At 60.9% G+C, this 56,495-nt stretch carries 50 protein-coding genes; 23 read left to right on the top strand and 27 right to left on the bottom strand.

The window, feature by feature from the left end:
* The first annotated feature begins 966 nt into the window (after positions 1–966).
* A complete protein-coding gene (locus M2401_RS09190; protein ID WP_259101836.1) occupies positions 967–2,691 on the top strand; it encodes an autotransporter outer membrane beta-barrel domain-containing protein in 1,725 nt (574 codons plus the stop codon).
* Between the two features lie 86 nt (positions 2,692–2,777).
* Here the strand turns inward: M2401_RS09190 and M2401_RS09185 are convergent, their stop codons facing one another.
* The 5 genes from M2401_RS09185 to acnA all read right to left on the bottom strand — a co-directional run bounded on the left by M2401_RS09185 (position 2,778) and on the right by acnA (position 9,886).
* On the bottom strand, positions 2,778–3,278 hold the full coding sequence (locus tag M2401_RS09185; RefSeq protein WP_259101833.1) for a hypothetical protein: 501 nt from the start codon (positions 3,276–3,278) through the stop codon (positions 2,778–2,780).
* 32 nt (positions 3,279–3,310) lie between these two features.
* Entirely contained in the window at positions 3,311–3,814 is a 504-nt protein-coding gene (locus tag M2401_RS09180) for a hypothetical protein (RefSeq protein WP_259101831.1), read from the bottom strand.
* 597 nt (positions 3,815–4,411) lie between these two features.
* Positions 4,412–5,977 (bottom strand): PAS domain-containing methyl-accepting chemotaxis protein, encoded by a 1,566-nt coding sequence (locus tag M2401_RS09175; protein ID WP_259101828.1) that lies wholly within the window; start codon positions 5,975–5,977, stop codon positions 4,412–4,414.
* Positions 5,978–6,087: 110 nt separating this feature from the next.
* Positions 6,088–6,876 (bottom strand): CPBP family intramembrane glutamic endopeptidase, encoded by a 789-nt coding sequence (locus tag M2401_RS09170; RefSeq protein WP_259101825.1) that lies wholly within the window; start codon positions 6,874–6,876, stop codon positions 6,088–6,090.
* A 262-nt stretch (positions 6,877–7,138) separates the two neighbouring features.
* Positions 7,139–9,886, bottom strand: coding sequence for an aconitate hydratase AcnA (gene acnA, locus M2401_RS09165; RefSeq protein ID WP_259101822.1), 2,748 nt, complete (start codon positions 9,884–9,886; stop codon positions 7,139–7,141).
* A gap of 182 nt (positions 9,887–10,068) precedes the next feature.
* Here acnA and rlmM point away from each other — a divergent pair, with 182 nt between their 5' ends.
* From rlmM to pdxB, 3 genes are all read left to right on the top strand, one after another.
* Positions 10,069–11,133: a 23S rRNA (cytidine(2498)-2'-O)-methyltransferase RlmM gene (gene rlmM / locus M2401_RS09160; RefSeq protein ID WP_259101820.1), complete on the top strand. Its 1,065-nt coding sequence runs from the start codon at positions 10,069–10,071 to the stop codon at positions 11,131–11,133.
* Between the two features lie 303 nt (positions 11,134–11,436).
* A complete protein-coding gene (tusA, locus tag M2401_RS09155; protein WP_259101816.1) occupies positions 11,437–11,691 on the top strand; it encodes a sulfurtransferase TusA in 255 nt (84 codons plus the stop codon).
* A gap of 50 nt (positions 11,692–11,741) precedes the next feature.
* A complete protein-coding gene (gene pdxB / locus M2401_RS09150; protein ID WP_259101813.1) occupies positions 11,742–12,881 on the top strand; it encodes a 4-phosphoerythronate dehydrogenase PdxB in 1,140 nt (379 codons plus the stop codon).
* A gap of 178 nt (positions 12,882–13,059) precedes the next feature.
* Here pdxB and M2401_RS09145 read toward each other — a convergent pair whose 3' ends face one another.
* Complete coding sequence (locus M2401_RS09145) at positions 13,060–13,236, bottom strand: PA1571 family protein (protein WP_259101811.1); 177 nt, start codon at positions 13,234–13,236, stop codon at positions 13,060–13,062.
* Between the two features lie 274 nt (positions 13,237–13,510).
* On the opposite strand from M2401_RS09145, the gene M2401_RS09140 reads away from it, so the two are divergent.
* Positions 13,511–15,286, top strand: coding sequence for an ABC transporter transmembrane domain-containing protein (locus tag M2401_RS09140; RefSeq protein WP_259101809.1), 1,776 nt, complete (start codon positions 13,511–13,513; stop codon positions 15,284–15,286).
* A 176-nt stretch (positions 15,287–15,462) separates the two neighbouring features.
* Here the strand turns inward: M2401_RS09140 and M2401_RS09135 are convergent, their stop codons facing one another.
* Together M2401_RS09135 and M2401_RS09130 are read right to left on the bottom strand one after the other, a co-directional pair.
* The gene (locus tag M2401_RS09135; RefSeq protein ID WP_259101806.1) at positions 15,463–15,744 is read right to left on the bottom strand and encodes a pyrimidine/purine nucleoside phosphorylase; all 282 of its coding nucleotides are present in this window, start codon (positions 15,742–15,744) and stop codon (positions 15,463–15,465) included.
* Between the two features lie 88 nt (positions 15,745–15,832).
* Entirely contained in the window at positions 15,833–16,375 is a 543-nt protein-coding gene (locus M2401_RS09130) for an exonuclease domain-containing protein (protein WP_259101804.1), read from the bottom strand.
* 379 nt (positions 16,376–16,754) lie between these two features.
* Here M2401_RS09130 and M2401_RS09125 point away from each other — a divergent pair, with 379 nt between their 5' ends.
* Positions 16,755–17,582 (top strand): substrate-binding periplasmic protein, encoded by an 828-nt coding sequence (locus M2401_RS09125; protein WP_409033899.1) that lies wholly within the window; start codon positions 16,755–16,757, stop codon positions 17,580–17,582.
* 111 nt (positions 17,583–17,693) lie between these two features.
* On the opposite strand, the gene M2401_RS09120 is transcribed toward M2401_RS09125, so the two are convergent.
* Positions 17,694–17,861 carry a DUF2897 family protein gene (locus M2401_RS09120; protein ID WP_259101801.1) on the bottom strand — a complete coding sequence of 56 codons (168 nt, stop codon included), beginning with the start codon at positions 17,859–17,861 and terminating at the stop codon, positions 17,694–17,696.
* Between the two features lie 88 nt (positions 17,862–17,949).
* Positions 17,950–19,314: an ethanolamine permease gene (gene eat / locus M2401_RS09115; RefSeq protein WP_259101799.1), complete on the bottom strand. Its 1,365-nt coding sequence runs from the start codon at positions 19,312–19,314 to the stop codon at positions 17,950–17,952.
* 422 nt (positions 19,315–19,736) lie between these two features.
* Between eat and pyrF the strand changes: the two genes are divergently transcribed.
* A complete protein-coding gene (gene pyrF, locus M2401_RS09110; RefSeq protein ID WP_259101797.1) occupies positions 19,737–20,435 on the top strand; it encodes an orotidine-5'-phosphate decarboxylase in 699 nt (232 codons plus the stop codon).
* Between the two features lie 195 nt (positions 20,436–20,630).
* Here the strand turns inward: pyrF and M2401_RS09105 are convergent, their stop codons facing one another.
* From M2401_RS09105 to M2401_RS09075, 7 genes are all read right to left on the bottom strand, one after another.
* The gene (locus M2401_RS09105) at positions 20,631–21,008 is read right to left on the bottom strand and encodes a Na+/H+ antiporter subunit G (protein WP_259101794.1); all 378 of its coding nucleotides are present in this window, start codon (positions 21,006–21,008) and stop codon (positions 20,631–20,633) included.
* Positions 21,005–21,283, bottom strand: a complete 279-nt coding sequence (locus tag M2401_RS09100; protein WP_259101793.1) for a K+/H+ antiporter subunit F — start codon at positions 21,281–21,283, stop codon at positions 21,005–21,007. The genes M2401_RS09105 and M2401_RS09100 overlap by 4 nt, the downstream gene beginning before the upstream one ends.
* Complete coding sequence (locus M2401_RS09095) at positions 21,280–21,768, bottom strand: Na+/H+ antiporter subunit E (protein WP_259101790.1); 489 nt, start codon at positions 21,766–21,768, stop codon at positions 21,280–21,282. Before M2401_RS09095 ends, M2401_RS09100 begins: the two co-directional genes overlap by 4 nt.
* A gap of 2 nt (positions 21,769–21,770) precedes the next feature.
* Entirely contained in the window at positions 21,771–23,441 is a 1,671-nt protein-coding gene (locus tag M2401_RS09090) for a monovalent cation/H+ antiporter subunit D (RefSeq protein ID WP_259101787.1), read from the bottom strand.
* Positions 23,438–23,782, bottom strand: coding sequence for a Na+/H+ antiporter subunit C (locus tag M2401_RS09085; RefSeq protein ID WP_259101785.1), 345 nt, complete (start codon positions 23,780–23,782; stop codon positions 23,438–23,440). The genes M2401_RS09090 and M2401_RS09085 overlap by 4 nt, the downstream gene beginning before the upstream one ends.
* 91 nt (positions 23,783–23,873) lie before the next feature.
* Positions 23,874–26,837 (bottom strand): monovalent cation/H+ antiporter subunit A, encoded by a 2,964-nt coding sequence (locus tag M2401_RS09080; protein ID WP_259101782.1) that lies wholly within the window; start codon positions 26,835–26,837, stop codon positions 23,874–23,876.
* 141 nt (positions 26,838–26,978) lie between these two features.
* Positions 26,979–27,911: a DMT family transporter gene (locus M2401_RS09075; protein ID WP_409033898.1), complete on the bottom strand. Its 933-nt coding sequence runs from the start codon at positions 27,909–27,911 to the stop codon at positions 26,979–26,981.
* A gap of 91 nt (positions 27,912–28,002) precedes the next feature.
* On the opposite strand from M2401_RS09075, the gene M2401_RS09070 reads away from it, so the two are divergent.
* Together M2401_RS09070 and M2401_RS09065 are read left to right on the top strand one after the other, a co-directional pair.
* Positions 28,003–28,566 (top strand): helix-turn-helix domain-containing protein, encoded by a 564-nt coding sequence (locus M2401_RS09070; protein ID WP_259101780.1) that lies wholly within the window; start codon positions 28,003–28,005, stop codon positions 28,564–28,566.
* Between the two features lie 106 nt (positions 28,567–28,672).
* Complete coding sequence (locus M2401_RS09065; protein ID WP_259101778.1) at positions 28,673–30,085, top strand: FAD/NAD(P)-binding protein; 1,413 nt, start codon at positions 28,673–28,675, stop codon at positions 30,083–30,085.
* A 93-nt stretch (positions 30,086–30,178) separates the two neighbouring features.
* On the opposite strand, the gene soxR is transcribed toward M2401_RS09065, so the two are convergent.
* A complete protein-coding gene (gene soxR / locus M2401_RS09060) occupies positions 30,179–30,634 on the bottom strand; it encodes a redox-sensitive transcriptional activator SoxR (protein WP_259101776.1) in 456 nt (151 codons plus the stop codon).
* 123 nt (positions 30,635–30,757) lie between these two features.
* Between soxR and M2401_RS09055 the strand changes: the two genes are divergently transcribed.
* Positions 30,758–31,093: an antibiotic biosynthesis monooxygenase gene (locus M2401_RS09055; RefSeq protein WP_259101773.1), complete on the top strand. Its 336-nt coding sequence runs from the start codon at positions 30,758–30,760 to the stop codon at positions 31,091–31,093.
* 176 nt (positions 31,094–31,269) lie between these two features.
* Here M2401_RS09055 and M2401_RS09050 read toward each other — a convergent pair whose 3' ends face one another.
* Both M2401_RS09050 and ssuD read right to left on the bottom strand, forming a co-directional pair.
* Complete coding sequence (locus M2401_RS09050; protein WP_259101771.1) at positions 31,270–32,370, bottom strand: sigma-54-dependent Fis family transcriptional regulator; 1,101 nt, start codon at positions 32,368–32,370, stop codon at positions 31,270–31,272.
* Positions 32,371–32,391: 21 nt separating this feature from the next.
* Positions 32,392–33,528, bottom strand: a complete 1,137-nt coding sequence (gene ssuD / locus M2401_RS09045; protein ID WP_259101768.1) for an FMNH2-dependent alkanesulfonate monooxygenase — start codon at positions 33,526–33,528, stop codon at positions 32,392–32,394.
* A gap of 205 nt (positions 33,529–33,733) precedes the next feature.
* On the opposite strand from ssuD, the gene M2401_RS09040 reads away from it, so the two are divergent.
* A complete protein-coding gene (locus tag M2401_RS09040) occupies positions 33,734–34,648 on the top strand; it encodes a LysR substrate-binding domain-containing protein (RefSeq protein WP_259101766.1) in 915 nt (304 codons plus the stop codon).
* A gap of 191 nt (positions 34,649–34,839) precedes the next feature.
* Here the strand turns inward: M2401_RS09040 and leuD are convergent, their stop codons facing one another.
* From leuD to M2401_RS09025, 3 genes are all read right to left on the bottom strand, one after another.
* Complete coding sequence (gene leuD / locus M2401_RS09035) at positions 34,840–35,454, bottom strand: 3-isopropylmalate dehydratase small subunit (protein ID WP_259101764.1); 615 nt, start codon at positions 35,452–35,454, stop codon at positions 34,840–34,842.
* Positions 35,451–36,878, bottom strand: coding sequence for a 3-isopropylmalate dehydratase large subunit (gene leuC, locus M2401_RS09030; RefSeq protein ID WP_259101761.1), 1,428 nt, complete (start codon positions 36,876–36,878; stop codon positions 35,451–35,453). Before leuC ends, leuD begins: the two co-directional genes overlap by 4 nt.
* Before the next feature lie 146 nt (positions 36,879–37,024).
* On the bottom strand, positions 37,025–37,975 hold the full coding sequence (locus M2401_RS09025) for a DMT family transporter (protein WP_259101759.1): 951 nt from the start codon (positions 37,973–37,975) through the stop codon (positions 37,025–37,027).
* Positions 37,976–38,118: 143 nt separating this feature from the next.
* On the opposite strand from M2401_RS09025, the gene bkdR reads away from it, so the two are divergent.
* Positions 38,119–38,607 (top strand): Bkd operon transcriptional regulator BkdR, encoded by a 489-nt coding sequence (gene bkdR / locus M2401_RS09020; protein ID WP_259101757.1) that lies wholly within the window; start codon positions 38,119–38,121, stop codon positions 38,605–38,607.
* A 3-nt stretch (positions 38,608–38,610) separates the two neighbouring features.
* On the opposite strand, the gene M2401_RS09015 is transcribed toward bkdR, so the two are convergent.
* On the bottom strand, positions 38,611–39,501 hold the full coding sequence (locus M2401_RS09015) for a LysR family transcriptional regulator (RefSeq protein ID WP_259101755.1): 891 nt from the start codon (positions 39,499–39,501) through the stop codon (positions 38,611–38,613).
* Between the two features lie 103 nt (positions 39,502–39,604).
* Between M2401_RS09015 and M2401_RS09010 the strand changes: the two genes are divergently transcribed.
* The 4 genes from M2401_RS09010 (at position 39,605) to M2401_RS08995 (ending at position 44,364) form a co-directional block, all read left to right on the top strand.
* Positions 39,605–39,997: a tautomerase family protein gene (locus tag M2401_RS09010; protein WP_259101753.1), complete on the top strand. Its 393-nt coding sequence runs from the start codon at positions 39,605–39,607 to the stop codon at positions 39,995–39,997.
* Positions 39,998–40,293: 296 nt separating this feature from the next.
* A complete protein-coding gene (locus M2401_RS09005) occupies positions 40,294–40,791 on the top strand; it encodes a sigma-70 family RNA polymerase sigma factor (RefSeq protein WP_259102685.1) in 498 nt (165 codons plus the stop codon).
* A gap of 31 nt (positions 40,792–40,822) precedes the next feature.
* Positions 40,823–41,800 (top strand): FecR family protein, encoded by a 978-nt coding sequence (locus M2401_RS09000; protein ID WP_259101750.1) that lies wholly within the window; start codon positions 40,823–40,825, stop codon positions 41,798–41,800.
* A 107-nt stretch (positions 41,801–41,907) separates the two neighbouring features.
* Positions 41,908–44,364: a TonB-dependent receptor gene (locus M2401_RS08995; RefSeq protein ID WP_259101748.1), complete on the top strand. Its 2,457-nt coding sequence runs from the start codon at positions 41,908–41,910 to the stop codon at positions 44,362–44,364.
* A gap of 73 nt (positions 44,365–44,437) precedes the next feature.
* Here the strand turns inward: M2401_RS08995 and M2401_RS08990 are convergent, their stop codons facing one another.
* Positions 44,438–44,731 (bottom strand): addiction module antidote protein, encoded by a 294-nt coding sequence (locus M2401_RS08990; RefSeq protein ID WP_259101746.1) that lies wholly within the window; start codon positions 44,729–44,731, stop codon positions 44,438–44,440.
* A 2-nt stretch (positions 44,732–44,733) separates the two neighbouring features.
* Positions 44,734–45,027 (bottom strand): type II toxin-antitoxin system RelE/ParE family toxin, encoded by a 294-nt coding sequence (locus M2401_RS08985; protein WP_259101745.1) that lies wholly within the window; start codon positions 45,025–45,027, stop codon positions 44,734–44,736.
* Positions 45,028–45,215: 188 nt separating this feature from the next.
* On the opposite strand from M2401_RS08985, the gene M2401_RS08980 reads away from it, so the two are divergent.
* The 5 genes from M2401_RS08980 to M2401_RS08960 all read left to right on the top strand — a co-directional run bounded on the left by M2401_RS08980 (position 45,216) and on the right by M2401_RS08960 (position 51,573).
* A complete protein-coding gene (locus M2401_RS08980) occupies positions 45,216–46,865 on the top strand; it encodes a diguanylate cyclase (RefSeq protein ID WP_259101742.1) in 1,650 nt (549 codons plus the stop codon).
* A gap of 44 nt (positions 46,866–46,909) precedes the next feature.
* On the top strand, positions 46,910–47,821 hold the full coding sequence (locus tag M2401_RS08975) for a LysR family transcriptional regulator (RefSeq protein ID WP_259101740.1): 912 nt from the start codon (positions 46,910–46,912) through the stop codon (positions 47,819–47,821).
* A 179-nt stretch (positions 47,822–48,000) separates the two neighbouring features.
* The gene (locus tag M2401_RS08970; RefSeq protein WP_259101737.1) at positions 48,001–49,194 is read left to right on the top strand and encodes a CaiB/BaiF CoA-transferase family protein; all 1,194 of its coding nucleotides are present in this window, start codon (positions 48,001–48,003) and stop codon (positions 49,192–49,194) included.
* The gene (locus M2401_RS08965; protein WP_259101734.1) at positions 49,191–50,135 is read left to right on the top strand and encodes a hydroxymethylglutaryl-CoA lyase; all 945 of its coding nucleotides are present in this window, start codon (positions 49,191–49,193) and stop codon (positions 50,133–50,135) included. Before M2401_RS08970 ends, M2401_RS08965 begins: the two co-directional genes overlap by 4 nt.
* A gap of 103 nt (positions 50,136–50,238) precedes the next feature.
* On the top strand, positions 50,239–51,573 hold the full coding sequence (locus M2401_RS08960) for an MFS transporter (RefSeq protein WP_259101731.1): 1,335 nt from the start codon (positions 50,239–50,241) through the stop codon (positions 51,571–51,573).
* A 122-nt stretch (positions 51,574–51,695) separates the two neighbouring features.
* Here the strand turns inward: M2401_RS08960 and M2401_RS08955 are convergent, their stop codons facing one another.
* Positions 51,696–52,661 carry an aliphatic sulfonate ABC transporter substrate-binding protein gene (locus M2401_RS08955; RefSeq protein ID WP_259101729.1) on the bottom strand — a complete coding sequence of 322 codons (966 nt, stop codon included), beginning with the start codon at positions 52,659–52,661 and terminating at the stop codon, positions 51,696–51,698.
* A gap of 167 nt (positions 52,662–52,828) precedes the next feature.
* Between M2401_RS08955 and M2401_RS08950 the strand changes: the two genes are divergently transcribed.
* Together M2401_RS08950 and ligD are read left to right on the top strand one after the other, a co-directional pair.
* A complete protein-coding gene (locus M2401_RS08950; protein WP_259101727.1) occupies positions 52,829–53,716 on the top strand; it encodes a Ku protein in 888 nt (295 codons plus the stop codon).
* 18 nt (positions 53,717–53,734) lie between these two features.
* Positions 53,735–56,293: a DNA ligase D gene (ligD, locus tag M2401_RS08945; protein WP_259101724.1), complete on the top strand. Its 2,559-nt coding sequence runs from the start codon at positions 53,735–53,737 to the stop codon at positions 56,291–56,293.
* Positions 56,294–56,495 lie beyond the last annotated feature (202 nt).

The raw sequence follows: 56,495 nt of genomic DNA, 5'->3' as shown, positions 1-56,495 counted from the left end.
AAGTTTTCTAATTTATCAATTGTATTATGCAAGTCGTGGAATGCATCTATGCCCACTCTGCCTGTAAGACAGGATCCTGCTCATCTGTCTCCATTTTTAACTAATAGGATTTTTTGCAAGCTGTCAACAAGGAGGTGTTGAATATTTATTTTTTATTTTTCGGTAGGGTTTAACTTGGAGTTCCTGGCAAGGCAACGTAATCACAAAAAGTAGGTCGTTGGGTAGTAGTATCATAAAAAATAATTATGTAGTCCCAGTCTCTCTGGATAATCAGAGTAATCCTACATCTGGTTAGGAGTTGCGGATTCAAGTTTGTCTCTTCTTCGATTCACAGTATCCTTTCGAATGTAGCCTGGATACAGATCAATGCGAGTGAATAGAAGATTGCTGCCTCGGAGCGGAATCGGGACCATAGTGGTTATGGCGAGCCTTTCTCCTGGATACGCGACGGCAATGGATGGAAATCGGGCCTTGATTGGGAGTGACGTAGCAGCCCAACAAGCGCTTAACGCGAATATAAGTGAAGGTATGAAACGATCTGCCCATACACTGTCGGATGGATCGGTTATACAAACGATAGAAGTTGATGGGTATGTGCTAAATGTAAATGGGGACACGCCTCCTGACTCCTATAATGTCGAGCGCGGAGGTGTTTTAAACGTATCAGGTGGTGCTACTGTTGATCTGATTATCGTTCAAGGGTCTAATGTTAATATTGATAACAGTATGGTTCGTCTAGGAGTTCACGCTCATAATGATTCAGAAGTTAATATTGGCTTTAGCAATATAAAAGGAGCTGGCGGTGCGGCGGTGGTAGCCCTCGGTGCCGCGGATGGTGCCGGAGGTACTGTTGTAAATATAAACGATAGTACGGTTTCCGGTGTGAATACAGGCGTTACGGCTGGGACGTGGAGTCTGGTGACGCTTAGCAGCACAGATATTTTTTCCTACGTTGACCTAGACGGTATGGCAGATGGTCTCCGTATTAACGGTAGCAAGGTGACGCTGCAGCATGGCAGTTTGGTCGAAAGCGATAAAACAGGCATCAGATTTATCGATGATTTGCAGGGTTTGCCTACGGACGTCGTTATCCATAATGACCTCACTGTCGACAACTCCACCGTCCGCGGCCTCGATGGGGCCGCAATCGTCGTCGATACCATCACTGATCGTGTCGACACCAATATCACCATCCAAAACAACTCAACCCTCCAATCCAGCACCAACACCCTCTTGGATGTCATCGGCACCGCGCCAGTCTCCTTCCGGGTCGATAACAGCACTCTGAACGGCAATCTGCAGGCCAGCGAGGACAGCAATCTCAATATCACCCTGCAAAACCACGCGCAGCTCACCGGCAATATCGTCAATAGCAAATCCCTGGCGATCAATTCGGGGGCGCATTGGCAGATGGTCGGTGATGGCGCGGTGAATGCGTTGGCCATGGACGGCGGGCAGGTGAGTTTTGCCGAGCAGGGGTTTCATCAGTTGTCGCTCAAGGGTTTGTCCGGCAGCGGTGTGTTTGATATGCGGGTCAATCTCGATGAAGGGCAGGGCGACCTGATCAATGTCGAGGGGCGGGCCACGGGGGAGTTTGATCTGCGCGTGCAGAACACCGGGGTCGAGGGCGTATCGCCGGATATGCAGCCGGTGCGGGTGGTGCATACCGAAGGGGGGGATGCCCGCTTCAATCTGTTGGGTGGCCGGGTGGACCTGGGGGCTTACTCCTATCTGCTGCAGCAGCAGGGCCATGACTGGTTCATTGTCGGTGATGGCAAGACGGTCAGCCCGTCGGCGCGCTCGGCTCTGGCGCTGTTCAATGCGGCGCCGACCATCTGGATGAGTGAGCTGTCGACCTTGCGCAGTCGCATGGGCGAGGTGCGCGGTACTGAGCAGGGTGGCGGCTGGATTCGGGCCTATGGCAATCGGTTCAATGCCACCACCAGTGATGGCATCGATTACCGGCAGCAGCAGAGCGGTCTGTCGGTCGGTGCCGATGCGCCGGTGCCTGTTGCCAGCGGTCAATTGCTGTTGGGCCTGATGGGGGGTTACAGCAAGTCGGATCTGGATCTGAGTCGCGGCACTGCCGGCACGGTTAATAGCTACTACGTGGGCGCCTATGGCACCTGGCTGTCGGAGGACGGCTATTACCTGGATGGTGTGCTCAAGCTCAACCGGTTCCGTAATGAATCCGATGTGGCCATGAGCGATGCCAGCAAGAGCAAGGGGGATTACGACAACTCGGCTGTCGGTGGCTCGGTGGAGTTCGGCCGGCATGTCAAGCTGGGCGACGACTATTTCCTCGAACCTTTTGCCCAGTTGGCGACGGTGGTGGTGCAGGGCGACAGCTATCGCATGGATAACGGCCTGCAGGCGAAGAACAACCGTACGCAGTCAACCCTCGGCAAGGTCGGCAGCACCCTCGGCAAGAGCGTGCAGCTCAAGGATGGCGGCCTGTTGCAGCCGTATGTGCGGGTGGCCCTGGCTCAGGAGTTCTCGCGGCGCAACGAGGTCAAAATCAATGGCACAGGCTTCGACAACAACCTGTTCGGCTCCCGTGCCGAAGTGGGGGCGGGTGTGGCGGTGTCGTTGTCCGAGCGCCTGCAGTTGCATGCCGACTTTGACTATATGAAAGGCAAGGATGTCGAGCAGCCATGGGGCGCGAACCTCGGGTTGCGCCTGGCGTTCTGATCTAGGCTGGCTAACCTCGCCCGATCTGCGGATCGGGTGATTTTCAGGGCTCCTGCGTTTTTGCGCAGGGGCCCTTTTTTCGTTGGTCAGGTCGCCATTGAGGAGCACTGGCTGTAGTAACGCATATCTATCAATGCGTCACAGGTCGCGGAGCGGCGCTCGTTTTTTTTACGGATGACCCGATAGTGGGCTTCGGCGCGGCCATAGCCGACGGCGTGCAAGTGCTCCCTGGGAATGAAAAAGTGCAGGCCCAGTTGCATGTGCTGGCGCATGACCAGTTGTGTCTGGGTGAAGTCGGCGCGGCTGATCGGCAGGCCACCGATTGCCCGGTCGAAGAACGTCACGCAGGCCATGACGGTATCGCCGACTTTCATCGCCGGATATGGCCGAACCTTGAGACAGGTGCCCATGGGGCTGAAGATCGGGCAGATCGAGTTGCTGCTGTTGGCTTGGGGAAAGAGCGGCGGGCAAAGCGGCTCTGTCGGCCGTTTGGGTTCGGGTTCAGGCGCCGGTGGTGTAGCGGTCTCAGGTTCTGGCGCCGGCCATTCATCCTGATGGCCGGGGCTCGGGGATTTCAGTGTTTGCATATGCAGGTCCTCCTCTGCAACGAGTGTTGGGTTCAGCTCTCGGTGTCGCGCTGGTGTGCCGGGTCGCGCTGGACGATGACCCGTGTTGCCGGCGATGTGCCGATCTTCTTGCCGCGGCGAAAGACCTCGAAATACACATCGACCAGGCCGTACTGGATATGGCTGACAAAGCTGTAGGCGATGCACAGCACGCGCACGGTGGCGGTCATGCCGACGGCGTGCATGATGCGGGTCGAGGAACGGTTCAGGCCCCAGTGGAAGACGATGGTGTCGCCCTCGGCCATCCGCGGCGAACCGGGGATATGGATGCAGATACCGGCCCAGGCCTGGGCATGGCTGATGTTTTGCGGGTTGAGGTTGGGCAGTCGCGGGGCTTGCAGCGTGTTGGAGATGTCTTGTACCCAGGGTCGATGGGGCTCGGGGACGCCGTGGTCCTTTGCAGGAAGGATGGGCGGGTTTCCTGAGGTGTCGTCGCGGGATATGTCGTGTTGTTCAACTGAGTGGCCTGAGGGGCTGTCTTGGTCGTGTACGTTCATCATCGGCTCCTGTATTAACCATTGGGCAATAAATAGTTAACTACTGATGTTCACCGTTTTATTTGGCGACAAACATTACAGGTGGTAATTGGCAGGTGCGTCAAGTTTGAGGGGTTGTACCGGGATAGTGTTCAAAAAGGCAACAGTGGTTGTTGCAAGTTATTGCCTGGTAGATGCAGGTTTACGTTGTAAATGGTCTGTATCGCCCGTGTGGCGAGGGATGTGTCGATCAGCGGCGTGAGGGATTTTTGCCAGGAGGGGCGGCTTTTCTGTAGGAAGCCTGTAGGAGATTAGTCATAAATAAGTCGTTATTGGCGACAGTAAGGCGTCCTAGGAAATTGCCTACTCAGATATCAGAAAATACACTCAGCATTAATATATAAGTCTGTCATTCAAATGTGTGGGCCTGTTGGGAAGTCTTGACCATATGAATATAAGCAATGGTTTGGACCGCTGTTTTTAGAATGAGCTCTGTCGGAGCTGGCTGGCTGCGAGAGCGGTGGCGCAGCGAGCGCACGCACTCGTTCGCCACCCAGGCGGCTCCCCACGACAAGTGAGATTGAAGCAAGCCCCTGCGCATGGCAGGGGCCCTCCAACCTATCGGTTAAAACGCTCCACCAGCGAGTACTGGGTGTTGGCCGTATCGGTAAGCTCACCGCTGAGTTTGGCCGAGCGTTGTGCTTCGTCTGCGGTCTGGTCGGCCAGTTGCGAGATGGTGGCGATATTGCGGCTGATCTCGTCGGCCACGGCGCTTTGCTCCTCGGTGGCGGCAGCGATCTGGGTGGTCATGTCGGTGATGTTGGCCACCGCCTCGCTGATGCCGATCAGCGCCTGGTCGGCTTCCAGTACCCGGGCAACGCCTTCTTCGGCCTGACGATGGCCGGAGTTCATGGTTTGCACGGCGTTGTTGGCGGTCTGTTGCAGCTTGGCGATCAGGCCATGGATTTGCCCGGTGGATTCGGTGGTGCGCTGCGCCAGTTGGCGGACCTCATCGGCAACCACGGCAAAGCCACGGCCCATTTCCCCGGCCCGTGCCGCTTCGATGGCGGCGTTGAGGGCCAGCAGGTTGGTCTGGTCGGCAATGCCCTTGATCACATCGACCACGCCACCGATTTCGTCACTGTCCTTGGCCAGTTGGGTCACTGTCAGGCCGGTCTCGCCCACGGATGTCGACAGGCGTTGAATGGCTTCGCGGGTCTCGCCGGCAATGTCACGGCCGCGACGGGTCAGCTCATTGGCCTGTTGCGTGGCGTCAGCGGTGCGCTGGACGTGATTGGCGACTTCCTGGGTGGTCGCGGCCATCTGATTGATGGCCGTGGCGACCTGTTCGGTCTCGACGCGCTGACGCTCCAGGCCGCTGGAGCTGGCATTGGCCAGGGAGTTTGAGGTGCGTGCCTGGCCGTTGAGTTGCTCGGCAGTGTCCTGCAAGCGGGTCAGGCAGGTTTTCAGGCGGGCTTGCTGACTGAGGATGGACATTTCCAGGCGCGCCTGAGGGCCACGGCTGTCGGTGTACATCTGTGCAATCAGCGGGTCGGACGTGGTTTGTTCGGCCAGGCGCAGCAGACGCTTGATTCCGCGCTGTTGCCAGCTCAGCCCGAGCAGCCCGAGCGGCACGGAAACCGCTGCAGCCAACACAAAGCCCCAATGCGAGTTGAGCCACACCCCAATCAGGAAGCTGATCTGGCTGACCATGATGAAGGGCAGCCAGTCCTGCAGCACCGGCAGCCACTTGTCCCGGCTCGGGATGGCCGACTTGCCCTTGTTGATGCGTTCATACAACGCTTCGGCACGCTTGATCTGCTCGGCGGTCGGCTTGACCCGCACCGATTCGAAACCGACGACCTGGCTGTTCTCGTACATCGGTGTGACGTAGGCGTTGACCCAGTAATGGTCGCCGTTTTTGCAACGATTCTTGACGATGCCCATCCAGGGTTGCCCCTGTTTGAGGGTGGTCCACATGTGTTCGAACACAGCCGGCGGCACGTCGGGATGGCGCACGATGTTATGGGGCGCGTTGAGCAGCTCTTCACGGGTAAAACCGCTGATTTCGACGAATGCTTCGTTGCAGTAAGTGACCACCCCTTTGGCATTGGTGGTGGAGATCAATCGCTGTTGCGCCGCAAAGGTGCGTTCGCGTTGAGTGACAGGCTGGTTATTGCGCATGAGCTGATTAGATCCGCATAGGCTTTCGAGAGTTATCGGCAGCGATGTCGATAAATTGAGACGAAGGGTGGGTGACGATCACTGCACACTCGTTTGAGTGCAAGGGCCGTTCACTCCAGCATCGGGTAGCTGAACAGGCCGAAATGCGCCAGATTCAGGCCGAAATGAGTGAGGACTGCCGCCGGGAGGCCGCCCCATCGATAAGCCACGCCGTAGCCGACACCGGCCAATGTCGCGAGGAACATCCATTGCCATCCACCTCCAATGTGGGCCAGCCCGAACAGTGCCGCAGCGCACCCCAGGGCCAGGGTGTCGCCCTGTGCGATCCCTTTGAGTAAACGTTGCAAGCCGCCTTGAATATAGCCACGAAACAGCAGCTCTTCCGTCAGGCTTACCAAAAGCAGGTTGTTTGCCAGCCATAGTGCCGCTGTATCCGGCCATTTTGGCGACCAGATAACGACCCCCAAGAACATCGCCAGCGTCATGCAGGCTACGGTGGTCAGTGCGAGCGTGGTTAACGTGATTCGCAGCGTGCGTGCGTCGCAGACGCCCTTCGCCACCCAGGGGCAGGCCAGCAGCAGCCAGAAGCCGATCAGCGGTTTGTCGAGGTTGAGGTTCATTGTGAACGGCGCGGCCTCAGGGCTCAGACGCATCGCCGTTATCACCCGGGCGTTGGCAAAACCGGGCAGCCAGTGGGCCGCCAGGGCGATGGCCAGCACGACAAACAGGCCGTGACCGAGCCAGCGGACATGATTGGGCTGCGTGGGGCGGATGCAGATAACCGCCACGGCGAGCAAGGCAAAAGCGAGAACTGCCCAGGGTTGCAATTGACCGTAGGCCAAGGCCAGGCCGTAGCCCAGGGCGAGTAAAACGAAAGCGGTCCAGCGGATAACAGGCAAGACAAACTCCAGAGCGCCATTCACGGCGGAGCGCAGTTTAGCCCTGAATGGTGACTGGAGGGGTGCTACTTTGGGTGTAGGTGTTACGCAAAGTTGCGGTACACGCAACTTTTACAAAACAAACCCTTGGCAGGGGGAAGCACATGCTATGAGCGAATTGTGGGAGCGAATTCATTCGCGAATAGGCCATGACATCCGCTAGATATCTGTTGCCTGGAATGCAGCTTTCGCGAATGAATTCGCTCCCACAGGATGCTGGCCTTTACCCCTGCTTGATCAACTGCCGCAGCACATAGTGCAGAATCCCTCCCGCCTTGAAGTATTCCACTTCATTGAGCGTGTCGATCCGGCACAGCACATCGAGGCTTTCCCGGCTGCCGTCTTCGCGGACGATTTCCAGGCTCAGGCTCATCCCCGGTTGCAGGTCGGCGTTGCTCAGGCCGCTGATATTCAGGGTTTCCTTGCCGCTGAGCTTGAGGGTCTTGCGGCTCTGACCATTTTTGAATTGCAACGGCAGTACGCCCATGCCCACCAGATTGGAGCGGTGGATGCGTTCGAAGCTTTCGGCCAGTACCGCCTTGACCCCCAGCAGGTTGGTGCCCTTGGCGGCCCAGTCGCGGCTGGAGCCGGTGCCGTATTCTTGCCCTGCGATCACCACCAATGGCGTGCCTTCGCTCTGATAGCGCATGGCAGCATCGTAGATCGGCAGCTTTTCGTCGGTCGGCACATGCAGAGTAAAACCGCCTTCCTCGCCACCCAGCATCTCGTTGCGGATGCGGATATTGGCAAAAGTGCCGCGCATCATCACTTGATGATTGCCCCGGCGCGAGCCATAGGAGTTGAAGTCCCGAGGCTCCACGCCTTGCTGACGCAGGTAGCGGCCTGCCGGGCTGTCGGCCTTGATATTGCCGGCCGGAGAGATGTGGTCGGTGGTCACGGAGTCGCCGAGCAGGGCAAGAATCCGTGCGCCGCCGATGTCTTCGATGACCGGCAACGGCCCACCGATATCTTCGAAGAAGGGTGGATGCTGGATATAGGTGGAGTCATCCTGCCAGACGTAGGTCGCGGCCTGAGGCACTTCAATGGCCTGCCATTGGGCGTCGCCAGCAAAGACTTCGGCGTATTCCTTGTGGAACATGCCGGTATTGACCTGCTCCACGGCGGCGGCGATTTCTTTCTGGGTCGGCCAGATATCGCGCAGATACACCGGCTGGCCGTCGGAGCCGGTGCCCAAAGGTTCACTGCTCAAATCGATGCGCACACTGCCTGCCAGGGCGTAGGCCACCACCAGGGGCGGCGAGGCCAGCCAGTTGGTCTTGACCAGTGGGTGCACGCGGCCTTCGAAGTTGCGGTTACCGGACAGCACCGAGGCCACGGTCAGGTCGGAGGTCTGGATGGCTTTCTCGATGGGCTCCGGCAGCGGCCCGGAGTTACCAATACAAGTGGTGCAGCCGTAGCCGACCAGATCGAAGCCCAGGGCGTCGAGGTATTGCGTCAGCCCGGCGGCGAGGTAGTAGTCGGTGACAACCTTGGAGCCTGGCGCCAGGGAGCTTTTTACCCACGGCTTGCGTTGCAGGCCTTTCTCCACGGCCTTCTTCGCCACCAGACCTGCCGCCATCATCACGCTGGGGTTGGACGTATTGGTGCAGGAAGTGATCGCGGCGATGACCACGGCGCCGTTTTTCAGGCGATAGGTATGGCCTTCATATTCGTAGTCGGCTTCGCCCGTGACCTGATCGGCATTACCGACCGCAACGCCACCGCCGCCCTCGCTTTCCAGGCGGCTTTCCGCATGTTTGGGCGGCGCCAGTTGCAGGCCGAGGAAGTCGGTGAAGGCCTGCGGCACGGCAGGCAGGGCGACGCGGTCCTGCGGGCGTTTCGGCCCGGCGAGGCTGGCGACGACCTGGTCCATGTCCAGTTCCAGGCTGTCGCTGAAGGCAGGCTCCGAGCCCGGCAGGCGCCACAGCCCCTGGGCCTTGCAGTAGGCTTCGACCAGCTTGACGGTTTCAGTCGGACGCCCGGACAGGCGCAGGTAGTCCAGTGTCACATCGTCCACCGGGAAAAACCCGCAGGTCGCGCCGTATTCCGGGGCCATATTGGCCAGGGTCGCGCGGTCAGCCAGGGGCAGGTCGGCGAGGCCGTCACCATAGAACTCGACGAATTTGCCGACCACGCCTTTCTTGCGCAACATTTGCGTGACCGTCAGCACCAGGTCAGTAGCAGTGATTCCTTCCTTGAGCTTGCCGGTCAGTTTGAAGCCGATCACTTCCGGGATCAGCATCGATACCGGCTGGCCGAGCATCGCCGCTTCCGCCTCGATGCCGCCCACGCCCCAGCCGAGTACGCCGAGGCCGTTGATCATGGTGGTGTGGGAGTCGGTGCCGACCAGGGTGTCGGGGAAGGCATAGGTACGGCCGTCTTCGTCCTTGGTCCAGACCGTGCGACCGAGGTATTCCAGGTTGACCTGATGGCAGATGCCGGTGCCCGGCGGTACCACGCTGAAGTTGTCGAAGGCACTTTGGCCCCAGCGCAGAAAGGCGTAGCGCTCGCCGTTACGCTGCATTTCGATATCGACGTTCTCGGCAAAGGCCTCGGCATTGCCGAACTTGTCGACCATGACCGAGTGGTCGATGACCAGGTCCACTGGCGACAGCGGATTGATCCGCTGCGGGTCGCCACCGGCCTTTGCCACGGCGGCGCGCATGGCGGCCAGGTCGACCACCGCCGGCACGCCGGTAAAGTCCTGCATCAATACCCGCGCCGGACGGTATTGAATCTCCCGGTCCGAGCTGCGTGTGCCAAGCCAGGCGGCCAGGGCCTTGAGGTCGTCGCCGGTGACGGTCTTGCCGTCCTCCCAGCGCAGCAGGTTTTCCAACAGCACTTTCAGGGACATGGGCAGCTTGTCCAGGTCGCCCAGGCTGCGGGCGGCGTCAGGCAGGCTGAAGTAGTGGTAGGTCTTGTTATCGACTTGCAGGGTCTTGAGGCTTTTCAGGCTATCGAGCGAAGACATGAAAATAACTCCCGAACGGTCCGCACGGTTACGGACTGGATGAGTCGCCAAATGACGGCATTTACAGGCTGGTTCTATGCACTGGACCGCTTGGCAGCGCCAGTGGTTCCTGATTCGGCTATCATGCGCGCCTTTGAAGTCTGTGGGGTGACGCCCCGGCCACCTGGTTTTTGGAGTTGCCCATGAACACCCTGTTGATGCATTGCCGGCCTGGTTTCGAGGGGGAGGTCTGCTCGGAAATCGCTGAACACGCCGCTCGCCTGAATGTCGCCGGTTATGCCAAGGCCAAACCGAACAGCGCCTGTGCCGAATTCATCTGCACCGAGCCGGACGGTGCCGAGCGCCTGATGCAGGGTCAGCGCTTCGCCGAGCTGATCTTTCCTCGGCAATGGGCGCGCGGTCTGTTCGTCGACCTGCCGGAGACCGACCGTATCAGCGTGATTTTGGCGCAGATGGCTGATTTTCCGGTGTGCGGCAGTCTGTGGCTGGAAGTGGTGGACACCAACGACGGCAAGGAACTGTCGACCTTCTGCAAGAAGTTCGAGGCGCCGTTGCGCAAGGCCCTGACCCAGGCTGGCAAATTGCAGGAAGACCCGCGCAAGCCGCGCCTGCTGTTGACCTTCAAGAGTGGCCGCGAGGTTTTCCTCGGTATGGCCGATGCCGGTAACTCAGCCATGTGGCCCATGGGCATCCCGCGCCTGAAGTTCCCCCGCGAGGCACCGAGCCGCTCGACCCTGAAGCTGGAAGAGGCCTGGCACCACTTCATTCCCCGTGACCAGTGGGACGAGCGCCTGTCCAGCGATATGACCGGCGTCGACCTCGGTGCCGCGCCGGGCGGCTGGACTTATCAACTGGTACGCCGGGGCATGCTGGTCACCGCGATCGACAATGGGCCGATGGCCGAAAGCCTGATGGACACCGGTCTGGTCCAGCACCTGATGGCGGACGGCTTTACCTACAAGCCCCGCCAGCCGGTGGACTGGATGGTCTGCGATATCGTCGAGAAACCCGCGCGCAACGCCGCCTTGCTGGAAACCTGGCTGGGCGAAGGGCTGTGCCGCGAGGCGGTGGTCAACCTCAAACTGCCGATGAAACAGCGCTACGCCGAAGTGCGCCGCCTGCTCGAACGCATCGAGGACGGCTTTCGCGAGCGCGGGGTCAAGGTTTCCATTGGTTGCAAGCAGCTGTATCACGACCGCGAGGAAGTGACCTGTCATTTGCGGCGCCTGGATATCAAGCGCAAATAAAGTGAGATATGCGGCGGCGGATGTTGTAGAGGCAAAATTTGTGGGAGATCCCGCCCCGTCTACGACGCCGCGCTGTCACGCAGCAAACACTAACCGGGGCACGGAGCAAATCTAGTGGGAGCGAATTCATTCGCGAAGACGCCGGTACATCCGATGCATCTTCATCGTCCGGTACACCGCTTTCGCGAATGAATTCGCTCCCACACAGCCTGCGCGCAGGCCTCACAATTCGTCCCTAATGTGCCTCCAGTGGCTGGCAGGGGTTAATTGAGCGACAATACCCGCCAGTTTTTGGAGTCCCTCATGCCTGAATCCATCGAAAGTCTTGCCGTGGACGCTGTCCTCGATGCCAGCGGCCTCAACTGTCCTGAGCCGGTGATGATGCTGCACCAGAAAGTCCGCGACCTGCCTGCGGGCGGTCTGCTCAAGGTCATTGCCACCGACCCCTCAACCCGCCGCGATATTCCCAAGTTCTGCGTATTCCTCGGCCATGAGCTGGTCGAGCAGCAGGCCCAGGAAGGCACGTTCCTGTACTGGATCCGCAAAAAGCAGGATTGATCCTGTTATCCGCCCTGCGCTATGCATCTGTCTCTGCCTGGAGTTCCACCATGCGAATCGTTGCTGACGAAAATATCCCGCTGCTCGATGCGTTCTTCGGTCATCTGGGCGATATCCATCGTCTGCCGGGCCGTTCCATCGACCGCGCGGCGGTGGCCGAGGCCGATATCCTGCTGGTGCGGTCGGTCACCCCGGTGACCCGGCAACTGCTTGAAGGCAGCCCGGTGCGTTTTGTCGGCACCTGCACCATCGGCACCGATCATCTGGATCTGGATTATTTCGCCGAGGCGGGCATCCAGTGGTCCAGCGCTCCGGGCTGCAACGCCCGTGGCGTGGTGGACTATGTGCTGGGCAGCCTGCTGACCCTGGCGGAGATCGAAGGCACCGACCTGGCTGCACGCACCTATGGCGTGGTCGGAGCCGGTCAGGTCGGCGGGCGTCTGGTCAAGGTCCTGCAGGGGCTGGGTTGGAAGGTATTGGTGTGCGACCCGGTGCGTCAGACAGCCGAAGGTGGCGATTTCGTCAGCCTTGAGCAGATCATCGAGCAATGCGACGCCATCAGCCTGCACACGCCCCTGGACAAGGGCGGCGAACACCCGACCTGGCACTTGTTCGATGCGGCTCGCCTGCGCCAATTGCGCCAGGGTTGCTGGCTGATCAACGCCAGTCGCGGGCCGGTGGTGGACAACGCTGCGCTGCACGAAGTGCTGCTTGATCGCGAAGACCTGCAAGCGGTACTGGATGTCTGGGAGGGCGAGCCGAAGGTCAATACCGAGCTGGCCGACCTGTGTGTGATCGGCACTCCGCACATTGCCGGTTACAGCCTGGACGGCCGCCAGCGCGGCACTGCGCAGATCTATCAGGCGCTGTGTGCATTCCTTGGCCAGCCTGCAGCAATCAAGCTTGCCGACCTGTTGCCGCAGCCGTGGCTCACCGAAGTCACCCTGGACAGCCGCACTGACCCGACCTGGGCCTTGAACATGCTGTGTCGCGGCGTCTACGACCCGCGCCGCGACGATGCCGATTTTCGCCGCAGCCTGGTCGGTGAAGTCAGCCAGCCACTGGCCTTTGACGCCCTGCGCAAGCATTACCCGCCGCGTCGCGAGATCGATGGGCTGACGGTGCGGATCAACGGGGAGGCTGCGCAGTTGGTGCAGTTGGTCACCGCTTTGGGTGCAAGCCTGGTGTAACGACGGGCACCGTTGGAGCGAGGCTTGCCCGCGAAGGGCGTAACGCGGTGTGCCTGATACGCCGCATCGTCAGGTTCGCGGGTGAGCCTCGCTCCAACGAATCTGTGTTTATCATTCGGTCTGCGCAAAAAGAAAAACCCGACAACTGGGTCGGGTTTCAAGTGTTTTTTTTGTCGCATCAATCTTGTTTTTCCGGTTTGACCCAGTGCTTGTCGCATTCCTGGCAGGCGGCCTGAACCATTTCTTCGGTGATCAGGATTTCCCGCCCGTCCTTGTCGAGTACCGCCCCGCCTACATGGAGGTTAGGGTTGGCTCGAACGACCTGGACTTGATTACGGCTGTCTTGCAAGCTCATGGTCTTTCTCCTCATCGGCTCATCAGGTAGTGCTCAAGCTACTGTTGCTTGATGACCACGCCATGACATCCGCGTGTGCCTCAAGTACGTCTCCAGTCCACCAGAAACGGTAACTGGCTGCCAGTGTCGGCTTAGATCAATCCAATCTAAAACCCTGACTACTAACCTGACTCGTCTCGTCCGGCAGAGTTCATCCTTGCGGTTGCCGACGTGACCGGGGATTAGGTGTAGGCTCTGGCGCTCACGTGTTCAGCCACAGGCTGATGGAGGCTTCATGGTCGCAGTGTTTTCCGGGCGTCAGCGTCAGGCAATCCGTCTCGCGGCGCAGTTTCTCGCGCCTTATCGCTGGCGGGCATTCGGGGCTCTGGTGGCATTGATCGTCACTGCCGGCATCACCCTGTACATGGGCCAGGGCATCCGACTGATGGTCGATCACGGCTTCATGACCCGCTCGCCGCAAATGCTCAACGAATCCATCGGCCTGTTCATGTTGCTGGTCGTGGCCTTGGCCATTGGCACCTTCTCGCGGTTCTATCTGGTGTCGTGGATTGGCGAACGGGTAGTGGCAGACTTGCGCAAGAAGGTCTTCGACCATCTGATCGATTTGCATCCGGGCTTCTATGAGAACAACCGCAGCTCCGAGATCCAGTCGCGCCTGACTGCCGACACTACGCTCTTGCAGTCGGTAATCGGCTCGTCGCTGTCGATGTTCCTGCGCAACGTGCTGATGGTCATCGGCGGCATCATCCTGCTGTTCATCACCAATCCCAAGTTGACCAGTATTGTGGTGGTGGCGCTGCCCCTGGTAGTGGCGCCGATCCTGATTTTCGGCCGTCGCGTGCGCTCGCTGTCGCGCCAGAGCCAGGACCGTGTCGCTGATGTCGGCAGTTATGTCGCCGAGGCCCTGGGCCAGATCAAGACGGTGCAGGCCTACAACCACCAGCAGCAGGACAAGCAACGCTTCGCCGTGACTGCCGAGGAGGCCTTCGAGACCGCGCGCAAACGCATTTTGCAGCGTTCCTGGCTGATTACCCTGGTGATCGTATTGGTGCTGGGGGCGGTGGCGGTAATGCTCTGGGTCGGCGGCATGGACGTGATCGAGGGCACCATCTCCAGTGGCGAGCTGGCGGCATTCGTGTTCTACAGCCTGCTCGTCGGCAGCTCCTTCGGCACCCTCAGTGAGGTCCTCGGCGAGCTGCAACGGGCAGCCGGTGCGGCTGAGCGCATTGGTGAGCTGTTGCAGGCGCGCAGTGAAATTCATGCGCCGGTCAGCGATCTGCTGAACCTGCCGCAGCGGGTCAGTGGCAATCTGGAGTTGCAGGGCGTCAGCTTTGCCTACCCGTCACGGCCCGAGCGCAACGCCGTCGATGCCCTGAGCCTGATTATCAATGCCGGCGAGACCCTGGCCCTGGTCGGGCCTTCAGGCGCCGGCAAGTCGACCCTGTTTGATCTGTTGCTGCGTTTCTATGATCCGCAGCAGGGTCAGGTGCTGATCGAGGGCATGCCGATTCAGCGTCTTGATCCTCTCGACCTGCGTCGCTGTTTTGCCCTGGTCTCCCAGAGCCCGGCGCTGTTCTTCGGCAGCGTCGAGGATAACATCCGTTACGGCAACCCGGCGGCGACCTTCGAACAGGTCGAAGCGGCGGCGCGCATTGCCCATGCCCATGAGTTCATCATGGAACTGGCGGATGGCTACAAGACCCATCTGGGCGACGGCGGCCTCGGCCTGTCCGGCGGGCAGCGTCAACGGCTGGCGATTGCAAGGGCGCTGGTAGTGGATGCGCCGATCCTGCTGCTGGACGAAGCCACCAGCGCGCTGGATGCACAGAGTGAGTATCTGATTCAGGAGGCCTTGCCGAGCCTGATGCAGGGCCGCACGACCCTGGTCATCGCCCACCGCCTGGCCACCGTGCAGAATGCCGACCGCATTGCGGTGATCGATCAGGGGCGTCTGGTGGCGGTAGGCACGCATCAGCAACTGATCGCCAGTAATCCGCTATATGCGCGGCTGGCGGCGTTGCAGTTCAATGCGCGGGATGGCGCGTCGTAAATAATCGACAGATTGGAGCAGGGCGGTAGTGAATTCTGTGGGAGCGAATTCATTCGCGAAGGCGGTGTTCAGACGATAAAAATGCGTCGGATGTAATGGCCGCTTCGCGAATGAATTCGCTCCCACAATTCGCTCCCGCATCGAATGTTTTATCGGGTGTGCGGGGGCTTCAGAACTTAGCGGTACTCACACAGGTAAGCAGTATCCACAGGCACTTTCAGCTGGAACTTGCTGTTGGCCGGCACATTGAACTGGCTGCCGGACTTGAAGGTTTCCCAGTCGCTGCTGTCTGGAAGCTTGACGGTCAGTTCGCCCGAGATCACATGCATGATTTCGCGCTTGGCTGTGCCGAATTCGTATTCGCCCGCTGCCATCACACCAATGGTCGCTTCGCCTTCAGCCTGGGCGAAAGCGATGGATTTCACGGTGCCATCGAAGTATTCGTTGACTTTGAACATGGGTATTTCCTCGGACAAGGGGCAAAAAGAGGCGGCCAGTATGCCCAAGGCACCCGTTACCGTCACCCCTCAAGCAAGTGAGTCTTATTCAGCGCGGCAGGATCAACGGCAGTAACCGCCCGGTGTTGCGTGCGTCGGCCAGGGCGCGGTGCTGCTGCCCGCTGAACTGCATTCCGGCCAGCTGCAACGCGGCATTCAGGCCTGGCGCGCGTTGCAGTTGGCGGGCCTGGGCGAAGCGCTGCTTGAGGTTGACGTAGGGCATGCCGGTCAGCACGCTGGTCAGCTCGTGCTGGCGCCATTGCTCTTCCAGTTGGTGCTTGTCGTATTCCCCCCAACTGGCCCAGCCCATCACCCTGGGTTGATGATGAGCCAGCCAGCGCTCGAACTGCGGCCATACCGTATCCAATGGTGCAGCGGTGTCGATATTGTCTTGGCTGATATGGGTCAGCTCGCGACAGAAGTGAGTCAGCAGAGGGCGCCGCTGCGGGCGGACAAAGCGTTCGAAGTGGTCCAGCTCGCGTCCGTCCTGATTGACCAGTGTGGCGCCGATCTCAATGATTTCCATTTCAGCCACGGGCCAGCCACCTTCTTCGGTGGTCGCCTCCAGATCAATAACCAGCCAGTGCGGCATATCAAGCTCCTCTTTCGCGTTTCAGTGCAGCGTAGACACTTAAAGTCCGCTCTGCCCGGTGCGCTGATGCAGTGTCGGGATTATCCGCAATGGCATCTGGACAAGCATCAGGCCGTCAAGTGCCCGTCTCGTCGTGTTGTCTGTATGGACTGTGCACATATGTGCTTTTTTGGGATTATTTTTCAGAGGCGATTCGCCTGCGCGGTTTATAGCGCAGGCCTTCTCATCCCGGCCCTGCTGGGCGAAAAGGCTTTATGCCAGCATCGAGGTCAAGAGGCGCTTCACAAAAGCCTCGCAGCGGGCTGATTTGCCAGTTGTTTAATCGTCAGAAACCTCCTAGCTTAGCCAGTATCCCTAATCCACGGAGGTTGCAGTCTTGATGTTTTCGCCGGTACGGACTGCCTTCAAGGGCGTGTTGTTGGCTGCCGTGACAATGCTGGCGCTACCGGTCAGCGCCCAGCAGATTGTGCGGATTGGGGCCGCGCATTTTCCGCCTTATACGATTCGCCCGGAAAAGGGTGCCGACACCGGTCTGCTGCCGGAGCTGGTCGAGTCCCTGAATGCCGCTCAGAGCGATTACAAGTTTGTCCTGGTGCCAACCTCGATTCCTCGACGTTTCCGCGATTTCGAGCAGGGCCGCACCGACATGGCCATCTTCGAGAATCCCGAATGGGGCTGGCAGGACATTCCCCACGTTGCTGTGGATATGGGTCTGGAAGACGCCGAGATCTTTGTCGCCAGCAAGGCTCCGGGCCGCGACCAGAGCTACTTCAATGATCTGAAGGGCAAGCGCCTGGCGCTGTTTGCCGGGTATCATTACGCGTTTGCCCAGTTCAATCCGGACCCCAAGTACCTGGCCGATCACTTCAATGTCAGCCTGACGTATTCCCACGACAGCAATCTGCTGATGATACTGCGCGGGCGGGCGGATATTGCTTTGGTGACGCGCTCCTACCTCAGTGATTTCATGGCGCGCAATCGTGACGAGGCTCGCCAGTTGATGCCCTCGGAGCGCGTTGATCAGGTTTATCGCCATTACGCGCTGCTGAGCCCGAATGCGGCCATTACCGGGCCGCAGTTTGCTGATTTGCTCAAGAAGCTGCGCGACAACGGCCAGATGCTGAAGATATTCCAGCCGTTTCGCATAGCGGTGACGCCGCTGGCGTCAAATGGGGTGGTGGCGGGGGTGGGGGTCAGTAAGCTCTGACTTTGAGGCGCCAACCTGTAGGAGCTGCCTAAGGCTGCCAATGGAGGCTGGCTGATACAGCGCTTTCGCAGCCTTCGGCAGCTCCTACAGAGGTGTCATTCCAGATGTTGGTTAACGATTACGCGCGTCCTGCGCGTCGGCTTCGGCGTTGCGCTCATGCACGCGCCTCAGCTGTTCTTCGGTGAGGGGCAGCTTCTTCGCCGAGTCCCTGAGCATCATCAGGCCACCGACGATCGAGCCGATCGCAACCAACAGTATTAACCAGGCATACCAGGGCATAGGGTTCTCCTTCTTGTGATACCCGTTTGAGCCTTTGCAGCGCCCAATGGTTCAAGTCTAGATCCGTATGCCCCTTCTTGTACGATCCTTACAGGCCAGTGAGCATCGCGTCGCTCGGCGCGGCAGCACGGGAGTGTGCGGTCAGGCTGAAGTAGATGAAGCCCGCCACCATGAATCCGAGGAAGATCAGGCCGATCAGCACGTTGAACCAGGCCATGGCGATCAGGCAGACCACCGCCAGGACCAGGGCAATGCCGGGCACGATCGGGTAGCCGGGAGCACGGAAGGTACGCTCCAGGTTGGGCTCGGTCTTGCGCAGCTTGAACAGGCTAAGCATGCTCATGATGTACATGACGATGGCGCCGAACACCGCCATGGTGATCATGGCCGCGGTCAGGGTCAGGCCGCCTAGGTTGATCAGGCCGTCGCTGTAGACCGCCGCGATGCCGATGATGCCGCCGGCGATAATGGCGCGGTGCGGGGTCTGGAAGCGTGATAGTTTGGCCAGTGACGCCGGCAGGTAACCGGCGCGGGCGAGGGCGAAAAACTGTCGCGAGTAGCCGAGGATGATGCCGTGGAAGCTGGCGACCAGGCCGAACAGACCGATCCACACCAGCATGTGCAGCCAGCCGGAGCTTTCGCCTACGACGGTTTTCATGGCCTGGGGCAGCGGGTCGTTGATGTTCGACAGAGTACGCCAATCACCTACGCCACCGGCGAAAACCATCACACCCAGGGCCAGCAGGACCAGGGTAATGATGCCGCTGATATAGGCCTTGGGAATGGTGCGCTTGGGATCCTTGGCTTCTTCAGCCGCCATGGCCGCGCCTTCGATGGCGAGGAAGAACCAGATGGCAAAGGGGATGGCCGCAAACATCCCGGCAATGGCCGGGGCGCTGAAGGTATCGGAACCGGCCCAGCCATTGAGGGCGAAGTTGCTGAAGCTGAACGCCGGGGCGACCACGCCCATGAATACCAGCAGTTCCAGTACCGCGAGGATGCATACCACCAGTTCAAAGGTGGCCGCCAGTTGCACGCCAAGGATATTCAGGGCCATGAACACGATATAGGCGCCGACCGCCGCATGTCGTGGGTCCAGGGCCGGGAATTGCACGTTGAGATAGGCGCCGATGGCCAGGGCAATGGCCGGTGGCGCGAAGACGAACTCGATCAGCGTCGCCAGCCCGGCGATCAGCCCGCCTTTTTCGCCGAAGGCGCGACGGCTGTAGGCAAACGGTCCGCCCGCATGGGGGATGGCGGTGGTCAGTTCGGTAAAGCTGAAGATGAAGCAGGTGTACATCGCCGCGACCATCAGGGACGTCAGCAGAAAACCGAGGGTCCCGGCCACGCCCCAGCCATAACTCCAGCCAAAGTATTCGCCGGAGATCACCAGTCCAACGGCAATCCCCCACAAATGCAGGGTGCCCAACGTAGGTTTCAGTTGTGTACTCATGATCTTGCTCCCTAGAGTTTGAGACATCAGGGGGCCGATTGCATCGGTCATGCCAGCGGCAAGTGGATGTGTCGCAATGTTTCAAAAGTCGTCGCAAGCAGAACGGTTCTCGTTAACGAGACGTCACGGCGGCTATGATTGGTGCGGGCCATGCCCGGCGCAGGTGCGTTTTTAAGACGAGAATCTCAATCAGGGCTGCGGGAAAGAACTGTGGGAGCGAATTCATTCGCGAAAGCGGTATTTCAGGTTATAGAAATGAATGAGTTTGACGGGCCAATTCGCGAATGAATTCGCTCCCACAAAAAATCTCATTCCAATTCAGACATGGTAGATAAGCGAATACCTGCCATGCTGAACGGTTACCGATCATCGCCAGCTTCAGCTACAATGCGCGCCGATTTCGACTGCCTGAGACCCCGCCCATGTCCGTCTGCCAGACTCCTATCATCGTCGCCCTGGATTTCCCTACCCGTGACGCCGCGCTGCAGCTGGCCGATCAACTTGATCCGAAGCTGTGCCGGGTCAAAGTCGGCAAGGAGCTGTTTACCAGCAGTGCGTCAGGAATTGTGGAGACCTTGTGCGACAAGGGCTTCGAGGTGTTTCTGGACCTGAAATTCCACGATATCCCCAACACCACGGCCATGGCGGTGAAGGCGGCGGCGGAAATGGGCGTGTGGATGGTCAACGTGCATTGCTCCGGTGGCCTGCGCATGATGGCGGCCTGCCGTGATGTGCTGGATCAGCGCAGCGGTGCCAAGCCCTTGCTGATCGGCGTGACAGTGCTGACCAGCATGGAGCGTGAAGACCTGGCAGGTATTGGTCTGGATATCGAGCCCCAGGAGCAGGTCCTGCGTCTTGCCGCCCTGGCGGAAAAAGCCGGTATGGACGGGCTGGTCTGCTCGGCCCTGGAAGCCTGGGCGCTCAAGGCGGCACACCCGTCGCTGCAACTGGTCACCCCCGGCATTCGCCCGGCGGGCAGTGCCCAGGACGATCAGCGCCGCATCCTGACCCCGCGTCAGGCGCTGGATGCCGGTTCCGATTATCTGGTAATCGGCCGTCCGATCAGTCAGGCGGCCGATCCGGCCAAGGCACTGGCTGCTGTGGTTGCCGAGCTGGCTTGACTCATGAGCAGATGCTTGTCAGGCGATTGGGCTAGAGCGGATTGAGTGGTAGTGAATGTGGGAGCGAATTCATTCGCGAAGGCGGCATTGAAGGCGACGAATATCTATCGGATGTAACGGCCTCTTCGCGAATGAATTCGCTCCCACCAAGTAGCCACCCAATCCCCTTCCACGCTTGCCGGGGATGTCCTGCGCTCACCCCCCCGCAGAATCCCCGTTCCCTCCATGACTGCTGACCTCCGGCGGCACATCGTCCCCGGACATGCGCTTGCGGAACAGTGCCGTGCGCGCGAGCAGCAGGGTGGTCACTGGCAGGGTGATGGCCAGCAGGATCGGGATCAGCCAGGCATGCAGCACCGGCGCCGACTTGAGTTCCGAGAAGAACACAATCGAGGCCAATGCCACGCACCAGGCGCCTATCGTCGACGCCAGGGCCGGTGGGTGCATGCGCTGGAAGAAATCCGGCAGACGCAGCAGGCCCACCGCTCCGGTCAGGGCAAACACACTACTGGCCAATACCAGCGCCGCGGTGATGATCTGCACCCATAGCGGCAGGGTTTCCAGGGCCGTCATTCGATCACCTCGCCGCGCAGCAGGAATTTGGCCAGGGCGAACGAGCCGACAAAGCCGAACAGGGCGATCAGCAGCGCCGCCTCGAAATAGGTGTCACTGGCATAGCGGATGCCCAGTACCAGCATCATCAGCATGGCGACGATATACAGGTAGTCCAGAGCCAGGACCCGATCCTGTGCCGATGGCCCCTTGAACAGGCGGATCAGGGTCAGGACCATCGCCAAGGCAAAGATGAACAGGCTCAGCAGGATGGCGTTTTCGAGCAGGGCGGTCATTGAAAGATCTCCAGCAACGGTCGCTCATAGGTGGTCTTGAAGTGCGCGATGAAAGCCGCTTCGTCGTCCAGATCGAATACGTGCATCAGCAGCACGCTGCGATCCAGGGCCAGCTCCGCCCAGACCGTACCGGGCACCACGGTGCAAATCATCGACAAGGCGGCCAGGCCATTGGCGTCACGCAAGTCCAAAGGCACCCTGACGAACGCCGAGCGGGGCGGCTTGCGTCCGGCGGCCCACACCTGGCGAAACACCTGCAGGTTGGAGACCACGACGTCGCGCCCCACCTGCAGGAACAGACGCACAATGGTCATGGGCTTGCCGATGCGTACCGGCAACGGCCGCAAGGGCGCCATCAGCAGCGGCGCGAGGACGCCGAACAGGATCGCCAGCAGCCAGTTGCCCAGGCTCATGGACAGGTTGAGCAGCAGCCACAGCACGATCAGCGCCACACTCAGCCACGGCGCGGGGAACAGACGCTTCATGGCTATGGCTCCTGTGCCGTCGACGGATTGGGCACCGGGCGTGCGGCCATCACCGAGAAAATGTACTGCTGCGGGTCATGCAGTGCATTGGCGGTGTCACGGGTGTAGTGCAACAACGGTTCGGCCTTGAAGGTCAGGGCAATGCACAGGCCCAGCAGGATCACCACGGGCAGGCATTCGTAGGTGCGCAGGATCGGCGAGGGTCGTTCGCTCGGAGTCCAGAAACGCTGGATGCCGATGCGCGAGAAGGCCAGCAGCGATGCGAGGCCAGAGAAGATCAGCAGGCCGATCAATGCCCAACTGCTGCCGCGTACCGGCTCATCCTGAGCGACGTCCAGGCCCAGGGGATTGAGCAGGGCGCTGAGCAGGCTCAGCTTGCCGATGAATCCCGACAGCGGCGGCATGCCGATGATCAGCAGCGCACAGGCAATAAAGCTCAGGCCGAGGAACGCCATGGTGCGCGGGATGACCTTGCCGACCACGACTTTCTGCTCGTCATCGAGGTTGCTGCCCACGGGCGGATGCAGGGAGCCCAGGTTGCGCGGCAGCAGGTCGGCGTCGTCGTCCAGGGCAATCTCGTTGGCCGAGCGTGAACGTTCGATCAGCTCGGCCAGGAGGAACATGGCACTCAAGGCCAGGGTCGAGCTGACCAGATAGAACAATGCCCCGGCGGTCAGGCTCGGCTGGGCGAAACCGATGGCCGCCACGAGGATCCCGGCCGAGACCAGAATACTCAGGCTGGCCATGCGTTCCAGGCGTTGTGCGGCGATGATCGATACGGCGGCAATAAACAGCGTGACCAGGCCCGCGTAGGTCAGCCAGTCACCGCCAAACAGCGCCGAGGCCCCGGCCTGGGCCGAGAACAGCAGGGTCCACAGGCGCAGCACGGTGTAGATGCCGACCTTGGTCATGATCGCGAACAGCGCCGCCACCGGCGCACTGGCCGCCGAATAGGCCGGGACCAGCCAGAAGTTCAGTGGCCAGATGCCGGCCTTGGCCAGGAAGGCCACGGCGAGAATCGCCGCGCCGGCATGCAACAGGCCCAGGTCGGCTTCGGGCACATGGGGGATCTTCAGCGCCAGGTCGGCCAGGTTGAGGGTGCCGGTCACACCGTAGATCAGCGCGGCGCCGATCAGGAACAGCGACGAGGCCAGCAGGTTAATGGCGATGTAATGCAGGCCTGCCGATACGCGCGCTCGGCCGGAACCATGCAACATCAGGCCATAAGACGCCGCCAGCAGCACCTCGAAGAACACGAACAGGTTGAACAGGTCGGCGGTGAGGAAGGCGCCATACAGGCCCATCAGCTGAATCTGGAACAGCGCATGGAAGCTCGCCCCAGCGCCGTGCCAGCGGGCCAGGGCAAACAGCAGGGCGCAGAAGGCGATGATTCCGGTCAGCACCAGCATCAGCGCCGACAGATGATCCACCACCAACACGATGCCGTAGGGCGCCTGCCAGTTGCCCGGCAGATAGATACCGAAGGAGCCGCTGCTGCCGGTCTGTTGCACCCAACTGAACAGCACCACGGCAATCACCAGATCGAGCAGGGTCGAAGCCAGATTCAGCCAGCCCTTGAGGGTGCGGTGTTTCTCGCCGAGCCAGAGCATGATCGCCGCGGTCAGGGGCGGCAGCAGGATCGGCGCGATGATCAGTGAGTCGATACCCGTCATTGGCGCGGCTCCTTGCCGTCGACATGGTCGGTGCCGGTCAGCCCCCGTGACGCCAGCAGCAGGACCAGGAACAGCGCGGTCATGGCGAAGCTGATGACAATGGCGGTGAGCACCAGTGCCTGGGGCAGCGGGTCGGTGTAGTGCAACAGGTTCTGCGGCACGCCGTCCTTGATGATCGGCTCACGGCCGATAAACAGGCTGCCCATGCTGAAAATAAACAGGTTGACGCTGTAGGACAGCAGGCACAGGCCCATTACCACCTGAAAAGTCCGCGGGCGCAGGATCAGCCAGACCCCGGACGCGGCCAGGGCGCCGATGGCGATTGCGATGACTTCTTCCATTAGAGATCCCTCACTTTCTGGCTGGGGCCTGTGGGAGCGAGGCTTGCCCGCGAAATTGACGACGCGATCTTTATGTTGCTCCGGGTAAGTTTCATTCGCGGGCAAGCCTCGCTCCAACGGGAGATCCAGGCGTTCCGGGTTCATCCGGCTTGGCCGCAATGGGCTTGGGCAGCGCCGTCGGCCGATGGCTACGTACCGACTGGTGAGCAAGAGCGGTGAGGATCAACAGGGTCGAGCCCACCACCACGGCATATACGCCGATATCGAAGAACAGCGCGCTCGCTACGTGAATCTCGCCCAGCAGCGGCAGGGTCAGGTGGGCGGTGTGGGTGGTCAGGAACGGGTAGCCCATCAGCATCGCGCCAAGGCCGGTAAACAGGGCGAACAGCAGCCCGGTGCCCATCCAGCGCAGCGGGCGCAGGCTCATCCGGGCCTCGACCCATTGGGTCCCGGCGACCATGTATTGCAGGATGAATGCCACCGACATCACCAGCCCGGCGACGAAGCCACCGCCGGGCTGGTTGTGGCCGCGCATGAACAGGTACATCGACACCACCAACGCAATCGGCAACAGCAGGCGGACCAATACGGCGGGCACCATCATGAAGCCCAGGGCGGTATCGCTGGCGCTGCGCGGGTTGACCAGGTCAGTGACCACGTCCTTGGCCAGCAGGCGTTGCTGGGCAGGCAGGGCGATGCTCTCCCGGGGCGGGCGGAAGCGGCGCAGCAGGGCGAATACGGTCAGGGCCACGGCTGCCAATACGGTGACTTCGCCGAAGGTATCGAAACCGCGGAAGTCCACCAGCATCACGTTGACCACATTGCTGCCGCCACCTTCGGGCAGGGCGCGGCTCAGGTAGAACGAAGAAATGATGTTGGGCGTGGCCCGGGTCAGCATGGCGTAGGACAGCAGCGCCATGCCGCCGCCGACCAGGGCCGACAGCGCCAGGTCGCGGACGCGGCGGGTGCGGGCATTGAGGCGGCTGCTGATCGTTGGTGCCACCTCTTCGTTGCGTCGCGGCAGCCAACGCAGGCCGAGCAGAATCAGCACCGTGGTAACCACTTCCACTACCAGTTGGGTCAGGGCCAGATCCGGGGCGGAGAACCAGACGAAAGTCACGCAGGTCATCAGGCCGCACACGCCGACCATGATCAGGGCCGCCAGGCGGTGATACTTACCTTGCCAGGCCGCACCCAGAGCACAGGCAATTGCGATCAACCACAGGCAGACGAACACCCCGGAGCCGGGAATCTTCGGCCGCACGCCCCAGGTCAGACCGCTGAAATACATGGGAATGAAACCGGCGACGAGCGCGGCAAATACCATCATGAACAGCTGCGGTTGCAGGCGGCGCGTAGTGACCTGACGTTCGAAGCCCCGGGCCAGGCGCGTCATGATCACCAGGCTGCGTTCGAACAGGCGCTTGCCATTGAGGCGTGAAACCAGCGGCGGCCCGGCAAAGCGTTCGCGCTTCATGGGTCTGCGCAGCAGCAGGAATAGCAGGATGCCGCCGCCCATGGCGATCAGACTCATGATCATCGGCGCGTTCCAGCCATGCCAGATGGCCAGGCTGTACTCGGGCAGGGTGCCGCCGACTACCGGTTGCGCAGCGGTGGCCAGCAGCGGCCCCACCGCTTGCGCCGGGAAGATGCCGACGATCAGGCAGACCAATACCAGCAGCTCCACCGGCGCACGCATCCAGCGTGGTGGCTCATGGGGCGTGTGGGGCAGGTTGCTCGGCTTGAGGCCGAAGAACACGTCTACGGTAAAGCGCAGGGAGTAGGCGACGCTGAAGGTCCCGGCCACTGTCGCGATGATTGGCAGGGCGATTTCGACCCAGGCGGTGGCCGAGATGAACACGGTTTCGGCGAAGAACATCTCCTTGGACAGGAAGCCGTTGAGCAGTGGCACCCCGGCCATGGAGGCGCTGGCGACCATGGCCAGGGTCGCGGTGTAGGGCATCAGCCGGATCAGGCCGCTGAGACGGCGGATATCCCGGGTTCCACTTTCATGGTCGATGATCCCGGCGGCCATGAACAGCGACGCCTTGAAGGTCGCATGGTTGAGGATATGAAACACCGCCGCGACAGCAGCCAGGGGGCTGTTCAGGCCCAGCAGCAGGGTGATCAGGCCCAGGTGGCTGATGGTGGAATAGGCGAGCAGGCCCTTGAGGTCGTTCTGGAAAATGGCCGAGTAGGCCCCGAGCAACAAGGTACAGGCCCCGGCGCCTCCGACGATCCAGAACCATTGTTCACTGCCGGACAGCACCGGCCAGAAGCGCGCCAGCAGGAATACCCCGGCCTTGACCATGGTCGCCGAGTGCAGATAGGCCGAGACCGGTGTCGGCGCGGCCATGGCGTGGGGCAGCCAGAACTGGAAGGGGAATTGCGCGCTTTTGCTCAGCGCGCCGATCAGGATCAGGGTCAGCAGAAGGGGATACAGGGCGTGACTGCGAATCGCCTCGCCAGAGGTCAGCACTCGATCCAGATCGTAGCTGCCGACCACATGGCCCAGCAGCATCACTCCGACCAGCAGCGCCAGGCCGCCTGCGCCGGTGACCATCAACGCCATGTAGGCGCCGCGGCGGGCATCGGAGCGGTGGTGCCAATAACCGATCAGCAGGAAAGAGAAAACGCTGGTCAGTTCCCAGAAAAATACGATCTGGATCAGGTTGCCGGACAACACGAGGCCGAGCATGGCGCCCATGAAGGCGAGGAAAAAGGCGAAGAAACGCGGCACCGGATCGTCCGGCGACATGTAGTAGCGGGCGTACAGCGAGACCAGGGTGCCGATACCCAGTACCAGCATCGAGAACAGCCAGGCAAAGCCATCCAGGCGCAGGACAAAATTCAGGCCCAGGCTCGGCAGCCAGAAAAACTCTTCACGGAGCACGCCGCCGTGGGCGACTTGCGGATACCACAAGGCCATCTGAATGGTGCCGACCAGGGCAATCACCCCGGCCAGGATGGATTCGGCATTACGCGCATTGTGTGGCAAAAGGGCTGCCAGACAGCTGCCAATAAATGGCAAAAGCAGTAGAACTATCAGGGACATAGGCTTCTAGTCTGCGGGGAAATGGCAAGAATCATACGTGCCATGGCGTGGATAGCCCAACGCCATGGCTCGGATATTTCCTACAAAAAGTGTCAGGGGCAGACGAGTACTCTACACAAGAATGCTGAAACGGCCGGTGTTTCAGTCCGCTTCGCCGGTGGCTTTGAGCGGATCTTCCTCGGCTTCGACGACCTTGTTGCCTCCTTTCATCTCACTGACGATCACGCCTGCGACAATCAGTGCCGCGCCGAGCAGGGCGATGCCTGGCAGGCGCTCACCAGCCAGGCGCCCGACAATCCCGGCCCAGACCGGTTCGCCCGCATAGATGACGGTGGCGCGGGTCGGCGAAACGGTTTTCTGCGCCCAGTTCATCGCCACCTGGATCACCGCGCTCATGGCGCCCAGGCCGATGGCGATAAACAGCAATTGCCCGGAAAAATCCGGCAACCGCTCGCCGGTCGGGCCGACCATGAGGAAGGCCAGCACCGACGCGGTGGCCAGTTGCACCACGGTGACCCGTCGCACATCGACCTTGCCCGCGTATGCACTGATCAAGATGATTTCGGCAGCGATGGCGACGGCGCTGACCACCGTGGCGATTTCCCCGGAACTGAACTGCAGGGACGCACCGTTGGGCCCGGACAACAGCATCAGCCCGGTAAACGCCAGGGCGATGCCGATACTCGGCATCAAGCCCGGACGCCGCCCCAGCACCAGCCATTGCAGCAGCGGCACAAAGGGTACATACAGGGCCGTGATAAACGCCGATTGGCTGCTGGGGATGGTTTGCAGGCCCACGGTCTGCAAGCCATAGCCCAGCATGATGGCGGCGCCGATGGCGACGCCTGCCTTGAACTCGGCGAGCGTCAGGTCGCCCAGGGTCTTCATGGAAAACAGCCCGACAAAAAACGCCGCCGCCGCAAAGCGCAGGCCGACGAAGAACATCGGACCGCTGATGGTCATGGCATGCTGCACTATCAGAAAGGTGCCGCCCCAGAGCACTGTGATGAAGATCAGCACGGCTTCCGCTTTGCTGATCCGGGGCAAAAAGGCGTTGGTTTTCACGGTGTTCATCGGCTTGGGCCTTGCATGGGCAGTACGCGCGACGCAGAATGCGCCAAAAAGTGGGCAGTATACTGCGCAACCCATATTAATGAGCAATATAGTGCACAAAGAAAATTCACAACGCGCCCCGGTCCTGCAGCATGTCAGCCTCAATGTGCGCCGTCTGCGCAATGCCGCTGACCTGAGCCAGACCGCCCTGGCGGAAAAGTCCGGGGTCAGCCGGCGCATGCTGGTAGCCATTGAGGCCGGGGAAACCAACGTCAGCCTGGCGACCCTCGACCGCGTGGCCGAGGCGCTGGAAGTGGCCTTCAGTGATTTGATCCAGGCCCCGGAAGCCAGCGATCACAGCCGCATCAATGAAGTGGCCTGGGCGGGCGTCTCGCCAGGGAGCAAGGCGGTATTGCTGTCCAAGGCGGTGGCGCGTCGGGAAGTGGAGATGTGGGAGTTTTCCCTGGAACCGGGGGAGGCCTATAGCTCCGAAGCCGACCCCGAGGGCTGGAGCGAGCAGATTTACGTATTTACCGGCTGCCTGCATATCGAGTTGGCCGAGCAGATCCGCGAGGTCGGCGCGGGCGAGTTCTTCATGTTCCCCAGCAACCAGCCCCATGCCTTTCGCAACAACGGCCAGGTCGTCGTACGCTTTGTGCGCAATATCGTGCTGTAAGCCTCATGCCAAAATGATAGGGGCTTAGTACTTTCAGAGAGTTGTTGAACTACATTAATCCCCTCAGCATTGCTGCCCTGTTCATCGCCTGGGAAAGGCCCTGTTAATGACTTTGAATGACGCTTCGTCCGCGCTTGTTGATGTCCTGATCGTTGGCGGAGGCCTGAGCGGCACTCTGCTGGCGGTGCAACTGCTGCGTCTGCCCGGCCGGCGGCGCATCGTCATTGTCGAGTCGCGCAGCGAGCTGGGCCGGGGCGAGGCCTATAGCGCCACGGAACTGGGTCATACCCTCAACGGCAATGCCGCTCGCATGAGCGTCGATCCTGACAATGCCGATGACCTGACCCAATGGTTGAGCGAGTTCATCGCCGCCGGTGGCTGGCCCGAGTCGAACGAGCAGCACCTGCCGGTGGCTGAGCTATTTCCGCCGCGGGGCATCTTTGGCCTTTATGCGCAACAGCGCCTGGCCGAAGCCCGGGCAGTCGGTGCGCAGCACGGTTCCACTGTCGAACATGTGCGCGGTGAAGTGGTGGATCTCCAGACCCATGCCAGCCATGTCGATCTTATTCTCGCGGATGGCACCGCGTTGCAAGGCCAGGTCGCGGTGCTGGCCACCGGCATGTACGCCGCCGCCCGCACGCCGCAGCGTCAGTCCAGTGGTTTGAATGCCGCGTCTGTCGACCCTTGGGATGTCGCTGCCATGCGCCGTCTCGACCCCGAGGCGCGGGTGCTGATCATCGGCTCCGGGCTGACCATGGTCGATGCCGTGGTGTCCCTGCAACAGGCCGGGCATCGCGGGCCGATCAATGTCTATTCCCGTCATGGCCTGCTGCCCCATGTTCGTCGTCAACCGCCAGCCTGGAGCGACTTCCTTGGCCAGGACCTGAGCATCCGCAGCACCCGGCAACTGTTGCGCAAGGTTCGCGAACAGTGCGAGCTGGCTATCGAGAGCGGTATCGACTGGCAGGCCCCCCTGGACACCGTGCGTGCCCATATCGGCCGCCTGTGGAGCCAGGCCACGGATGTGCAGCGCCGTCAGTTCGTGCGCCATGTGCGGCCCTGGTGGGAAAGCCACCACCACCGTTCGCCGCCGACCAGCGCGGTGGTCCTGGCCCGGCAGGTCGATCAGGGCCGCCTGACCATCGAAGCGGCCTCGTTGCAGGGCGTGGAAACCCTGCCATCCGGGCAATTGCAGATTCGCCTGCGTTATCGCGGTGAAACGCAGCCGAGCACGGTGATTGGTGACGCCCTGATCAATTCCAGCGGTATCGAATACGACTGGCGCCGGGTTGACCGGCCCTTGCCTCGGCAACTGTTGGCCCGGGGCTTGATCCGGCCCGGTCCGCTGGCGCTGGGGATTGCTGCTGATGCGGGTGGCGCGGTGCTCGATGCCCAGGGCCAGGCCGCAACCCGATTGTTTGCCATGGGCCCGCCTTTGCGCGGCATGTGGTGGGAGAGCACGGCGGTGACTGACGTTGCCAGCCAGGCCAAGGCCCTGGCGGTGCGGTTGGCCCGCTAGGCGAGGACCGTAGGACCGGCTTTAGCCGGGAGGGCAATCTCGCGGCTAAAACCGCTCCTACGACCGTGCCTGCGGAAACAATCAGGACAAACCTCACTCCAGCAACTGCGGCCCCGCCCCCCGTTGGCCCAACTCATCGCCCCAATTGCGCAACGGGCAGGCTTCCATGGACAGGCAGCCGCAGCCGATACAACCGGTGAGCTGGTCACGCAGGGCGGTCAGGCGGGTGATGCGGTCATCCAGTTCGGTTTTCCATTGTGCCGACAGCTTGTTCCAGTCCGCTGCCGTCGGTGTGCGGCCCTGGGGCAGGGTTTGCAGGGCGGCATGAATCGACGCCAAGGGAATACCGAGTTTTTGCGCCACCTTGATCAGGGCCACGCGGCGCAGCATGTCCCGTGGGTAGCGGCGCTGATTGCCAGCATTGCGCTGGCTGCTGATCAGGCCCTTGCTTTCGTAAAAGTGTAATGCTGTGACCGCCACGCCGCTGCGGGCGGCCAATTGACCGACTGTCAGTTCGCGGCTGACAGGCGCCGGGTCGGTGCTATTCATATGTGTCGTCCCCACTACATAACAATTCGATCAAGGAAAAGACGCTTGACCTCTAGTTAACTAGAGGTTTTAACCTCCGTGCCGCCGCATAGCAATGCCCGTCAACTATCAGAGGAAAACGTCATGACGATATCCGCCAGTGATCGTCCCTTCAGCCAACTGGTCGAGTTTGCCGTCGCCCCGCAACATCAGGCCGATCTGGTCGCCGCCCTGATCGATCAGGCCGAACGCTTCACTTGCACCTATCCAGGGTTTCTCGGCGCCACCGTGCAAGCCAGTGAAGACGGCTGCCGCGTGCTCAACTACGTGCAATGGCAGGACCGTCAGGCGTGCCTGGATGCGTTCAATAATGCCGAGCAGGGTGAGCAGGATATGCACGGCCTGGTCCGCCGCTATCGCGCAACGTCGGTGACCTTTGGCGGGTTTGAGGTGATGGGCAGGATCGAACCCAATCGGTAGGATGTCTGCCCGGTTGGCGCAAACTCTGTGGGGACGAATCTGTGGGAGCGAATTCATTCGCGAAGAGGCCAGTACATCTAATAACTCTGCATCGCCTCGAATACAGCTTTCGCGAATGAATTCGCTCCCACAGAATGCGCTCCCCACAACCCTCTTGCGGACGGTGCAGATTAGTCTCAAACCGACAACTGCAATGCCCGATCACCCTGCAGATGCTCGCCCGGGCGGCGCTTGTTCACCCTCAGTTCGCCGATCCTGATCAGGTGGCTGCGGATGATATTGCGGCTCAGGCCCAGCAGGTTGGCGGTATGCACCTGATTACCATGGCTGAAGCGGTAGGCGGCACGCAGCAGGCTGTCCTCGACCTTTTCATGAAGGGCGCCGGCCTGTTCTTCGAACAGTTGCTCAAAGGCTCGGGTCAACAGGGTTTCGGCGCTCTCGTCGACGGCAGGCAAGGGGTCGCTGCGCTCGATGCGAAGTTGCGATAAATGCAGGTCGTCGGGGCGGATCAGTTTGTCCCGGCACACCAGCAGGGTGTGATGGATCACATTCTCCAGCTCGCGAATATTGCCCGGCCAGCCGTAGTCCTTGAGCCGTGCTTCGGCCTCGACGCTCAACGCGACTGCGCCGTAGCCCAGGCGCTGGCTGTAGCGCTCGATGAAATGCCGGGCCAGAGGCAGGATATCGCCAGGGCGTTCGCGCAGCGGGGCCAGGGGCAGGTTGACCACGCTCAGGCGGTAATACAGGTCCTCGCGAAAGTGCCCGGCATTGATCGCCTGTTCCAGCTGCACATTGGTCGCCGCCAGCACGCGTACGTCGATGGCGATGCTCTTGCGCGAGCCCAGCCGCACCACTTCGCGCTCCTGCAATACGCGCAGCAGCTTGACCTGGGTGGCCATGGGCAGGTCGCCGATCTCATCGAGAAACAGCGTGCCGCCATTGGCTGCCTCGAACCAGCCGGCCTTGGCCTGGGTGGCGCCGGTAAAGGCACCTTTTTCGTGACCGAACAACTCGGCCTCGACCAGGGACTGGGCAAAGGCGCCGCAATTCACCGCCACGAACGGCTGGTCACGGCGCTCACTCAGGGCATGGATATGCCGGGCCATCAGTTCCTTGCCGGTGCCGGTCTCGCCGATGATCAACACACTGGCGTCGCTCGGTGCCACGCGCTGGACGTGGGCGAGCAGGGCCTGTGAGCGCGGGTCTTCGAAGACCTGGGCCGTGGCCCTGATCGACGTCGCCAGCGCAGGCGAGGGGGCGAGGGTCAATAGCGACATAAGCGTTTCCCTTTCAGCGGATCACTTCTGCGGCGGCAGATCGTTGGCGATCATTTCGCCGAACGGTCCGGTCAGGTTGGTGATGCCGCGCCCGGCCAGGCTGGCGTAGGGCTCAGGCAGCAAGGGGAAGACCAGTTCGGCGAAGCGGTAGGCCTCTTCCAGATGCGGGTAGCCGGAGAAGATAAAGCTCTCGATGCCCAGGTCCGCGTATTCCTTGATTCGCGCGGCGACTTCTTCAGGATTGCCCACCAGTGCCGTGCCCGCGCCACCGCGCACCAGCCCGACCCCGGCCCACAGATTCGGGGCGATTTCCAGGTTGTCGCGGCGACCGTCGTGCAATGCAGCCATGCGTCGTTGGCCTTCGGAATCGAAACGCGAAAAAGACTTCTGCGCCGCAGCAATGGTTTCGTCGCTGATGTGCTCGATCAGGGTGTTGGCGGCTTTCCAGGCTTCTTCACTGGTTTCGCGCACGATCACATGCAGGCGGATGCCGAACTTCACCGTCCGGCCTTTGCGGGCAGCCCGTTCGCGCACATCGGCGAGCTTCTGCGCCACGGCGGCTGGAGGCTCGCCCCAGGTCAGGTAAACGTCTACCTGATCAGCGGCCAGGTCGTGAGCGGCCTCGGACGAACCACCGAAATACAGCGGCGGGTAGGGCTTCTGGATCGGCGGATAGAGGGCCTTGGCATTCTGCACTTGCAGGTGTTTGCCTTCGAAATCCACGGCTTCGCCTTGCAGCACCCGGCGCCAGATCTGCAGGAATTCGTCGGTGACTTCGTAGCGCTGGCTATGGTCGAGGAAGATGCCGTCGCCACGGTTCTCGTCGGGATCGCCGCCGGTCACCACGTTGATCAGCAGACGCCCGCCGGACAGGCGGTCCAGGGTCGCGGCCATGCGTGCCGAAACGGTCGGGGAAATAATGCCGGGACGGATCGCCACCAGATATTTCAGGCGTTCGGTCAGAGGCACCAGGGCCGAAGCGATGACCCAGGAGTCTTCGCAGGAACGGCCGGTGGGAATCAGCACGCCGTAGTAGCCAAGGTCATCAGCGGCCTGGGCCACTTGCTTGAGATAGTTCAGGGTAACCGGGCGCGCGCCTTTGCTGGTGCCGAGGAAGTGGCCGTCGCCGTGGGTGGGGAGAAACCAGAAAACGTTCATCGCAGATCCTTTGGGCTGTCCAAGTCGTGTTGCTGGAGCAACAGTTTTAAATCCTGGGACCCGTTATAAAGGCTTCGATTTATTCCGTAAAAGAACCTTAATCCATATTTTTAGATCGATAGTGAATATGCGTCAGGTAAAACCCGACTTGGCCAAATGCTATCCTGCGTCTCCGGTTCAGCCCTCCCTACAAGAAAGACACTGCATGACCTCCAAGAAAGAAGCTGCGCCCTTGCCCGAGGATTTGCGGGTATTTCTCACGGTAATCCGCAAGGCCGGGTTTGCTGCTGCGGCGGACGAGTTGGGTCTGTCTCCGGCCTACGTCAGCAAGCGCATTCAGATTCTGGAAAGCACCCTGAGCACGCGCCTGCTGCACCGCACCAGTCGACGAGTGGCCCTTACCGAAGACGGCGAGCGGGTGCAGCGCTGGGCGGTGCGGATTCTTGAGGACTTCCAGCTGCTGCACGACGAACTCTGCGAAGCCCGCGCCGCGCCGCGTGGCCGTCTGCACCTGTGCAGTTCATTCGGTTTCGGCCGCAATCACGTCGCGCCTGCGGTGTCGAGGCTGGCCGAGCTGTATCCGGATCTGGAAATACGCCTCGACCTGTTCGATCGTGTGGTGGATATCGTCAACGAGGGCTTCGACCTGGAAATCCGTGTCGGCGATGACATTCCCGGTCAGCACATAGGCCGCCAGTTGGTGAGCAATCGTCGGATTCTTTGTGCGGCCCCGGACTACCTGCAACGGCGCGGCATGCCTCAGGCCCTGGCGGAGCTCGAGCAGCACGATTGCCTGGTGCTCAAGGAGCGCGACAACGCCTTCGGCATCTGGCAGATGGAGTGCGGTGATCAGCACGACAGCGTGCGGGTGCGTGGGCCGCTGTCATCCAACAGTGGCGAGATTGTCCTGCAATGGGCGCTGGACGGCCGCGGCGTGCTGCTGCGTTCGATGTGGGACGTCAAACCGCTGCTGGAACAGGGCCGACTGGTGCAGATCCTGCCGGACTACACCCAGAGCGCCAACGTCTGGGCGGTGTACCCGACGCGCCTGGCCAACTCCGGGAAGTTGCGGGTGTGTGTGGAGTTTTTGCAGGAGCATTTTCGCCAGCTTTCGCTGTGATGCTTCCTGATATGGAAGCGAACTGCAGGACCGAATTCTGTGGGAGCGAATTCATTCGCGAAAGCTGTATTCCAAACGATGCAGATTTATTGGATGTACCGGCCTCTTCGCGAATGAATTCGCTCCCACACAACTTAGCGTCCACAAATCGCTCTCATGCTTACATCCCCAATGGGGTGTGGAGTTTCTCCTCAACTCAACCAGGGATTGGCCTGCAGGTGCCGCTGCTCGAACTCGCGAATCTGCGCACTGCGTTGCAAGGTGCTGCCAATGGCATCCAGGCCTTGTAGCAGCGCGTCCTTGCGTAACGCATCGATCTGGAAAGGCACGGCACGGCCATCGTGCAGGCGGATTTCCTGGGCTGGCAGGTCGACTTCGATCTGTGCTCCTGCGGCCTCGCTCACGGTGCGCCCCAACTCCTGGACCTGCTGCGTGTCCAGGGTGATCAGCAATACGCCGTTACGCTGGCAGTTATCGTAGAAAATCCCGGCGAAGCTGCTGCCGATCAGCGCGCGGATGCCCATCTGCTTGAGGCCCCACACCGCGTGCTCGCGGCTCGAACCGCAGCCGAAGTTGGGCCCTACCACCATGAAACTCGCGCCTTGCCAGCCCGGCTGGTTGAGGATGAATTGCGGATTGGGTTCGCCTGAGGGCAGGAAACGAAGGTCGAAAAACAGACCCCGGTCCAGCCCGGCGCGGTCGATGCCCTTGAGGAACTGCTTGGGCATGATCACGTCGGTGTCGATATTGGCCGCCAGCATCGGCGCGGCCTTGCCGCTGACTTGGGTAAAAGGCTGCAGGCTCATGGCTGGGTGCTCTCCTGGAAATGACGGACATCGGTCAGGTGCCCGGTGATCGCGGCGGCGGCGACCATCGCCGGGCTCATCAGGTGCGTGCGCGCCCCGGCGCCCTGGCGTCCTTCGAAGTTGCGGTTGGTGCTGGAGGCGCAGCGGTCGCCGGGGGCGAGTACGTCGTCATTCATCGCCAGGCACATGGAGCAGCCGGACTGGCGCCATTCAAAGCCGGCGTCGCGAAAGATCGTCGCCAGGCCCTCGGCCTCAGCCTGATCCCGCACCGCCGTGGAGCCGGGCACGATCATCGCCCGTACGCCATCTGCAACTTGCTTGCCGCTGACCACCCGTGCGGCATCGCGCAAATCTTCGATCCGGGCATTGGTGCAGGAGCCGATAAAGGCATGGCTGATACGGATTTCGCTCAGCGGCAGACCGGCCTGCAAGCCCATGTAGTCCAGGGCGCGGCGCATGTCCTGACGCAGGATCGGGTCGTCGATGGCGGCCGGGTCCGGCACACGCTCGCCGATGGCTGAGGCCTGGTCCGGGCTGGTGCCCCAGGTGACCATCGGTTGCAGATCGTGGGTATCCAGATGCACTTCCTGATCGAAGCGGGCGCCGGGGTCGCTGCGCAGCTCGCGCCAGACCGCCACGGCCTGTTTCCACAGCTCGCCCTTTGGCGCGCGAGGCTTGTCCTTGAGGTAGGCGAAGACTTTGTCATCCGGGGCCATGAAGGCGCCACGGGCACCGGCTTCCACGGCCATGTTGCAGATGGTCATGCGCGCCTCGACGCTCAGGGCATCGATGGTCGAACCGGTGAATTCGATGGCGTAACCCGTAGCGCCTGACGCGCCGATGCGACCGATCAGCGCCATGATCACGTCCTTGGACGTCAGGCCGTGGGCCAGACTACCTTCGACGGTCACGCGCATGCTTTTCAGGCGCTTGTAGACCAGGGTCTGGGACGCCAGCAGGTGCTCAATCTCTGAAGTGCCGATGCCGAAACCAAAGGCGCCCAAAGCGCCATAAGTGGTGGTGTGGCTATCGCCGGCGGCAATCACCATGCCCGGCAGGATAAAGCCCTGTTCCGGCGCGATCACGTGTTCGATGCCCTGGCGCTTGTCGAGCACATCGAACAGCTCGATGCCGAATTTCTCGCAGTTCTGCCCCAGGTACGATACCTGTAACGCGCCACCGGCATCGGCCATGGCCGCGACCCGCTGCGGTGCTGTCGGGTTGACATGATCGACCACCGCCAACGCCGTCTCCGGCCGCCAAACCTTGCGCCCGGCCTCGCGCAGGCCGCTGAAGGCTTGCGGGCTGGTGTATTCGTTGATGACCTGACGGTCGATATACAGCAGCACATGGCCTTGATCATCGAGCTGCGCCACGGTGTGCGAGTCGATGTGCTTGTCGTAGAGGGTTCTTGTTTTGGTCATGGCAACGCTCGCAGATAAATTCACAGGCTTGGTGAAGCATCTTAGGCGCGAGGCGCAGGCCATCAATGGCGGGACAGTGATGGCATGGGTCATGGATCGTGTTTGATCGATGAAGGCTCAAAGCAGGTGGTTCTGAGAATGTTAAATCAAGCTTCTGAGGCACGCCCCTTGATCGTCACAATCAAAATCCCCCCGACAATCGCCAGCACCCCCACTAACAAGGGGGTGGTCAGGGTCTCGCCAAGAAACATCACCGACATCACCAGCCCCACCACCGGCACGCCGAGCATGGCCGAGGACATGCTGGTGGTGGACAGCCACATGCTGGCGGCATTCACCGCACAGAAGCAGAAGGCCGTGGCCACGGGGCCGACGAACAGGGCGACTTCCCAGAGAGTGCGGGAGTTATCGCCAGTGAAGGGGCCTTCGATGATCCACGCCATGATCGTCAAGGGGATGCTGGCCAAGAGCATTTGCCACGGCGCCAACTGGTAGGCGCTGGAGCTGCCCTTGTAGTAGCGCAAATGCAGGATGCACAAGGCCCAGCAGAACGACGCGGCGAGGAGCATCAGGTTGGCTTTGATCAAGGTCCGGTTGTCCCAGTCCAGGGTCAATGGGTTGAGCAATACACCTACGCCGATCACTCCGAGCAAGGTGCCGATCAACAGGCGCGCGGACAGGCGCTCGCCAAAGAACAGCAAGGCCGCCGGGGTCACCCACAAGGGCGTGGTGTAGGCCAGTACGGCCGAACGGCCGGCCGGGATCTGGGTCATGGCAATGGCGCCGAGCACGGTAAATGCCAGCATTTGCAACAGGCCGACACTGGCAATCAATGGCCAGTCGCGACGGGACGGTAAGCGTAAGGTGCCGGTCACTCCTTGCAGGACGAACAGGCATCCGGCGCCAAGGACAAAGCGGGTGGCGGAAAACCAGATCGGGGTGATGTGGGCCAGGCCGGTTTTCATCACCGGCCAGTTGGCGCCCCAGATGACGATGGCCGCCAGCAACAGCGCGATACCCTTGGCCTGGGGCGACAGCAGGCCGCCGCGTCGGGTCGGGGTATCGAGGGTGCTGCAATCGGGGCCGTAATCCGCCATGGCGATTCTCCGGGTACAAAGGCTTCAGGGTGGAAAAATGTTAACCCTGCGTCCGGAGATTTATTTTCTCTTGTTGCTTGTCGTTACGCTCGTTTGCAGATATTTATTCTCTTTATAATAAATATTTAAGAGTATTTATCTTTATGCGAAAGCTTGACCGCATTGATATCGGCATTCTCAATCGCTTGCAGGAAAACGCCCGCATCACCAACGCCGAGCTGGCCAAGAGCGTCAACCTGTCGCCTACGCCCTGTTTCAACCGGGTCAAGGCCATGGAAGAACTCGGCCTGATCCGCCAGCAAGTCACCTTGCTGGCGCCTGCGGTGTTGGGCCTGCACGTCAATGTGTTTATCCATGTCAGCCTGGAGAAGCAGGTCGAAGATGCGCTGCATCGCTTCGAGGAGGCGATCAGCGAACGTCCGGAAGTCATGGAGTGCTACCTGATGACCGGCGATGCCGATTACCTGCTGCGGGTACTGGTGCCGAATATTCAGGCGCTGGAAGGATTCATCCTCAACCACCTGACGAAAATTCCCGGCGTGGCCAATATCCGTTCCAGCTTTGCCCTCAAACAGGTGCGCTACAAGACCGCGCTGCCGTTGCCGGCCAATGGTTTGACCATCGGGCTTTGAGGCTTATGGAAAGCCGTCTGACACCTGCCGGATCAACAGCTCATTGGCCTGGCGCAGATTGCCCGGCCTGAGAGAATGAGCGCCCCAGATATCGACTTGCAGGGCAAAATCCCTGACCTCGACAATGGCCAGTTGGTCCCGCAGCGGGCTTTCCTGTAACAGCTTCCTCGGCAACAAACCCAGGCCCAGCCCGGCGGCGATCATGCGCATCTGTATCGCCGCGCCGTGGGTGTCGATGCCCAGGCGCAGCTTCTGGCCGCGACCGCCCATGGCCGCTTCCAGTGCCGCGCGGTAACCGCAGCCCCTGGGGTTGAGAATCCATTCCCGGCACGAAAGGCTGTTGATATCGCTCGCTGAGTCGACGATGGGATGTTGCCTGCTCTGTACCACGACAATCTCCAGTGTGGTGATCAGTTTTCCCGCCAATCCCTCGGGAAGCTGGCTCGGCGCGGGCAGCAGCAGGGTTGCGGCGTCGAGTTCGCCGCGGCTGATCATCAGCTCAAGTTCCGAACTCCAGTGAGTCACCAGTTGCATTTCCAACTCAGGAAAGGCCTGACGAATCCGCGTGACGGCATCGAACACCACCACATCGGCCACCACTTGGGTAAACCCCACACGAAAGCGCCCGCTAGGCGTCGCTGACTCCTGAGGAATACTCAGCAGATGATTGGCGTCGCGCAGCAGGGTCACGGCGTGTTCGTAGATCCGATAGCCCATGGCCGTCGGTACGGGAGGGCGGCTGCTACGATCAAACAGGCTGGCATTCAGCGATTCCTCCAGATGCTGCAGGCGTCGGGACACGGCCGACTGGGTCAGGCACAGCTTCTCGGCCGCCTTGGTCAGGGATGCGCAATCGATGACCGCAACAAATGCCTTCAAGTCTTCAAATAGCATGCTATTTTCTCATTTAATTTCTGAAAATTATGCGTTTGATGAATTCTACGCCAAGGCCTAGGGTAGACCCAACACCCAACCCATTATCAAAGAGGATCAGCACATGCCCTTAGCCCGAGTCGACGTCGCCGCTGGCACCAGCACGCAAACTGTCGCAGCAATCAGCGAGGTGATCTACGACGCCATGGTCAACACCGCCAACGTCCCGGCCCACGACAAGTTCCAGGTCATCAACCGCCATGCTGTGGACGAACTGGTCTATCCGGCCGAGGGTTATCTGGGCATCAACTACACGCCTGGTATCGTTTTCATACAGGTCACCTGGAATGCCGGGCGCACGGTCGAAGTGAAGAAGGCGTTCTATAAGGCCGTCGCCGAGGGGATTCATGCCCGCACCGGGTTGCGCAAGGAAGATGTCTGGATCAGCCTGATCGATGTGAAGCGTGAGGATTGGTCGTTTGGCAATGGCGAGATGCAGTACGCGCCGGTGGAGTGAGTTGTGCCTGATGTAAGGCAATAAATGCGGTTTGCAGGAGCTGCCGAAGGCTGCGAAGACGGTGGGTCGGATCGATCCATTCGCAGCCTTGACTCGTAGGAGCGAAGCTTGCCCGCGAAGGCGGTGTATCAGGTTCAGATGATGCAGCGGATGTCCCGACCTCATCGCAGGCAACCTGGCTCTTACAGAGTCTCGTTCCAATTCGCTAAGGCTGATGGTGAAAGCCATGAATAGTTTGCGCTCGCTAATAGGAAGCATTACTATTCGTGCCCTTCGCCCCCCTCCAGCACACCGCCATGACTCTCAAGCTGCCAGGCAGTAAAGGCTTTCTTGATCACTATGAGGAGCTCATTGGCACATGGACCCGGCGCCTGAAGAATCGTCATCAGGCCGAAGACCTGACCCACGATGCCTTTGTCCGCGTGCTGGAATCCGACCGCGAGGCCGAGCAGCCTCGCGCCTATCTGCACCAGACGGCGCGCAATATCGCGGTGGATACCTGGCGGCGTGAAGACCGGCGGGCCTTGCTGGAACTGCAGGTCGATGAGTATGGCGTCCCGCAGGCGGGGGATCCGGAGGCGTTCATGCATGCCATCCAGCTGGCCGATTCCATCGAGCGCGCCCTGGCCGAGTTGCCCCTCAATTGCCGCAAGGTATTCATCTGGCAGAAACTCGAAGGCCTGACCCAGCAGGAAATCGCCGAGCGCATGGGCCTGAGCAAGAACATGGTGGAAAAGTATATGATCCGCACCCTTCGCCATCTGCGTGATCGTCTGGACGCCGCCAAGCCATGACCGCCCACATTCTTTCAAGCCGGATTCAGCCATGACCACCGATCGTGATTGCGCCGACACCGTGCGCGATGATGCGGCCGCCTGGTTTGCCCTGACCAGTGATCGGCCCCTTGATGCCGGGGAGCAGGCCCGTTTTGACGAATGGCGGGCGCGGAGTCCGCGACACACTGAGGAATACCGTGCGTTGCAACAGATCTGGGGCGCGGCTGATCAGCTGTCGAAAGAGCGCCTGCAGGCCTTGCTGCGCGAGGATTCTCCAACCTCCTTGCCGCGTAAAACCGCCGTATTGCGCTACGCCGTGGCGGCCAGCGTGGTCGCGGTGGCTGTCAGCGCTGCATTGTGGTTTGGCCTCAATACCGCCAACGACTACAGCGGCCAGTTCGCCACGGCATTCGGCGAGCGCAAGCAGGTGACGTTGCCGGACGGCTCAGTGGTGGATCTCAACTCCCGCACGCGCATGGAGGTGCATTTTGTCCGTGGGCAGCGCCAGGTCCTGCTTAGCGAAGGCGAAGCCATGTTCAGTGTGCAACATGATGCGTCCCGGCCGTTCGTGGTCGAGGCGGGCAAGGGCAGGGTGACAGTGACGGGCACCCGTTTCGATGTGCGCCGCGACCCGGCCCAGACCCTGATCGCGGTGGAGTCGGGTACAGTCAAGGTCAATGGCAGCGAGAATTCGGGCGATACCGTGGTGCTTACCGCCGGGCTCGGTTCCCGAGTCGATGGCAGCGGTCGGGTGTCGCCTGCCAGTGCTGTTAATACGGCTGCGATCATTGCCTGGCGTACTGGCAAGCTGGTGTTCAACGATGCGCCCTTGAGCGAAGTGGTCGAGGAAGTCTCACGCTATCGCCAGCGACCGTTGATGGTAGCCAGTGGCAAGACTGCCAATCTGCGCCTGACCAGTGTCTTCAAAGCCGATGACACGGACGCTCTGTTACGGGCCTTGCCGAGCATTCTGCCAGTGATGGTGCGGACCCTCGGGGATGGCAGCCAGGAAATAATTTCACGTTAGATTCAGGTTTTTTTTCAGTTCTTCGTCTTCTTGTCCAACTGCGACTGGTTTGCATTACAGCACGCAGACAAAGCTCCGACTCTGGACCTCTCAGGACACTATCCGACGTGAATAACAACCAACCTGCCGCCCCTCATTCATTACCCACCGCGCCTTCGCGCTGGTTGCCGCTGTTACTGGCGATTGCCGTGGCCAGCGCTGCGGGCGTGGCCCAGGCTGCTGATGCGCCGATGGTCATTCATATTCAGTCTCAGCCTTTGGGCGCCGCCTTGAGCCAACTGGCGCAGCAGGCTTCACTGCAATTGTTCTTCAGCCCCGAGCTGGTGGCAGGCAAGCAGGCGCCCGCTGTGGACGGCAATCTGTCGGCGGAGCAGGCCCTGCGCGCGCTACTCAAGGGCAGTGGTCTGGAGTACCAAATTTCCGCCGATACCGTGATCCTGCAACCCACAGGCAGCAGCGCCAGCACCACGCCGGGCAGCCTGGAAATCGCCGCCACTGACGTCAAGGTCGTGGGTGACTGGCTCGGCGATGCCGATCAGGCCGTGGTGCAGAATCATCCGGGTGCGCGCACCGTGGTGCGCCGGGAGAATATGGTCGAGCATGCGGCCACCACCGTTGGTGATGTGCTGCGTCGGGTCCCCGGCGTGCAGGTGCAGGAGAACAACGGCACCGGTGGCAGCGATATTTCACTTAACGTCGGCGTGCGCGGCCTGACCTCGCGCCTGTCGCCGCGCTCCACGGTGCTGATCGACGGCGTGCCGGCGGCCTTTGCGCCCTATGGCCAGCCGCAGTTGTCCATGGCGCCGATTGCCGTGGGTAACCTCGACAGCATCGACGTCGTCCGCGGTGCCGGTTCCGTGCGCTATGGGCCACAGAACGTCGGCGGGGTGATCAACTTCGTGACCCGGGCCATTCCCAAGGACCTGAGCGGCGAAGTCAGCACCACCCTGGAGTCAAGCCGTTACGGCGGCGTGAAGAATATGGAGACCGGCTTTATCGGCGGCACCCTGGACAATGGCCTGGGCGCGGCTTTGTTGTACTCCAAGGTCGGCGGCGACGGTTATCGCGAAAGCAACAATCACAACGACATCAACGATGTGCTGTTCAAGACCCATTGGGCGCTGACGGACGATGACGATCTGTCGGTCAATTTCCACTACTACGACGCCACTGCCGACATGCCCGGCGGCCTGACCCAGAAGCAGTTCGACGCCAATCCGTATCAGTCGGTGCGCGATTACGACAACTTCACCGGGCGGCGCAAGGACGTGTCGATCAAGTACAAACGGCAGATCGACGAGTCGACCCAGTTCGAAGTGCTGACCTACTACTCCGACAGTTTTCGCGGCAGCAACATCGCCGCGCGCAACCTGTTGACCGAGGGCTCGTTCCCGCGCAGCTATCACACCTTCGGCATCGAGCCGCGTGTGTCCCATGTATTCGACCTTGGTCCGACTACCCAGGAAGCCAGCCTCGGTGTGCGCTACCTCAAGGAAGCCATGCATGAGCAGGCCAGCCAGTTGGCTCTGGTCAATAACGTGCTGACCCCGACCAAGGCTTCCGACGGTCATGTCTACCAGGACCGTACCGGCGGCACCGAGGCCACGGCGGTATACCTGGACGACAAGATCGATATCGGCAAATGGACAATCACTCCGGGCATCCGCTTTGAAAGCATCGATACCCACTGGCATGAGCGCGCCGTCATGGGCCTGAACAACGTGCCGGTCACGGCCAAGGACCGCAGCGTCAATGAAAACGAGCCGCTGCCGGCACTGAGTGTGATGTATCACCTGTCCGACAACTGGAAGCTGTTCGCCAACTACGAAACCTCCTTCGGCAGCCTGCAATACTTCCAGGTCGCCCAGGGCGGCAGCGGCAACAACACCGCCAACGGCCTGCAACCGGAGAAGGCCAAGACCTACGAGATCGGCACCCGTTTCGACAATGGCATCTGGGGTGGCGAGCTGACGGCGTTCTACATCGACTTCGCCGACGAGCTGCAATACGTCAGCAACGACGTGGGCTGGACCAACCTCGGCGCAACCCGTCACGAAGGCATCGAGTCCTCGGTGCACTACGACCTCGGCAACCTCGACTCACGCCTGCAAGGGCTGACCGCCAACGCCGGTTTTACCTACACCAGCGCCACTTCCCAAGGGGACATTCCCGGCTTCAAGGGCCGCGACCTGCCGTTCTACTCGCGCCAGGTGGGCACCGTGGGGCTGCGTTATGAAGGCAATCGCTGGACCTGGAACCTCGACGGCTACGCCCAGTCGCAGCAACGCGCACCCGGCACCGGCAGTAACGCCGATGGCAGCTTCAACGGCAACTACATCACCACCCCGACTGCCGACGGCCAGTACGGCAACATTCCCGGCTACATGACCTGGAACGTGCGTGGCGGCTATGACTTCGGCAAGCAACTGTCCAACCTGAAACTGGGCGCCGGGGTGAAAAACCTCTTCGACCATCAGTACTTCACCCGCTCCAGCGACAACAACGCCGGCATCTACCTGGGCCAGCCACGCACGTATTTTGTGCAGGCCAGCGTCGGGTTCTGATGGTCAGGGAGGTAAGCGGATTTGCAATCCGCTTACCTGGGTTTCAGGCAGTCTAGGACCGGCCTTGGCTCATTCAAGGATGGGCTGCAGTCTTGGCTTGTAGCTCAATGCCGATGGCGCGCATCACTTTCATGATCGTGTCGAAACGTGGTTTTGCGCCGGGGGCCAGCGCCTTGTACAGGCTGGCTCTGCCAAGGCCTGAGTCCTTGGCGATGCGGGTTATTCCGCGGGCCCTGGCGACATGCCCGACCGCGCGAATCAATTCATCGGTATCGCCGTCAGCCAGCACTTGGGACAGGTACTCGGTGATCGCCTCATCACTGTCGAGCATGGCCGCCATGTCAAAGGGCACCAGGTCATCGGTCATGGTCAAACCTCCTTGGCCATTATTTTTGCTTGCCTGATATCGGCAGGCTGTGTTGATTTGTTGCCGCCCACCAACAGAATGATGAGCGACCTGCCGCGAATGGTGAAATAGACGCGGTAGCCTGCTCCCGCATCAACACGCATTTCGCTGACCCCTTCACCCACGGATTTGACGTCTCCCAGATTGCCTGCCGATGCCCGTTCGATGCGTCTGGCGATAGCGATTCTGGCGCGCATGTCGCGCAGGCTGGTGTGCCATTGGCTAAATATTTTGGTTTGTTGGATAGCGTAATTCATGGGCAGCGTTTGTATCCAACGGGAGACAGGATACACCACTCAATATTTGTAAAATGTGTAACAACATCTTTTCCGGTAATCCTGTGCGGTCGACCGATAGGCGCTTGCTGGACATCAAGGCAAACAGTGGCTAAACCGCCATCATTAGGCCTACCATAAGGCCACTATAAGCACTCAGATATCGCGCCATGATCAGAGCCAGCCTGCGTAGTCACCTGACCCTTTGGTTTGCCGGCCTGTCGCTGTTCACGCTGCTCAGCGTGGGCTTCTACGTAGGGCATATCGCCACCGAACAAATGAAGCTGGCCAGCGGCAACGCCTTGTTGAACACGGCCCGCTCGGCGGCGGTTCTGCTGGCTTCGCAATTCAGCGAGCGGCAGCTGGAAGTGTCGCAGCTCACCCGTTCGCCGCTGTTTCGCCGCGGCAATCTCGACGATCCGGACATTCTCACCACCATGGACCTGCGTACCCAATCCCGTGCCGAATACGCCTGGATGGGCGTGGCCGACGTCAATGGTCAGGTCAGGCAGGCCGCCAAGGGCTTGCTGGTCAATCAATCGGTGAAGGCGCGGCCTTGGTTTCAGGCCGGGTTGCAGGGTAATTATTCCGGCGACCCCCACGAAGCGGTGCTGCTCGCCAAGTTGCTGCCGGGGGCGAGCAATGGCGAGCCGCTGCGTTTTATCGATTTTGCCGCGCCGATTCGTACTGCCGATGGCCAGGTCGTGGGTGTGCTCGGGGCCCATGCCCACTGGAGTTGGGTGACCCAGATCGTCGAATCGGCGGTGATGGAGAAAGGTCTGGCGCCAGGTGTTGAAGCGCTGATCGTCGATGCGGGCGGCAAAGTGCTGTATCCGGAACAGCTCGCCGGGCAGACCGTGGCCAACCTCACTGCGGCACAGACCCGGCCGGGCTGGTCGTTGGGCGAGGATGACTACCTGACCAGTGCGGTGGCGGTGCCGACCCCTCCCAATTCCGGTCTGGCCTGGTACATCGTGGTCCGCCAGCCTCTGGACATCGCCCTGGAACCTGCACGCATCCTGTTCTACAACCTGCTGGTGCTCGGCGTTATCGCTGCCGTCGGCTTTGGCTTGGTGGCCTATTACCTGGCGCTGAGCATGAGCCGTCCCATCGAACAGTTGGCCCGCTCGGCCAAACTGGTTCAGGATCAGCAACCTGGCGCGCAGTTTCCCCAGGAGCACGCGGTGTTGGAGATCGCCCAGCTCGGTCGCTCCATCAGCGGTATGACCGAGTCTCTGCTGGGCAAGGAGCGTGAGTTGCAGGAGGCCAACGCCTCCCTGGAAGCTACCGTTGCGCTGCGTACAGCCGCCTTGACTCAGGCCAATGCCGAACTGTTGCAACTGGCAACCCACGACGCCTTGACCGGTGTCTACAACCGTCGTCGCCTCGATGAAAAACTCGCCGAGTGCAGCCAGCTGTTCCAGCGCACGGGGCGGCCGTTCGGCATGTTGCTGATCGATGCCGATCACTTCAAGCGGGTCAACGACAGCTATGGCCACGCCGTTGGTGATGAGGTGTTGCAGCGTCTGGCCGCGCTGATTCAGGGCAATATCCGCAGTACCGATTTCCTCGCCCGCTACGGTGGTGAGGAGTTTGCCGTGCTGTTGCCCGAGGTCGAAGCAGCGCAGAGCCCGGCAGTCATTGCCGAGAAGATCCGCGCTGCGGTGGCTGGGGCGATTTTCGCTACGGTGGGGCAGGTCACCGTCAGCATTGGTGTCGGCGTCACCGAGCCGGGGGACGGTGACAGCATGGCGCTGATCCGTCGCGCCGATCAGCAGCTGTATCAGGCCAAATCCCTGGGGCGCAACAAGGTCGCCTGATTTAGCGATATCCTGCGCCTCATTCCCACCCAAGGCGCTCTGCCATGCTGCATAAAAACCTCACTCGTCGCCTGGATCTGATCACCTTGCAACTGTTCGTGGCGGTGCACGAAGAGGGCACCCTGACCAAGGCGGCAGCGCGGGAGGCGATTGCGGTATCGGCGGCGAGCAAGCGCCTGATGGAACTGGAGGATGCCCTGGGTATCGGCCTGTTCGTACGCAACGCCAAGGGCATGGCCCTTACGGCGGCGGGGGAGACCTTGCTGCACCATGCCCGGCGCATGCTGTTCGATGTGGAGAAAATCGGCCTGGAACTGGGCGAACACAGCCAGGGCGTACGGGGTTATGTGCGGATGCTGGCCAACCTCTCGGCGATCATCCAGTTTCTGCCGGAAGACCTGCACGACTTCGTCGAGGACCATGCCCAGGTCAAGGTCGATCTCGAGGAGCGGCCCAGTACCGGTGTGGTGCAGGGCGTGATCGATGGCGTGGCGGATATCGGCATCTGTTCCATGGACACCGACACCGTTGACCTGATCAGCGTGCCCTATCGGCATGACCAACTGGTCGTAGTGATGCGCCCCGATCATTCGTTGGCCGGGCGCGAGCGGGTGGACTTTGCCGACACCCTGGACAGCGACCATATTGGCCTGCACTCGGCCAGTTCGATCAATATGCGTGCCCATGCGGCGGCCCGGGCCAGTGGCAAGGTCCTGCGCCTGCGCATTCATGTGCCGGGCTTCGATGCGGTATGCCGGATGGTCCAGGCCAATATGGGCATCGGTATCCTGCCGCAGAAGGCCTTCGATCTGTTCGGCCAGTCTCTGGGGTTGACGGCGGTGACCCTGAATGACGAGTGGTCGCGCAGGACCCTGGTGCTGGTGATTCGTGATGAAGCGGCGTTGTCGCCGGTGAGCCGGTTGTTGTTCGAGCATCTGCGCAGGCCGATTTTGTAAACCGTAGGACCGGCTTTAGCCGGGAGGGTGCCCTTACGGTTCGCGGCTAAAGCCGCTCCTACGGCAGCAGCAGGTAGCGTTCTCGTTTCGCGAACGCCCCTTGCCAACTGACGGTTGGCTTTGCCCGATGCTGTTCCTCTAGTCTTGGCCCAAATTCCAAGAAACATGAGGTACAGAAGATGACGGCGCCCCTGAGTGGCATCCGCGTGATCGAGATCGGCACCCTGATTGCGGCGCCTTTCGCCGCCCGCCTGCTGGGTGAGTTCGGTGCCGAAGTGATCAAGATCGAATCGATAGGGCAGGGCGATCCTCTTCGCAAATGGCGAAAACTCCATGAAGGCACGTCCCTCTGGTGGTATTTGCAGTCGCGCAATAAAAAATCCCTGGCCCTGAACCTCAAGTCCCCCGAAGGCATTGCCATCGTCAAGCAACTGGCCGAAAGCGCCGATGTGCTGATCGAGAACCTGCGCCCCGGCGCCCTGGAAAAGCTCGGCCTGGGCTGGGATGTGCTGCATGCCATCAACCCCAAGCTGACCCTGGTACGTATTTCCGGCTATGGTCAGACCGGTCCTTACCGTGATCGCCCCGGTTTTGGTGCCATTGGCGAGGCCATGGGCGGCATTCGCTACACCACTGGCACCCCCGGTTCGCCGCCGGCCCGGGTGGGCGTCAGCCTCGGCGATTCCCTGGCGTCGATGCATGCGGTGATGGGCGCGCTGATGTCCCTGCTGCGGGTCAAGACCGGCCAGGGCGACGGGCAGATTGTCGATGTGTCCCTGGCTGAAAGCGTGTTCAACCTGATGGAAAGCCTGATCCCCGAATACGACATGCTCGGCCATGTGCGTGAGCGCAGCGGCGGCGCCTTGCCGGGTATCGCACCGTCCAATACCTATCCGACCGCCGACGGTGCCTATGTGGTGATTGCCGGGAACAGCGACCCGATCTTCAAGCGCCTGATGCAGGTCATCGGTCGCGACGATCTGGGCGATAACCCGGAGTTCGCCCACAACGACGGCCGCGCCCGGCAGAGCGACCTGCTCGATCAGGCCATTGCCGACTGGACTTCCAGCCAGCCTATCGACGTGGTCTTGCAGGCCCTGGAACAGGCCGAAGTGCCAGCCGGGCGAATCTATTCGGTGGCCGATATCGTCGCCGACCCGCACTACCAGGCCCGGGACATGCTGCTTGACGCGCAACTGCCCGGCGGCGCGGCGGTGAAGATGCCGGGCATCGTGCCCAAGCTGTCCGAGACGCCGGGCCAGGTCAATTGGCAGGGGCCGAGCCTGGGCCAGCACACCGACAGCGTGCTCAATGGCCTGGGTCTGACCGAGCTCGATATCGAGCGTCTGAAACGTGAGGGGGTGGTGCAATGATCAATGACTTTTCCCAACGCCTGATCGTCCAGGAAGTCGCCCCACGGGACGGCTTGCAGATCGAACCTCAGTGGGTCGAGACCGCCGACAAGATCGCCTTGATCGATCAGTTGTCCCTGGCCGGATTTTCCCGTATCGAAGCCGGTTCATTCGTCTCGCCCAAGGCCATTCCGGCCCTGCGTGATGGTGACGAAGTGTTTCGCGGCATCCAGCGTCAGCCGGGGGTGATTTACGTTGCGTTGATCCCCAACCTCAAGGGCGCCGAACGGGCCATCGCTGCCGGGGCTGATGAGTTGAACCTGGTAATGTCCGCCAGCCAGACCCACAACCTGGCCAATATGCGCATGCGCTGCGAGCAGTCCCTGGCAGCGTTCGGTGATGTTGTCAGCCTGGCCCGGGGCACGACCCTGAGCCTGAACGCGTCGATTGCCACCACCTTCGGTTGCCCCTTTGAAGGCAAGATCAGCGAAGACCGGGTGATGCAGATTGTCGATGCCTATCAGGAACTGGGCGTCGACGGCATCAGCCTCGCCGACACCACCGGTATGGCCAATCCGCGCCAGGTCTACCAACTGGTGCAGCGCGTGCTGAGCCAGGTGCCTGCCTCGCGACTGACCCTGCATTTCCACAACACCCGTGGCCTGGGCCTGAGTAATGTGCTGGCGGCTTATGAGGCCGGTGCGCGGCGTTTCGATGCGTCACTCGGCGGTCTTGGCGGCTGTCCTTTCGCGCCCGGTGCTTCGGGGAATATCTGTACCGAGGACTTGGTGAACCTGTGCGAGGAGATGGGCATTGCTACCGGAATCGATCTGCCCCATCTGCTCGCGATGTCGCGTCGATTGCCCACGCTGCTCGGCCACGAAATGCCGGGGCAAGTGGCCAAGGCGGGGCGTAATTGCGATCTGCATCCGGCACCTGACGATGTGATGAACCTCCTGTAGGACCGATCGTAGGAGCGGCTCCCTTGGTTGTGTGTACCTGATCATCAACCCAGACAACAAAAACAATCGGACCCCCACGGGAAGTCCGTCTGGAGACCCAGCAATGACCATTTCTGTATTAACTGCGGACAGCACCCCCGCACAAATAATAAGTGCCGAAAAAGCCCTGATCAGCAAAGTCGCCTGGCGACTGATGCCGTTGATCATGGTCTGTTATCTGTTCGCCTTCTTCGACCGCATCAATATCAGCTTCGCCAAGTTCCAGTTGCAGGCTGACCTGAGCCTGAGCGACACCGCTTATGGCCTGGGCGCCGGGTTGTTCGTGGTCGGTTATGTACTGTTCGAAGTGCCGAGCAACATGATGCTGTACAAGGTCGGCGCGCGGCGCTGGATTGCCCGGATCATGATGTCCTGGGGCGTGGCCACGGCCTTGATGGTATTCGTCAACAGCGAGTGGCAGTTCTACGGCCTGCGTTTCATCATCGGCGCGATGGAAGCCGGTTTTGCTCCCGGCGTGCTGTATTACCTGACCCTGTGGTTCCCGCAGCACTACCGCGGTCGCATCACTTCCATGCTGTTCCTGGCTTCGGCTTTTGCCGGGTTGGTCGGTGCGCCATTGTCTGGTCTGGTGCTGGGGCATCTGGACGGGGTGATGAACATGCGCGGCTGGCACTGGCTGTTCCTGCTCGGCGGCGTGCCTTGCGTCGGTCTGGGTCTGCTGGTGTTGCTGGTCTTGAAGGACAAGGTCACCGATGCCCATTGGTTGACCAACGAAGAGAAAACCTACCTGGCCAGCCGTATCGCCCATCATGAACCGCACAAGGGTGGCTCGCTGCTGGCGGCCTTGAAACTGCCGGGCTTCCTGATGCTCGGGCTGATCTACTTCCTGATCCAGGTGGCATCCTACGGACTGAACTTCTGGGCGCCGCAGCTGATTCGCAGCGCCGGCACCGAGAGCCCGGTGATCATTGGCCTGCTAACCGCCGTGCCGTATATCTGCGGGGCGATCAGCATGGTGGTGGTTGGGCGCTTGTCCGATGCCAGCGGTGAGCGACGCAAGTTTGTCTGTGGCCTGGTGGTGATCGGTGCGATCGGTTTCTTCAGCGCCGGGATCTTTGCCCAGCACACCACCTTCCTGATCGTTGCTCTGGCCCTGATGGGCACCGGTATCGTCGCTTCCATCCCGGCCTTCTGGGCCTTGCCGCCAAAACTGCTGGCCGGTGCGGGCGCCGGTGCCGCGGGCGGGATTGCGGTGATCAATACGCTGGGTCAGTTCGGCGGGATTGTCAGCCCGGTGATGGTCGGCAGTATTAAGGACCTGACTGGCAGCACCACACCGGCGCTGTATGTGATTGGCGTTGCCAGTCTGGTGGCTGCGGCGCTGCTGTTGTGGGCGTTGCCGCAGAAGCTGCGCACGCTGGATAAAGTCGACGGTTGATGGTTCTTATGTGGGAGCGGATTCATCCGCGAAAGCGGTATTTCAGGCGATAGAGTTCTATCGAATGTATTGGCCTCTTCGCGGATGAATCCGCTCCCACAGGGTGTTCGCTTTATTCCCTGTTACGGCTTCCAGATCTGCACATCCTTGGCATCCACCGCCTTGGGCAGCAGCCCTGCGGCGAAGAAGGCATCGGCAATCTTCTGCTGTTCGCCCAACTGGTCAGCCTTGACCGGTTCTACCTGGTAGCTGCGATGGGCATTGGCGGCCTCTACGGTGGCGGTATCAAGGTTGCCCCACAACGGCCCCAACACCTGGGCGGCGTCCTTGGGGTTGGCCTTGATCCAGGCGCCGGCCTGATGTAATTGCTCGTACACCCGCTTCAACACTTCGGGGTGGGCCTTGGCGTAGTCATTGCTGGTCAGGTAATAGCGCTTGTAGCTGGCCAGGCCTGTGCCATCAGCCAAGGTGCGGGTCGGCAACTGGCGCTGCACGCTGGTCAGGAAGGGTTCCCAGGTCACCCAGGCATCGACCTTGTTGTTTTCAAAGGCCGCACGGCCGTCAGCCGGTGACAGGTAGGCGGGCTGGATATCGGAAAACTTCAGCCCGGCCTTGTTCAAGGCGGCGATCAACAGGTAATGGGTGCCCGCCGCCTTGGTTACGGCGACTTTCTTGCCCTTCAAATCTGCCAGCTGCTGGATCGGCGAATCCTTGGGCACGACGATGGCCTGGGCGCTGGGGGAGGGCGATTCTTCGGCAAAGTAAGTCAATTTTGCCTGGGCCGCCTGGGCGAAGATCGGCACGGTGTCGGCCACATCGGCACTGATATCGACGTTGCCGATATTCAGCGCTTCCAGCAACGGCAAGCCACTGGCGAACTCATGCCAGGTGACGTCGATACCGTCCTGCCCCAAAGTCTTTTCCAGGGTGCCCTGGGCCTTGAGTAAAGTGATCAGGGTCGAGGATTTCTGGTAGCCGATGCGCAGAGTTTCCCGGGCCTGGACGGGCAGGGCGATGGCGCAGGCCAGGGCGGCGAGCAGCCCGGCGCGGAACAGGCGGGTTCGTGTAGTTCGAATGACATTAGGCATGGCGGGCTCATGGACAGAGGGTCGTGTCATTGATCATAAAGTTCTAAAAACTATTATTTAAATACCTTGTGCTTATTAGCTTATGCACTGAGCACCCGTCGTCACCTGCCTCGAAACTTTGCCGCCCAGCGCCTTGTCACTCATAAATACCTCAAAGGAGTACGGTAATGGCGCGGGCAATCTGGAAGGGCGCAATCAGTTTCGGTCTGGTGCATATCCCCGTGGCACTGGTGTCGGCCACGTCGACCCAGGGCGTGGATTTCGACTGGCTGGACAAGCGCAGCATGGACCCGGTGGGCTACAAGCGGGTCAACAAGGCGACCGGCAAGGAAGTGACCAAGGACAATATCGTCAAGGGCGTGGAGTACGAGAAGGGCCGCTATGTGGTCATCAGCGAAGAGGAAATTCGCAAGGCTCACCCGCGCTCGACCCAGACCATCGATATCTTCGGCTTCGTCGACAGCAAGGACATTCCCTTGCAGAACATCGACACCCCCTACTACCTGACCCCGGACAAGCGCGGCGAAAAGGTCTACGCCCTGCTGCGCGAAACCCTGCTGGATACGAAAAAAGTCGCCCTTGCCAATGTGGTCCTGCATACCCGCCAACACCTGGCGGCGGTGATGCCACTGGAGTCGGCCATGGTCCTGGTGATGCTGCGCTGGCCCGCCGAAGTGCGCACCCTCGACAGCCTGGAACTGACCGACGCGGTGACCGACGTGACCCTGAGCAAAAGCGAGCGGGACATGGCCAAGCGTCTGGTCACCGATATGAGCGCCGACTGGCAGCCCGAGGATTACATCGATACCTTCCAGGAGAAGATCAAGGAACTGGTGGAGACCAAGGCCCGGGAAGGCAAGATCGAGGACGTGGAGGGCGATGGCGGTGAGCAAGAGCGCAAAAGCGCCGATGTCATCGACCTTACCGAGCTGCTCAAGCGCAGCCTGGCGGGCAAAAGCAGCGCCAAAAAGACCTCGGCGGCGAGCAAGACCAAGGCGAAAAAGGCGCCTGTCAAACCTGCTGCGACTCCACGCAAAACCCGCAAGGCATCCTAGGCACGGAGGCAGTCGATCATGGCCAGTACCGACAGCGAGTACACCCGCAAACGCAACTTCACCCTCACCGCCGAACCGCCGGAAGCCCCGGCCAGGGGCGCGGGCAAGAACAAGTCCCTGAGCTTCGTGATTCAGAAACACGATGCCAGCCACCTGCACTATGACTTTCGCCTGGAACTGGACGGCACCCTGAAGAGCTGGGCGGTGCCCAAGGGCCCGAGTCTGGACCCGAGCAACAAGCGCCTGGCCGTGCATGTGGAAGATCATCCGCTGGGTTACGCCAGTTTTGAGGGCAGCATTCCCAAGGGCCAGTACGGTGGCGGCGACGTGATTGTCTGGGATCGCGGCATCTGGCAGCCCCATGGCGACCCTCGGCAGACCTATAAGGCTGGCAAGCTCAAGTTCACCCTGATCGGCGAAAAACTCACGGGCGAATGGGCATTGGTGCGTACCCATCTCAAGGGCAGCGGCGACAAGGAACAGTGGCTGCTGATCAAGGAAAAAGATGAGGTGGCCCGGCCTGCTGCTGAGTACGACATCCTGGTCGAGCAGCCGCGAAGCGTGATCAGCGGCGCATTGGTGGGCGAAGTGAAGGGTGAAACGAAAAAAGCCAAGGCTGCTAAACCGAAGCCCAAGGCTGTTGCGCCGAAGAAGAAAAATGCCGATGGCGTGCCGGAAACCCTCGCCCCGCAACTGGCCACGCTGATGGACGAGCCCGCAGGCGATGACTGGCTCTACGAGATCAAGTTCGATGGCTACCGCCTGCTGACCCGGATCAAGGGCAAGGAAGTGCGGGTGTTCAGTCGCAACGGCAACGACTGGACCGACCGCCTGCCCATGCAGGTCAAGGCGCTGGCGGCCATGGGCCTGGAAGATACCTGGCTTGATGGCGAGATGGTCCTGCTCAACGACGACGGCTTGCCGGATTTCCAAGGCCTGCAAAATGCCCTGGATATCGGCCGCAGTAAGGACATTGTCTACTACCTGTTCGACCTGCCGTTTCTCAGCGGCCAGGACCTGCGCGAAACCCCTCTGGAACAGCGCCGCGATGCCCTCAAGCAACTGCTCGATCATCAACGCAGCCGCTTGCTGCGTTTCTCCGACACCTTCCGCGCCGGGCATCGGGACATCGTCGAGAGTGCCAGCGCCATGGGCCTGGAAGGGGTGATCGGCAAGCGCCCCGGCAGCGTCTATCAGTCCCGCCGCAGCCCGGACTGGATCAAGCTCAAATGCCGCCTGCGTCAGGAGTTTGTGATCATCGGCTATACCCAGCCCCAAGGCAGCCGCAGTGGTTTTGGCGCACTGTTGCTGGCGGTCACTGCTGATGACGCTGAGGACGAACTGGTTTACGCCGGGCGGGTCGGCACCGGCTTCAGCGAAACCACCCTCAAGCAGTTGCTGGCACAGATGCAGCCGTTGCAGCGTGATGCTTCGCCTCTGACGAACAAACTCACCGCCGCCCAGAGCCGGGGGGTGCACTGGATCGAGCCCAAGCTGATTTGCGAAGCGGAATTCGCCCAGTGGACCCAAGACAATATCATTCGCCACGCCGTATTTATCGGCCTGCGCAGCGACAAGCCGGTCAGTCAGGTCAGTCATGAGCGGCCGTCCCACGCCAAGCCGAAAGCGGCGGCGGCCAGTTCGGCTAAAGCCAAGGCTGCTCCGACGACCAAACCTGTAGCCAAAGGCAAGGCCAGGGTGGCGGGGGTTGATATCAGCCACCCCGAGCGGGTCATCGACAAGGAAAGCGGCGTGTACAAGGTCGAGCTGGCGCAATTTTATGAAGCCATTGCCGAGTGGATCCTGCCGTTCCTCAAACAGCGGCCGGTGGCGTTGCTGCGTTGCCCCGAAGGCGTTGGCGGCGAGCAGTTTTTCCAGAAGCACTCCGAGCGCCTGGCGATCCCCCATATCAAGCAACTGGAGCCCGGCCTCGATCCCGGTCACGCGCGGTTGATGGAGGTCGATAGCTTAGAGGCCCTGGTCGGGGCGGCGCAGATGGGCGCCATCGAATTGCATACCTGGGGTGCTACCCACGACAAGACCGAAACCCCGGACCAGATGGTCCTCGACCTGGACCCCGATCCCGACCTGCCCTGGCGCAGCATGATCGAAGCCACACAGATGGTCCTCGCGGTGCTGGATGAGCTTGGCTTGCAGTCATTCCTCAAGACCAGTGGCGGCAAGGGCATGCACATCATTGTGCCCCTGGCCCGGCAGGCCGACTGGGAGACGGTCAAGGCCTTTGCCAAGGCCATCGCCGAATTCATGACCCGCCAGTTGCCCGAACGCTTTACCGCCACCTCCGGGCCGAAAAACCGCGTCGGCAAAATCTTTATCGACTACCTGCGCAATACCCGCGGCGCCAGCACTGTGGTCGCCTATTCGGTACGTGCCCGGCCGGGGCTGCCGGTATCGGTGCCGATCAGCCGGGATGAACTGTCCGGGCTGCGCTCGGCACGGCAATGGCATGTGGGCAATCTGCAGGAGCGCTTGCAGGGGCTCAAGGGTGATCCGTGGGCGGGGTATCAGAATCGGCAGCGGCTGACCAAGAAGTTGTTGGCGAAGCTGGAGTCCTGACATCGGGTGAACTCCAAAAAAGGGATATCGGGGGTGCGAATAATGTGGGAGCCGTCCCGCCGACAAGGCGCCGAGCTGTCGCGCCGCAAACACTTGGCAGGGGAGTCATCTAATGAAATGGTTCCCCCGGCTCGACTCCTGTGAACGGCTCTAGACTTTCACAGGAGTCACTATTCGGAGCATCGTCATGTCACACGTCACT

It is taken from the genome of Pseudomonas sp. JUb42 (assembly GCF_024807945.1).
Taxonomy (GTDB): domain Bacteria; phylum Pseudomonadota; class Gammaproteobacteria; order Pseudomonadales; family Pseudomonadaceae; genus Aquipseudomonas.
The sequence above is the reverse complement of the archived record's forward strand: the minus strand, read 5'-3'. Positions and strand labels throughout refer to the sequence as shown.

What these genes read in the sequence shown, in the direction of transcription:
- M2401_RS08955 (WP_259101729.1), bottom strand. Translation starts at nt 52,661, where the DNA reads ATGCCTAATGTCATTCGAACTACACGAACCCGCCTGTTCCGCGCCGGG.
- M2401_RS09135 (WP_259101806.1), bottom strand. Translation starts at nt 15,744, where the DNA reads ATGTTCAAAGTCAACGAATACTTCGATGGCACCGTGAAATCCATCGCT.
- M2401_RS09010 (WP_259101753.1), top strand. Translation starts at nt 39,605, where the DNA reads ATGCCCTTAGCCCGAGTCGACGTCGCCGCTGGCACCAGCACGCAAACT.
- M2401_RS09180 (WP_259101831.1), bottom strand. Translation starts at nt 3,814, where the DNA reads ATGAACGTACACGACCAAGACAGCCCCTCAGGCCACTCAGTTGAACAA.
- M2401_RS08970 (WP_259101737.1), top strand. Translation starts at nt 48,001, where the DNA reads ATGACGGCGCCCCTGAGTGGCATCCGCGTGATCGAGATCGGCACCCTG.
- M2401_RS09075 (WP_409033898.1), bottom strand. Translation starts at nt 27,911, where the DNA reads ATGAACACCGTGAAAACCAACGCCTTTTTGCCCCGGATCAGCAAAGCG.
- leuC (WP_259101761.1), bottom strand. Translation starts at nt 36,878, where the DNA reads ATGACCAAAACAAGAACCCTCTACGACAAGCACATCGACTCGCACACC.
- M2401_RS09015 (WP_259101755.1), bottom strand. Translation starts at nt 39,501, where the DNA reads ATGCTATTTGAAGACTTGAAGGCATTTGTTGCGGTCATCGATTGCGCA.
- M2401_RS09090 (WP_259101787.1), bottom strand. Translation starts at nt 23,441, where the DNA reads ATGACGGGTATCGACTCACTGATCATCGCGCCGATCCTGCTGCCGCCC.
- M2401_RS09100 (WP_259101793.1), bottom strand. Translation starts at nt 21,283, where the DNA reads ATGACCGCCCTGCTCGAAAACGCCATCCTGCTGAGCCTGTTCATCTTT.
- M2401_RS08965 (WP_259101734.1), top strand. Translation starts at nt 49,191, where the DNA reads ATGATCAATGACTTTTCCCAACGCCTGATCGTCCAGGAAGTCGCCCCA.
- M2401_RS09130 (WP_259101804.1), bottom strand. Translation starts at nt 16,375, where the DNA reads ATGCCGCACTGGCTGGTTATTGATCTGGAGGCGACCACCGAAGAAGGT.
- M2401_RS09125 (WP_409033899.1), top strand. Translation starts at nt 16,755, where the DNA reads ATGTTTTCGCCGGTACGGACTGCCTTCAAGGGCGTGTTGTTGGCTGCC.
- M2401_RS09145 (WP_259101811.1), bottom strand. Translation starts at nt 13,236, where the DNA reads ATGAGCTTGCAAGACAGCCGTAATCAAGTCCAGGTCGTTCGAGCCAAC.
- M2401_RS09055 (WP_259101773.1), top strand. Translation starts at nt 30,758, where the DNA reads ATGACGATATCCGCCAGTGATCGTCCCTTCAGCCAACTGGTCGAGTTT.
- M2401_RS08985 (WP_259101745.1), bottom strand. Translation starts at nt 45,027, where the DNA reads ATGAATTACGCTATCCAACAAACCAAAATATTTAGCCAATGGCACACC.
- tusA (WP_259101816.1), top strand. Translation starts at nt 11,437, where the DNA reads ATGCCTGAATCCATCGAAAGTCTTGCCGTGGACGCTGTCCTCGATGCC.
- bkdR (WP_259101757.1), top strand. Translation starts at nt 38,119, where the DNA reads ATGCGAAAGCTTGACCGCATTGATATCGGCATTCTCAATCGCTTGCAG.
- soxR (WP_259101776.1), bottom strand. Translation starts at nt 30,634, where the DNA reads ATGAATAGCACCGACCCGGCGCCTGTCAGCCGCGAACTGACAGTCGGT.
- M2401_RS09025 (WP_259101759.1), bottom strand. Translation starts at nt 37,975, where the DNA reads ATGGCGGATTACGGCCCCGATTGCAGCACCCTCGATACCCCGACCCGA.
- M2401_RS09005 (WP_259102685.1), top strand. Translation starts at nt 40,294, where the DNA reads ATGACTCTCAAGCTGCCAGGCAGTAAAGGCTTTCTTGATCACTATGAG.
- eat (WP_259101799.1), bottom strand. Translation starts at nt 19,314, where the DNA reads ATGAGTACACAACTGAAACCTACGTTGGGCACCCTGCATTTGTGGGGG.
- M2401_RS08980 (WP_259101742.1), top strand. Translation starts at nt 45,216, where the DNA reads ATGATCAGAGCCAGCCTGCGTAGTCACCTGACCCTTTGGTTTGCCGGC.
- M2401_RS09185 (WP_259101833.1), bottom strand. Translation starts at nt 3,278, where the DNA reads ATGCAAACACTGAAATCCCCGAGCCCCGGCCATCAGGATGAATGGCCG.
- M2401_RS09140 (WP_259101809.1), top strand. Translation starts at nt 13,511, where the DNA reads ATGGTCGCAGTGTTTTCCGGGCGTCAGCGTCAGGCAATCCGTCTCGCG.
- M2401_RS09085 (WP_259101785.1), bottom strand. Translation starts at nt 23,782, where the DNA reads ATGGAAGAAGTCATCGCAATCGCCATCGGCGCCCTGGCCGCGTCCGGG.
- M2401_RS09080 (WP_259101782.1), bottom strand. Translation starts at nt 26,837, where the DNA reads ATGTCCCTGATAGTTCTACTGCTTTTGCCATTTATTGGCAGCTGTCTG.
- rlmM (WP_259101820.1), top strand. Translation starts at nt 10,069, where the DNA reads ATGAACACCCTGTTGATGCATTGCCGGCCTGGTTTCGAGGGGGAGGTC.
- M2401_RS09050 (WP_259101771.1), bottom strand. Translation starts at nt 32,370, where the DNA reads ATGTCGCTATTGACCCTCGCCCCCTCGCCTGCGCTGGCGACGTCGATC.
- M2401_RS09000 (WP_259101750.1), top strand. Translation starts at nt 40,823, where the DNA reads ATGACCACCGATCGTGATTGCGCCGACACCGTGCGCGATGATGCGGCC.
- M2401_RS08960 (WP_259101731.1), top strand. Translation starts at nt 50,239, where the DNA reads ATGACCATTTCTGTATTAACTGCGGACAGCACCCCCGCACAAATAATA.
- pdxB (WP_259101813.1), top strand. Translation starts at nt 11,742, where the DNA reads ATGCGAATCGTTGCTGACGAAAATATCCCGCTGCTCGATGCGTTCTTC.
- M2401_RS09190 (WP_259101836.1), top strand. Translation starts at nt 967, where the DNA reads ATGGCAGATGGTCTCCGTATTAACGGTAGCAAGGTGACGCTGCAGCAT.
- leuD (WP_259101764.1), bottom strand. Translation starts at nt 35,454, where the DNA reads ATGAGCCTGCAGCCTTTTACCCAAGTCAGCGGCAAGGCCGCGCCGATG.
- ssuD (WP_259101768.1), bottom strand. Translation starts at nt 33,528, where the DNA reads ATGAACGTTTTCTGGTTTCTCCCCACCCACGGCGACGGCCACTTCCTC.
- M2401_RS08975 (WP_259101740.1), top strand. Translation starts at nt 46,910, where the DNA reads ATGCTGCATAAAAACCTCACTCGTCGCCTGGATCTGATCACCTTGCAA.
- M2401_RS09095 (WP_259101790.1), bottom strand. Translation starts at nt 21,768, where the DNA reads ATGAAGCGTCTGTTCCCCGCGCCGTGGCTGAGTGTGGCGCTGATCGTG.
- M2401_RS09040 (WP_259101766.1), top strand. Translation starts at nt 33,734, where the DNA reads ATGACCTCCAAGAAAGAAGCTGCGCCCTTGCCCGAGGATTTGCGGGTA.
- ligD (WP_259101724.1), top strand. Translation starts at nt 53,735, where the DNA reads ATGGCCAGTACCGACAGCGAGTACACCCGCAAACGCAACTTCACCCTC.
- M2401_RS09175 (WP_259101828.1), bottom strand. Translation starts at nt 5,977, where the DNA reads ATGCGCAATAACCAGCCTGTCACTCAACGCGAACGCACCTTTGCGGCG.
- M2401_RS09120 (WP_259101801.1), bottom strand. Translation starts at nt 17,861, where the DNA reads ATGCCCTGGTATGCCTGGTTAATACTGTTGGTTGCGATCGGCTCGATC.
- M2401_RS08990 (WP_259101746.1), bottom strand. Translation starts at nt 44,731, where the DNA reads ATGACCGATGACCTGGTGCCCTTTGACATGGCGGCCATGCTCGACAGT.
- acnA (WP_259101822.1), bottom strand. Translation starts at nt 9,886, where the DNA reads ATGTCTTCGCTCGATAGCCTGAAAAGCCTCAAGACCCTGCAAGTCGAT.
- M2401_RS08950 (WP_259101727.1), top strand. Translation starts at nt 52,829, where the DNA reads ATGGCGCGGGCAATCTGGAAGGGCGCAATCAGTTTCGGTCTGGTGCAT.
- M2401_RS09065 (WP_259101778.1), top strand. Translation starts at nt 28,673, where the DNA reads ATGACTTTGAATGACGCTTCGTCCGCGCTTGTTGATGTCCTGATCGTT.
- pyrF (WP_259101797.1), top strand. Translation starts at nt 19,737, where the DNA reads ATGTCCGTCTGCCAGACTCCTATCATCGTCGCCCTGGATTTCCCTACC.
- M2401_RS09105 (WP_259101794.1), bottom strand. Translation starts at nt 21,008, where the DNA reads ATGACGGCCCTGGAAACCCTGCCGCTATGGGTGCAGATCATCACCGCG.